The organism is Shewanella sp. 0m-8, from assembly GCF_052977265.1.
Genome location: NZ_JBRIMB010000001.1, coordinates 115343 through 173013 on the forward strand (window position 1 = coordinate 115343; position 57671 = coordinate 173013).

Annotated in this window: 50 protein-coding genes (1 of these 50 cut by a window edge); 29 read left to right on the forward strand and 21 right to left on the reverse strand. The window is 41.4% G+C overall.

All coding sequences use genetic code 11. From position 1 onward, the window contains the following. The first annotated feature begins 20 nt into the window (after nt 1-20). Nucleotides 21-542 carry a GreA/GreB family elongation factor gene (locus ACVBIO_RS00530; RefSeq protein WP_447162813.1) on the forward strand — a complete coding sequence of 174 codons (522 nt, stop codon included), beginning with the start codon at nt 21-23 and terminating at the stop codon, nt 540-542. 204 nt (nt 543-746) lie between these two features. Further along, nucleotides 747-1115, forward strand: a complete 369-nt coding sequence (locus tag ACVBIO_RS00535) for a hypothetical protein (RefSeq protein ID WP_447159167.1) — start codon at nt 747-749, stop codon at nt 1113-1115. 142 nt (nt 1116-1257) lie between these two features. Here the strand turns inward: ACVBIO_RS00535 and ACVBIO_RS00540 are convergent, their stop codons facing one another. Next, entirely contained in the window at nt 1258-2796 is a 1539-nt protein-coding gene (locus ACVBIO_RS00540) for a DUF3612 domain-containing protein (protein WP_447169181.1), read from the reverse strand. Nucleotides 2797-2944: 148 nt separating this feature from the next. Here ACVBIO_RS00540 and ACVBIO_RS00545 point away from each other — a divergent pair, with 148 nt between their 5' ends. Both ACVBIO_RS00545 and ACVBIO_RS00550 read left to right on the forward strand, forming a co-directional pair. Then, complete coding sequence (locus ACVBIO_RS00545; protein WP_447159169.1) at nt 2945-3460, forward strand: malate synthase; 516 nt, start codon at nt 2945-2947, stop codon at nt 3458-3460. Between the two features lie 208 nt (nt 3461-3668). Further along, nucleotides 3669-4886, forward strand: a complete 1218-nt coding sequence (locus ACVBIO_RS00550; RefSeq protein WP_447159170.1) for an RsmB/NOP family class I SAM-dependent RNA methyltransferase — start codon at nt 3669-3671, stop codon at nt 4884-4886. Nucleotides 4887-5076: 190 nt separating this feature from the next. Here ACVBIO_RS00550 and ACVBIO_RS00555 read toward each other — a convergent pair whose 3' ends face one another. From ACVBIO_RS00555 to ACVBIO_RS00565, 3 genes are read right to left on the reverse strand one after another with little or no spacing between them, the layout of a single operon-like run. Next, nucleotides 5077-5496 (reverse strand): secondary thiamine-phosphate synthase enzyme YjbQ, encoded by a 420-nt coding sequence (locus tag ACVBIO_RS00555; RefSeq protein ID WP_447162811.1) that lies wholly within the window; start codon nt 5494-5496, stop codon nt 5077-5079. Nucleotides 5497-5538: 42 nt separating this feature from the next. Beyond that, nucleotides 5539-6858: an O-antigen ligase family protein gene (locus ACVBIO_RS00560; protein ID WP_447171747.1), complete on the reverse strand. Its 1320-nt coding sequence runs from the start codon at nt 6856-6858 to the stop codon at nt 5539-5541. 1 nt (nt 6859) lies between these two features. Continuing rightward, nucleotides 6860-8743 (reverse strand): sulfatase-like hydrolase/transferase, encoded by a 1884-nt coding sequence (locus ACVBIO_RS00565; protein ID WP_447171748.1) that lies wholly within the window; start codon nt 8741-8743, stop codon nt 6860-6862. A gap of 725 nt (nt 8744-9468) precedes the next feature. Between ACVBIO_RS00565 and ACVBIO_RS00570 the strand changes: the two genes are divergently transcribed. The 16 genes from ACVBIO_RS00570 (at nt 9469) to ACVBIO_RS00645 (ending at nt 24655) form a co-directional block, all read left to right on the forward strand. Continuing rightward, nucleotides 9469-10764, forward strand: coding sequence for a L,D-transpeptidase family protein (locus tag ACVBIO_RS00570; RefSeq protein WP_447171749.1), 1296 nt, complete (start codon nt 9469-9471; stop codon nt 10762-10764). 41 nt (nt 10765-10805) lie between these two features. Next, nucleotides 10806-11207, forward strand: coding sequence for a helix-turn-helix domain-containing protein (locus ACVBIO_RS00575; RefSeq protein WP_447162808.1), 402 nt, complete (start codon nt 10806-10808; stop codon nt 11205-11207). Between the two features lie 695 nt (nt 11208-11902). Further along, a complete protein-coding gene (locus ACVBIO_RS00580; RefSeq protein WP_447171750.1) occupies nt 11903-12094 on the forward strand; it encodes a Flp family type IVb pilin in 192 nt (63 codons plus the stop codon). Nucleotides 12095-12160: 66 nt separating this feature from the next. Then, nucleotides 12161-12727 (forward strand): A24 family peptidase, encoded by a 567-nt coding sequence (locus ACVBIO_RS00585; RefSeq protein WP_447171751.1) that lies wholly within the window; start codon nt 12161-12163, stop codon nt 12725-12727. A 12-nt stretch (nt 12728-12739) separates the two neighbouring features. Next, nucleotides 12740-14062 (forward strand): AAA family ATPase, encoded by a 1323-nt coding sequence (locus ACVBIO_RS00590; RefSeq protein WP_447171752.1) that lies wholly within the window; start codon nt 12740-12742, stop codon nt 14060-14062. Nucleotides 14063-14091: 29 nt separating this feature from the next. Then, nucleotides 14092-14910, forward strand: a complete 819-nt coding sequence (gene cpaB / locus ACVBIO_RS00595; RefSeq protein WP_447171753.1) for a Flp pilus assembly protein CpaB — start codon at nt 14092-14094, stop codon at nt 14908-14910. A gap of 46 nt (nt 14911-14956) precedes the next feature. Continuing rightward, the gene (locus ACVBIO_RS00600; RefSeq protein WP_447171754.1) at nt 14957-16396 is read left to right on the forward strand and encodes a type II and III secretion system protein family protein; all 1440 of its coding nucleotides are present in this window, start codon (nt 14957-14959) and stop codon (nt 16394-16396) included. Between the two features lie 17 nt (nt 16397-16413). Next, nucleotides 16414-16701 carry a hypothetical protein gene (locus tag ACVBIO_RS00605; protein WP_447171755.1) on the forward strand — a complete coding sequence of 96 codons (288 nt, stop codon included), beginning with the start codon at nt 16414-16416 and terminating at the stop codon, nt 16699-16701. A 15-nt stretch (nt 16702-16716) separates the two neighbouring features. After that, entirely contained in the window at nt 16717-18024 is a 1308-nt protein-coding gene (locus ACVBIO_RS00610) for a Tad domain-containing protein (RefSeq protein ID WP_447171756.1), read from the forward strand. Nucleotides 18025-18032: 8 nt separating this feature from the next. Then, on the forward strand, nt 18033-18503 hold the full coding sequence (locus ACVBIO_RS00615; RefSeq protein ID WP_447171757.1) for a TadE/TadG family type IV pilus assembly protein: 471 nt from the start codon (nt 18033-18035) through the stop codon (nt 18501-18503). Continuing rightward, nucleotides 18500-18952: a TadE/TadG family type IV pilus assembly protein gene (locus ACVBIO_RS00620; protein WP_447162799.1), complete on the forward strand. Its 453-nt coding sequence runs from the start codon at nt 18500-18502 to the stop codon at nt 18950-18952. The genes ACVBIO_RS00615 and ACVBIO_RS00620 overlap by 4 nt, the downstream gene beginning before the upstream one ends. A gap of 27 nt (nt 18953-18979) precedes the next feature. After that, nucleotides 18980-20263, forward strand: coding sequence for an AAA family ATPase (locus ACVBIO_RS00625; protein WP_447171758.1), 1284 nt, complete (start codon nt 18980-18982; stop codon nt 20261-20263). Nucleotide 20264: 1 nt separating this feature from the next. Further along, a complete protein-coding gene (locus ACVBIO_RS00630; protein WP_447162797.1) occupies nt 20265-21593 on the forward strand; it encodes a CpaF family protein in 1329 nt (442 codons plus the stop codon). Between the two features lie 11 nt (nt 21594-21604). After that, nucleotides 21605-22582, forward strand: a complete 978-nt coding sequence (locus ACVBIO_RS00635; protein WP_447171759.1) for a type II secretion system F family protein — start codon at nt 21605-21607, stop codon at nt 22580-22582. Between the two features lies 1 nt (nt 22583). Continuing rightward, the gene (locus ACVBIO_RS00640; protein ID WP_447162795.1) at nt 22584-23549 is read left to right on the forward strand and encodes a type II secretion system F family protein; all 966 of its coding nucleotides are present in this window, start codon (nt 22584-22586) and stop codon (nt 23547-23549) included. A gap of 62 nt (nt 23550-23611) precedes the next feature. After that, on the forward strand, nt 23612-24655 hold the full coding sequence (locus ACVBIO_RS00645; protein WP_447171760.1) for a tetratricopeptide repeat protein: 1044 nt from the start codon (nt 23612-23614) through the stop codon (nt 24653-24655). A gap of 211 nt (nt 24656-24866) precedes the next feature. On the opposite strand, the gene ACVBIO_RS00650 is transcribed toward ACVBIO_RS00645, so the two are convergent. The 12 genes from ACVBIO_RS00650 to asnS form a co-directional block, all read right to left on the reverse strand. Beyond that, complete coding sequence (locus ACVBIO_RS00650; RefSeq protein ID WP_447171761.1) at nt 24867-25232, reverse strand: hydrogenase maturation nickel metallochaperone HypA/HybF; 366 nt, start codon at nt 25230-25232, stop codon at nt 24867-24869. Then, entirely contained in the window at nt 25232-26248 is a 1017-nt protein-coding gene (hypE, locus tag ACVBIO_RS00655) for a hydrogenase expression/formation protein HypE (RefSeq protein WP_447171762.1), read from the reverse strand. The genes ACVBIO_RS00650 and hypE overlap by 1 nt, the downstream gene beginning before the upstream one ends. Further along, complete coding sequence (gene hypD, locus ACVBIO_RS00660) at nt 26248-27366, reverse strand: hydrogenase formation protein HypD (RefSeq protein ID WP_447171763.1); 1119 nt, start codon at nt 27364-27366, stop codon at nt 26248-26250. The genes hypE and hypD overlap by 1 nt, the downstream gene beginning before the upstream one ends. After that, on the reverse strand, nt 27366-27614 hold the full coding sequence (locus ACVBIO_RS00665) for a HypC/HybG/HupF family hydrogenase formation chaperone (protein WP_447159175.1): 249 nt from the start codon (nt 27612-27614) through the stop codon (nt 27366-27368). Before ACVBIO_RS00665 ends, hypD begins: the two co-directional genes overlap by 1 nt. Beyond that, nucleotides 27614-28375, reverse strand: coding sequence for a hydrogenase nickel incorporation protein HypB (gene hypB, locus ACVBIO_RS00670; RefSeq protein ID WP_447159176.1), 762 nt, complete (start codon nt 28373-28375; stop codon nt 27614-27616). The genes ACVBIO_RS00665 and hypB overlap by 1 nt, the downstream gene beginning before the upstream one ends. An 80-nt stretch (nt 28376-28455) precedes the next feature. Further along, nucleotides 28456-31038 carry a carbamoyltransferase HypF gene (locus ACVBIO_RS00675; protein WP_447171764.1) on the reverse strand — a complete coding sequence of 861 codons (2583 nt, stop codon included), beginning with the start codon at nt 31036-31038 and terminating at the stop codon, nt 28456-28458. A 133-nt stretch (nt 31039-31171) separates the two neighbouring features. Beyond that, nucleotides 31172-33070, reverse strand: a complete 1899-nt coding sequence (locus tag ACVBIO_RS00680; protein WP_447171765.1) for a Kae1-like domain-containing protein — start codon at nt 33068-33070, stop codon at nt 31172-31174. Then, nucleotides 33057-33614 carry a HyaD/HybD family hydrogenase maturation endopeptidase gene (locus ACVBIO_RS00685; protein WP_447159179.1) on the reverse strand — a complete coding sequence of 186 codons (558 nt, stop codon included), beginning with the start codon at nt 33612-33614 and terminating at the stop codon, nt 33057-33059. The genes ACVBIO_RS00680 and ACVBIO_RS00685 overlap by 14 nt, the downstream gene beginning before the upstream one ends. 9 nt (nt 33615-33623) lie before the next feature. Beyond that, nucleotides 33624-34292: a Ni/Fe-hydrogenase, b-type cytochrome subunit gene (gene cybH, locus ACVBIO_RS00690; RefSeq protein WP_447159180.1), complete on the reverse strand. Its 669-nt coding sequence runs from the start codon at nt 34290-34292 to the stop codon at nt 33624-33626. A gap of 14 nt (nt 34293-34306) precedes the next feature. Next, nucleotides 34307-36010, reverse strand: a complete 1704-nt coding sequence (gene hyaB / locus ACVBIO_RS00695) for a nickel-dependent hydrogenase large subunit (RefSeq protein ID WP_447171766.1) — start codon at nt 36008-36010, stop codon at nt 34307-34309. 2 nt (nt 36011-36012) lie between these two features. After that, on the reverse strand, nt 36013-37149 hold the full coding sequence (hyaA, locus tag ACVBIO_RS00700; protein ID WP_447159182.1) for a nickel-dependent hydrogenase small subunit: 1137 nt from the start codon (nt 37147-37149) through the stop codon (nt 36013-36015). Nucleotides 37150-37752: 603 nt separating this feature from the next. Next, entirely contained in the window at nt 37753-39153 is a 1401-nt protein-coding gene (asnS, locus tag ACVBIO_RS00705) for an asparagine--tRNA ligase (RefSeq protein ID WP_447162786.1), read from the reverse strand. A gap of 151 nt (nt 39154-39304) precedes the next feature. Here asnS and ACVBIO_RS00710 point away from each other — a divergent pair, with 151 nt between their 5' ends. Then, nucleotides 39305-39640 carry a hypothetical protein gene (locus ACVBIO_RS00710; protein ID WP_447159184.1) on the forward strand — a complete coding sequence of 112 codons (336 nt, stop codon included), beginning with the start codon at nt 39305-39307 and terminating at the stop codon, nt 39638-39640. A gap of 192 nt (nt 39641-39832) precedes the next feature. On the opposite strand, the gene ACVBIO_RS00715 is transcribed toward ACVBIO_RS00710, so the two are convergent. Together ACVBIO_RS00715 and pabB are read right to left on the reverse strand one after the other, a co-directional pair. After that, a complete protein-coding gene (locus ACVBIO_RS00715; protein ID WP_447162785.1) occupies nt 39833-40414 on the reverse strand; it encodes a CoA pyrophosphatase in 582 nt (193 codons plus the stop codon). A 49-nt stretch (nt 40415-40463) separates the two neighbouring features. Next, nucleotides 40464-42053 carry an aminodeoxychorismate synthase component I gene (pabB, locus tag ACVBIO_RS00720; protein WP_447171767.1) on the reverse strand — a complete coding sequence of 530 codons (1590 nt, stop codon included), beginning with the start codon at nt 42051-42053 and terminating at the stop codon, nt 40464-40466. 181 nt (nt 42054-42234) lie between these two features. Between pabB and ACVBIO_RS00725 the strand changes: the two genes are divergently transcribed. Both ACVBIO_RS00725 and ACVBIO_RS00730 read left to right on the forward strand, forming a co-directional pair. Next, nucleotides 42235-43755 (forward strand): fumarate hydratase, encoded by a 1521-nt coding sequence (locus ACVBIO_RS00725; protein WP_447159187.1) that lies wholly within the window; start codon nt 42235-42237, stop codon nt 43753-43755. 296 nt (nt 43756-44051) lie between these two features. Next, nucleotides 44052-46121, forward strand: coding sequence for a prolyl oligopeptidase family serine peptidase (locus ACVBIO_RS00730; RefSeq protein WP_447162893.1), 2070 nt, complete (start codon nt 44052-44054; stop codon nt 46119-46121). 81 nt (nt 46122-46202) lie between these two features. On the opposite strand, the gene ACVBIO_RS00735 is transcribed toward ACVBIO_RS00730, so the two are convergent. Beyond that, nucleotides 46203-46784, reverse strand: a complete 582-nt coding sequence (locus ACVBIO_RS00735; RefSeq protein WP_447162782.1) for a prepilin-type N-terminal cleavage/methylation domain-containing protein — start codon at nt 46782-46784, stop codon at nt 46203-46205. 519 nt (nt 46785-47303) lie between these two features. Further along, the gene (locus ACVBIO_RS00740; protein ID WP_447159189.1) at nt 47304-48887 is read right to left on the reverse strand and encodes an isocitrate lyase; all 1584 of its coding nucleotides are present in this window, start codon (nt 48885-48887) and stop codon (nt 47304-47306) included. 110 nt (nt 48888-48997) lie between these two features. Here ACVBIO_RS00740 and ACVBIO_RS00745 point away from each other — a divergent pair, with 110 nt between their 5' ends. The 6 genes from ACVBIO_RS00745 (at nt 48998) to ACVBIO_RS00770 (ending at nt 57039) form a co-directional block, all read left to right on the forward strand. Next, nucleotides 48998-49951 carry a LysR family transcriptional regulator gene (locus tag ACVBIO_RS00745; RefSeq protein ID WP_447162781.1) on the forward strand — a complete coding sequence of 318 codons (954 nt, stop codon included), beginning with the start codon at nt 48998-49000 and terminating at the stop codon, nt 49949-49951. Between the two features lie 279 nt (nt 49952-50230). Further along, nucleotides 50231-52456, forward strand: a complete 2226-nt coding sequence (locus ACVBIO_RS00750) for a malate synthase G (RefSeq protein WP_447171768.1) — start codon at nt 50231-50233, stop codon at nt 52454-52456. Nucleotides 52457-52766: 310 nt separating this feature from the next. Next, nucleotides 52767-53468, forward strand: coding sequence for a response regulator (locus ACVBIO_RS00755; protein ID WP_447171769.1), 702 nt, complete (start codon nt 52767-52769; stop codon nt 53466-53468). After that, the gene (gene creC / locus ACVBIO_RS00760; protein WP_447171770.1) at nt 53468-54943 is read left to right on the forward strand and encodes a two-component system sensor histidine kinase CreC; all 1476 of its coding nucleotides are present in this window, start codon (nt 53468-53470) and stop codon (nt 54941-54943) included. Before ACVBIO_RS00755 ends, creC begins: the two co-directional genes overlap by 1 nt. Before the next feature lie 73 nt (nt 54944-55016). Then, nucleotides 55017-56507: a cell envelope integrity protein CreD gene (creD, locus tag ACVBIO_RS00765; RefSeq protein ID WP_447171771.1), complete on the forward strand. Its 1491-nt coding sequence runs from the start codon at nt 55017-55019 to the stop codon at nt 56505-56507. After that, on the forward strand, nt 56500-57039 hold the full coding sequence (locus ACVBIO_RS00770) for a ribosomal maturation YjgA family protein (RefSeq protein WP_447171772.1): 540 nt from the start codon (nt 56500-56502) through the stop codon (nt 57037-57039). The genes creD and ACVBIO_RS00770 overlap by 8 nt, the downstream gene beginning before the upstream one ends. A 97-nt stretch (nt 57040-57136) precedes the next feature. On the opposite strand, the gene adhE is transcribed toward ACVBIO_RS00770, so the two are convergent. Beyond that, nucleotides 57137-57671, reverse strand: the final stretch of a protein-coding gene (adhE, locus tag ACVBIO_RS00775; RefSeq protein ID WP_447171773.1) for a bifunctional acetaldehyde-CoA/alcohol dehydrogenase. The gene runs 2081 nt beyond the window's last position; only the last 535 of its 2616 coding nucleotides appear in the window; its start codon lies beyond the right edge, outside the window; its stop codon occupies nt 57137-57139.

A 57671-nucleotide genomic window follows, 5' to 3' on the forward strand; every position in this document is an offset into this window, starting at 1 on the left:
ATAAGTTAAATGTACGAATAATGGCAGCATTAGAAAGTGCCTATGCTAGTGCTATAGTTGCTGCAAATCGTGCCCATGAAACAGCAACGGGCAGTGAAAGTGTTGCAGAGAATAAATATGATACATTTGGCTTAGAGGCTTCATACCTTGCTCACGGGCAATCAATGCGTGCGGCGCAGTGCAAAGCGGATTTAGAAGCATTTAAGCACCTTTTCGCCAGTATTACTGGTTTTGATATGCCAGATGATATTGTCAGCAGTGGGCTAGCTAATGAAGTGCGCTCTAAACTGGATTGCAATAAACAACGGCAAGTTAGTCTAGGGCGAGTTGTTGTGTTAATTGATGACGATGACAAACGTCAATATTTGTTTGTAGGGCCAAGTGCTGGTGGCTTAAAGATAGAATTCGATGGCCTATTGGTGATGATAGTGACGCCAGCATCCCCCTTAGGCGCTGCTATGATGAATAAACCGCAGGGCGAAGAGTTTAGTTTGACTCTTGGTGAAACTAAACGTTATTTTGAAATCGTCAGTGTAATGTGACTATTGGTGTGGTCTGACTGAGCTTTTTCCTTGAATATATGATTAAATTCAATATTTAAGTTGGTTTAATATTTAGGTGACTTGAATGTTTTGGTTACTTTAGCATTGGCGTAACTTGAGTACAGGCGTAAGCGTGTAATCAACATTTCTATTAAAATGCTCTAGTCACCATATACAAAATAACTTTTAGAAACAGGAACAACCATGACAAGACCGAGTTCAAATATGGCCTTATCACTGCTTTTGATAGTATGCGCGGGGCTTACGGGCTGCAATACTGCAAATCACGGCTCGTTTGTGACAAAAACCTATCAGGACAAAAAATTAACTGACACCTTGGTCAATCTTGGACCCGTATTAGGGCAAAGTTGCCAAACTCAATTTTTATACCTATTGCCTTTGGGTGACAGCGTTTCATCTCCCGATGCGATTGCAGCTGCAAAGAGTGCTATTAAAGGCACTGCTATTTTAACGGATGTCACGATAGACGATACGTTATCAATTGGTTTCGGTTATTCCGAGCAGTGTATTAATGTTCAGGGGATAGCATACGGAACTATCGTTGGTTCTTAAAAATGACGCTGACATTAAATGAAGCTGACATTGAAATAGGCTTATAAACTCGATAAAAGTATTGTTGCCAACAGCTGACAAATATAATTAACAGCTGTTGGCAAGGTTAACTTACTCAAGGGTAGATAGTGTCAAAGTTATATCAATCCTCTTCGAGGCAAAGTGACTTTCCAGCCTCATAACAGCTCGGTTGCCTTGGGCAAACTGCGCCTCTTGCACAAATTAGGCGTGCATCGTTTTCGATACCTCGCTCAATCCAGTTAATGTTCAAAATTTTTGCAACACTCATTAGATCTTTCTTAATATTAACAGGCATCTCTACCGACCCACCATTTGCTGCGCAAGACTGTTTTAAATCCGCCGCAATCGAAGCAGCATCGCCACCCTGAGCATCAATTGCAGGGTTGAGATCGATTCCTGCACACAACACGTGATTATTGCCCGCCATATCTTCTACTTTTATAGATTCACAGCAGTAAATTCTTGGCTCATCAGCGACGTCGAGAATTGAAATTTGCGCAGATGTGCCTACTTTTGGCTCATTGATCATTCTAAACACTGCCCAATGTTGGCAGGGATCTTCAACTAACCTCATATTGCCCCAAGGCAGCGGGATCCCATTGCCTCGATAAACCGCTTTTAACTTACCAGGTGCATAAGCATCGAAATAGTGCCAGTGGGGGTAGGGTGATACAACGGTCATTCTTCGCATGGCTACTGAAGCCGAAACACCCATAAGTTTATTTACGTTGATCTCATAACCATGGCGATCAAGCAACTGCCTAAAGGGGACTTTGGGGCAAAGCAATGCACCGGCAAAGAAACTCGACTCGAAATCACGCCATGCATGTAATATATCTTGTGCATTAAGCGTGGATGAAGCTGGTGTAGGCTGCTCACCATGTGATGCTGTATGGCGTCTACCTGCAGTTAAGACACACTTTAAGCCATCTTTATTGTGTAATACGCAATGGCCTATATGCACGGCAAGGTCATACTTAAGCCGTGTTGGAAATGACTTAAGCATTTTATTTAAATGGATTGTAGAAGGCGGCTCGAAAAAAGAGGTGACGACGTGAGCCGTACTGACGCCCATTTCATCGACAACCTCTTGGGGTGTTCTATCCACCCATTTAAGCTTTAATCCTAGTGATTTAGCGATATCTTTTAAATCATCTAAGGCCAGTGGTAGGCGCTTGTGGCCAACGTCTTCCGCTGCTCGTTCTAAATCTGGAAAGTGATTTTGATGGTGCTCTTGATGAGCTCGGATCAAAAGGTGGGCAAATTCTCTGCCAGTGGTGCCGGTTTGCGATAACATTTCAGGGATCGCAATTTGTAAAATATCATTAGAAAAAAGGAAACTTGGCTCTAATGCCATGCCACTAATTCCACCTCTACGTCCCTTATCTGGTGTAATCGCATCATCTTCAGGGACATCATCGAGAAACCAATCGACCTCTTTTTGAAACACTGCAGCGATGACGGCAAGCATGCCTGAACTTGGGACTCTTTTTCCTCGCTCAATCATAGATAAATATGACACAGACGGTGCAGAATCTGGGTCGACACGAACACAACGAGCGGAAAGATCTTCCATGGTGAGATGGTTTCGCTTCCTCAAGTTTCTTATCTTTGTACCCAAAAAATGTGACTTTCTGATCAAGCTTTGATTGTTTTTCATCTTGTAAAATTCACAGTGTAAAATTTTTATTGTGAAATTGTAATGAAAATTGCACTAGACTACAAATCAAGCAATCGAAAAACGTATTATTTTTGATTACGACTGAAACGGATAACGACCCACGATTAACACGTAAGAGGATAGGGCCATGGATATATCAACAATTAATAGTACTCAAGTAAATCAGAATAACAATTTTATTGGTGCCGATCTTGTTGATGTGAATGTCGTCGAACTGGCGTCTAGCGATACAACGGCCCCCTGTGCAAAAGCATTTTTAGATGCAAAATTCCCTTTAGCGAAAGGCTCCCATAAAAATGCATGTAGTTATGTAATCTACTATCAGCAACTGCTCGTTTTTATGGCGGATGGAAGCCAAACGGGTTTACGCCAACCAAAGCAGTTTGTTGCGTTAAATGGTCACAAAAGTGAGCCAACGGCTATCTTGTTACAAGATAATGGCACTCATGTTGAGCTGAGTTTTGATAGAAAAAATGAGACAGCCAGCCAAGATTTAGCCAACATTAAAGATATCCAGCTTGAAGGTCACGATTATTGGATAAGCTTAATTAATATTGAAAATACTGCAACAACATCTGTTACACGAAAGCTTGTACGCGAATTCACGGCAAAAGATGGCAGCGATTATCAAGTAAAAAGCTAACTTGTGCAGATAGTTTCAAAGAGATAAGTTTATTTAGCCGCTGCCTTGTGTAGCGGCTTCTATCTGTTATAGGTGTAGTAGATTGTTTAAAAATGTGTGAGTTATCCCTCTGCTTATTTTAAATTCATGCTTTTCGAAGGGCTTAGCTTGCGTATTGGCTACTTTGCTCCTATGATCGCAGCGTTTTCTTTTCAGGGTAACTTTTTTAATGTTGAAATCTCCGCTTTCTCCTAGCTCAAATGAACTTGTGATCAGTATTCTCGATCTGGTTTTATCTGACGGTAAACCGTTAGACCGCGCCTATTCTCAGCATTTTTCGGGTCTAAAACTAGAGCCAACTGAACAAGGTCGTATTACCTTTGTCGTTGGAGATATTCTGAGAAGACTGAACCTATACTGCTATCTTTCTGATGTAAAACCAGAAGAGATGGCACGCTTGGGCACTCGCTTATTAAACGTATGGCACCTATTTAATGAATTACCTTTGCCGAAAATGCAGTATGCATTACAGGTAGATGCGAGTGAGCTGGCTTCACGTATTGAGTCTGCCAAGCAGCAACCAGTGTTATGGGATGGTTGCCCTGACTGGCTAAATGAGATGGGCCAGAAGCAGATGGGAGAGGCCTGGGCAGCAGAAAGAGCCGCGCTAAATAAACCTGCAAAGCGTTTTATACGTACTAATACTTTAAAATGTACGCGCGAAGAGCTCGCCAATTCATTGCGTAAAGAAGGTGTACAAACGGTTAATGTTGAGGGGGTTGATACCGCTTTAGAGGTGACGTCTGATTCTGCACTGTTTAGAACCGAAACGTTTAAAAAAGGTTGGTTTGAGCAGCAAGATGCGGGTTCACAGCTAGTTGCGTTAGCACTTGATGCAAAACCTGGTATGCGAGTTGTTGATGCTTGCGCAGGCGCTGGTGGTAAGACATTATCTATATCTGCACAGATGCAAGGTAAGGGACGATTACTGGCTATGGACGTAGAACAGTGGAAACTCGATAACCTAAAGCAACGTGCACGCAGGGCTGGTGCTCATAACGTTGAAACTCGAATTATTGCCAGTAGTAAAACCATTAAACGCTTAAAGCTGACCGCAGATAGAGTGTTATTAGATGTGCCATGTTCTGGTCTGGGGGTTTTGAAGCGTAATCCCGATGCAAAGTGGCGTGATACCCCAGAGCGTTTACCGGTACTTGTAGAACTTCAAAAGCATATTCTACAAAGTTATAGCCGTATGGTAAAAGTGGGTGGCATGTTAGTTTATGCGACCTGTTCTATTATGCCTGAGGAAAATCGCGATCAAGTGGATGCCTTTCTTGCCGAAAATAAGCATTTTAGATTCATCGAAGATGAGACTATTAGTCCGGCTAAAACCGGTTTTGACGGTTTCTATTTAGCAAAGCTTGAGCGTATTGCAGAGGCTTAATGATCAGCCGGGTACAGTAATACAAAAAAGAGCACTTACGTGCTCTTTTTTGTGGAGTGATGTTTTAGCAACGCCAACGTTCATTTATCGAATGGATAACGCTTGTATGCAAAATGCTTAAGTTAGCCGTCTTAATACATTAACAATCTAGCTGGTTACTTGTTTTGTCATCCATATGGTTTTAGACAGCTTATTCACCATTTAGCGTAATAAGGATTCGTCTACTTCCCCCATTATCTCGATGTTCACCTAAATATACACCTTGCCAAGTACCCAAATTAAATCGACCATTTGTTACTGGAATCGTCACCGAAACCCCTAAAAGGCTAGCTTTAAGGTGGGCTGGCATATCGTCATCCCCTTCATAAGTATGAGTGTAATAAGGCGCATTTTCTGGAGCTAATCGATTGATATATGATTCGAAATCCAATCTTACACTAGGATCTGCGTTTTCATTAAGAGTGAGAGATGCTGAGGTATGTTGAAGTAAAATATGTATAACTCCAATTTTGATGTGTGATAGCTCGGAAATTGATCGCTCTAACTCCTGAGTGATCAAATGAAAACCGCGAGGTCGAGCTTGTAGGTTGATTTGTTTTTGTAGCCACATAACGATAGTTCTTTGTAGACAGTTATGCCGTGTATTGTATACCTAGTTTGTTGCCGATGGCGTAGTGTTTTGAGTTTGTACCGCTTTAGCGAGTAAGACTGCAGACGCGAGTATTAGGTAATATAAAGGCTGAGCGTGATAAAAAGTACCATCAACAAGACCATGCATGGATAAGCTTACAATAACAATTAACGCGATAGTAGATTCGAGTTTAGAACCTGTCGTGTTAGTCCATAGCTGCTTCATTGCTGTTTTAAGTATCCTGTAATATAAGTAAGCTATCAGCGCTCCGCCAATGATCCCGTAGGTGATAAGCAGTTGTAATATTACGTTGTGGGGCTGTAATCCAAACATATGATCTGGATGAAACCTGTAACCCTCAGGACCTAATCCAAACCAAGGGGTTTCAGTTATTGCAATAATTGTTTGAGTCCAGATGGCAATTCTATTAGACGACAATTTATTCAAGCCTTCCTCAACATTATTGAGTTCTATAGAGGTAAAAAATCGACCTGGCCCATTCCAGTTAAAAATAGAAACCCAATCGGCCAGAAATATTGAGCAGATAATTAGTATGACTATAAAAATTAGATGCTTAAGCACTAATTGCCGTTGATACAGTAAGTAAGCGATATAAATTGAGAGGGTAGAAAAATAAGCAATAACTGAGCCTCTACCGCCTAACCAAATAAGCAGCGCTAGATTGACCATATAGACAATACTGATGGCTACTTTGATTGAGAGATTTCGCTGCTGAATCTGAAGTAGATAAACAGACAATATAGAGGTACTAGCACAGCAAAGATATCCTAGGTATCTGATATTGCTAGCGAAAGGAACTGATAAAGTGTTTTCATACAGTGTTGATGGAAAGCCTGTGATCTGCATGATTACAAAAATAGTGGCAATAAAGTAAATGGTACCTGCAATCGCATTAAAACAGCTTAATATACTGTAACGGTATTGAATTAGGCTATAGGTTAACGTTGCACAAAACAAAAGGTGAATGCTTGTAAATAATACTGAAAAACTCACAATGGTGTATTGAATGTCATTTGCTTTATTTGGAAAGTTAATGAATGTAGAGGCAAGCAAACTCATTAACAATAATGAGCCAATTACAGCGAATTTAGGTGCGATTGAAATTTGCTGATGTGAGCAGTGTTTTTGATATTGTGTAACACGTAAGAATAGATAAAGAGCAATAAATATCAGCTCAAACTTTGCAACGGTAAAGGCCACAACAAAGGGAGCGGATCCACCTATTAATGTTATAGCGATTGTTATGGATATAAGTAGAGTTTTAAAGATGGTCACTATTGGAGGGCAAGATAAGAAGGGTACCGATCTGATAATACTCATATTATCTGCCGCTATAAAAGGAATTTGCTTGATTGCACATCAAGTGTGGGTCAAAGCCTGGGTCTCCGGCATAATGCCGACAAAGTGCAGTTAACATCGGCATCCAGTCAAAATCACCATCATAAGTTTTTTCGGTATAAATTTTGTTTTTGGTAATATCAAGTAACACTAGGTCTTTGGAATTAGGGAGCATAGTTAACTGCCAGTTTTGAAAGTACACAGCACGCTGCTTCTTTTTAATTAACTCTTTGTAGTTAGCGAGCTTCATATAAGCTCTGCCATCTCCTCGAAGTTCGTAATGAGAACCGGTTTCAGACATAACCTCTTTTTTATCAATAAAGCTTTTGTTGATAGATTTTACCGGAAGTGATGACTCAACAAAAATGAATCTGTTATCTTGAATGTTTGTCTGCTCATCAGGTAATGGCAGGCCATCTAAATTAGCGAGTTGAGTAGAGGGGAACCCCATTTCAGAGAGTATACTCGGAACGATATCGACTAATGAATAAGTTCCCTTTAAAGCATTGGGTGTAGTTACCACCTTGTCATTTTTGAACTTCATCTTAGCCATTAATATGTGAGATTGTTGTTGATCTAAGATGTTTGTACCGTGCCCCCAGGACTTAGTATTTGGGATAGAAGATTTAGACATCTGAATGGGGGAATGTTGTGCTTGATTAAAGCTCTCCCCATGATCAGAGATAATGTAGACAACAGCGTTTTTTAACCGGCCTGTAGTCTTAAGCTTGGTAAACATATCATGGAGTTGGTTATCCATATTTTTAAGCATTTGTTTATACATGTAATGATTATAATTGCCATCCCAATGCTCATTGGGTTCAGAAATAAAGTTTTTAGAAGTATATGGCCAATGAAGCTGACAGTAATGCAACGCTAAAAAATTCGGTTTGCTAGTAGATAAACCTCTGATAACGCTATTGTTGAATGAGGTAGGGGAGTAAGCTTTACCGTAAGCTCGATTGTTATAAAGGTAGGGGAGCAAAAAAGATCCATACGGGTGTTGTAAAAGAATATTCAAAAATGGTAAATCGCCAAAACCACTGATAATGGCATCAGCCACACCGATTTTTGGACCAACTACGGTATCAAAACCATAACCATAATCGATTTGATTAAATCGGCGCTCATCAATAGCATAAGAAGTATGATACCCCTCTGATTTAAAGTGCTCAATGATTGGAAGGTGCTTATCGACGACCTCAGATGGTGCTAGATTAAACCTTACGCCATTATTAATTGGGTATTTTCCTGTTAATAAGCTCATCCATGCTACGTAAGTGCGTCCCTGTGGCGTGTAAGCATTTTTATAAACGATACTGTTTTCTAGTTGGTTATTTAAAAAGGGAGAAAGGTTTTTATCGCCGCCAAAAATGGCCAAATGGTCTGGCCTTAAACCATCGACCCCTACAATTATAATGTTAGGGCTAGACTGAAGTGTTTGATGTTTATCTGATGAGATCAGGAGTGGCGCTATGAAAAACAATATTAACAATGTTGACGTTGTCAGCACTGTTATCTTAGTGCAAAGGCTTAACCAACCTCTGAAAAATAAAAATAACAATGTGATCGCCATAGTCAACAACATTATCGGCTGGGATAAAAAGCTATTCCTTAAGTATGATGTTAAAGAGGTTGGGTAGAGATAGGAGCAAACGGCTACAACGAACGTAATGTTAGCGGTAACGATAATTAACCAATACAAATCTTGCTGAGTCGTACTTTTTAGTTTTAGAACGGGAGAAATGGTTGATATGACGATAAAAACAGACCAAATAATTAAAGTTATCAATAATACTAAAATAAAATAAATTAAATCAAAGAGTAAGCCGCTACTAGATAGAAAGTTATTATCTATGTTACTCATTGTGCTTGCCAGTGAAAGAACCGAGTAATGTTGAATTGACGCTTTAAAGTTAAAAGTTAATATTACAAAAAGTAGTAAGGTCGCAAAGGTCCTCAACAAGACACGTAGACTATAAGGGGGGGGATTCAACTTTTTATTAGTCATTATTAGTCGAGATGTCCTCTATGACTTTACGTGTATGTATAGGATACTTTCCTTTTAACCCCATAAGGTCTTGCTCTTGAGACGCGGGCCAGTCACCCAAAATCAAATATCGTTCTACCAAAGTAGACCCTGAAGGGTTATCAGATTTTATCGCTGCGGCTTTTTCATAGTTTTGCCACATAGCAGAAGTATTTACTAGTATTAGTACACCAAGCACAATACTTAATGCAAACGATGTAAAATCGTAGTTGAGAATACCAAGTTTCAATTGAATATCTCTCTTTAATTAATAATGATTCAATTATGGTGACTTTAGGTATGCCACACATTATTAAAGTATAGAAGAGTTTTTAAGTGAAGTAGAAAATTAAGAAGAAAAATTTTGTGCTCTGCACACGTAAACGAAGCTTTTTGGCTAAGTCATAAAATTATTCGTTTATTTATTTGTAAATCATACTGTTTATGTACTAAAACTATTAGATATTCGCATGGATGTTGATAAACAAAATAAAGTTGCAGTAGCCTTTATTTGTCAGTTATGGACGAGGTTTTCAATAATACTTATGAGAATGGACATTTAATTGGCCACTAAATCAGTCACTAAATATATTTTTTTCGCCATAAACCTGTCTATATGGCTTGCGATCACGCCTGCTGTGGTTGCAAGCACAGAAAGTGATGAAGGGCGTCTATTAGAGTTAAAAGCATTGGCTGCAGATATGGGAGTGGCTAAGAGTTCACTTGTACGAATAAATTATGAAGAAACTCTAGCATTACTCAATAGTGAAATTTTTCATGATGCTGAGGATGTTAATTTTGACGCCTCACTTTATCAGCAAGCTATAAACAGCAAAGAGATCAACAATGTTAGGCTAAAAATCAATGAGTACAGTGATTATGCTCGCTATCAATGGCCTAAGATTAATTTTATAGAACTTAAGCTAGGTTACAGACACCAAGAGGTGGCTAAATTACGCTGGGTTCTTGCTCAATTAGGTGATATTAAGCCTTACTCATTAACGGCATATCGAGAGCGTATTGTTGATCCATCTCTCGAGCTCGGCATCAAACGATTTCAACGTCGACATGGCTGTGAGGCCACTGGGAAGTTAGATAAGCGGACATTAGATTACTTAAATACAGTGCCAACAGCCAGAGTTGAACAGTTGCAGATGACATTAAAAAACTTAATCGTTACAACAACTAGTGCTCACGAGTATGTAGAAGTCAACCTTGCTGAGTTTATGCTACGAGTCAAAAAAGGAGGAGTTGAACAATTATCCATGCCGGTTATTGTTGGTAGCTTATCAAACAGTACCCCTTTACTTAGGACTTATGTCAGCAGAATAACCATTAATCCTGATTGGACTCCACCATATAGCATCATTGCTAATGAACTTAGCGCGACAGTCTCTAAATCGCCGGATTACATTAAAAATAATGGTTTTGTCTTTAAGAACCGAAACGGTGAAATCGCTGATGTGGACTTGGACAATATAGATATAAAATCATTTAGGGAAAACCTAAAGAGATACAAGTTAGTTCAATTGCCAGGTCATAGAAATGCACTTGGCAAGTACCGTTTCTCCATCCCTAATAAACACTCAATATATTTACATGATACTCCAAATAAAGTCTTATTTAATAGACAGAATAGAGCGCTAAGTCATGGATGTATAAGATTGTCAGAACCAGCCGTTTTTGCAAAGTACTTGATAGATAGCGAAACTGATGTAGTGAAAAATAAATTTTATAAATCAATTAACCGAAGAAGTACCTCGTATTTTAGATTGAATCAAAAAATGCCCATATATATTGTGTCTAACTCTGTTTGGGTAGACAAAGAAGGTCTGTTGCAAATTAGAGATAACTTTTAGTAGTTACACATTTGAAGGTTGATTGAATTGAGGTATTGAATATGGATAGCTTATGTTATGACAATAAGACATTAGTAAAATTGATTAGAAAAGAAAAAAACGCCAGGATGAAGCTTAAGTTATTGGCTGTACTACACTTTCAAGACGGCAAATCAAGGTATAAAATTGCTGATTACCTTAAAGTTAGTCGAACGAGCGTTAATCGTTGGATTACTAATTATCTTTCATCTGGATTAGAAGGCTTAAAAGAAAAACCGCACTCAGGTAGACCCAGCATCTTGTCGAGTAAGCAACTCGAACAAGTTAAAAGCTATATCAACAACCAAGCTAAACGAGAAAGTAATGATAAAGTGACAGGCGGAGATGTTAAAAGGTTTATAGAAAAAAACTTCGGCATTAAGTATGAGATCTCAAGTATCTATAAAATGATGGAGCGCCTTTAATTTAATTTTATTTCCAACCAAAAATGTCAATTCAATTAAATTTATGTCAAGTTAAGTTAAGTCAAGAAAAACGTAAACAAAAAACAAACAGTAACCTGATGCACATCTCTTCTATATCTCATTTGTTAATGATACCCGCTATCCTAGTCTCACTGACTACTTATATTTTATAAATATCCAATCGTGAATATTTAGAGTTAATGCTTCACTATTTATAATACAGTGTGTTACATGACTAGGTAACATTTACAGTCGATATAATTGGAAAAATTTTATGGTCTGTTTTCACATTGTGGCTACTTTTTTTTAAGAAGTTATTAGCTCTGTAGCTTTGTGGTATCAACTGAAATATGACTCATTTTGAGAGTTAGCAACCCATATTTTAGATGTTTAAACTTAAGGTTTGGTTTTTTCTGGAGTATTATGCTGAAAATCGCGATTAAAATGATACTCATTATCGTAACCCGCTCTCTCGCTTCTATGACAATACTGGCTGATTTCTCCGCTGATAGATTTTAACTAGATCAGTAAATTATTCAAGGTAGAGGTAAGGTGATCCCTTTGCTACTTTTATAAGTAGCGTTACGCGGGGAGTAAATCAGACTTGCTACCGTAACGATAAATAATTACCCATTCAGCTAATGATTTTTTTGGTTATGGATTGCGGTAATGAAAACTTTATGGTGGAGATTATTATGGATATTAAACGTTTACTAAAAGAGTTTATTGAAGATGAAAGCGGTCTCACTGCAGTTGAGTACGCCATTGCTGGTGGCTTAGTGGTTGGTGGAATGATTGCAGCGTTTAGTGATTTGGGAACTGCAGCCAAGGAGAAAATTGAGTGTTTAGCGTCAGCTGTGGGTGGGGATTCTACATGTACTCCGTAAGCTAGGTTCCCCTACGGCAAGGGGCTAATAAATAAGTCCCCTTGCGTATTTAATTTGAGGAAAGTTATGGCTGATTATCATTTACTATTACAAGTTGCAGCTTCCTTCATGTTTTTTACAATTGCAATATTAATTGATTTAACTCGGGAACGAATTCCTAACTGGTTGAGCATATTGGCTATATTTGTTGGCTTCTCTATAAATAGCTATTTTGCTCATTTAGGTGGTTTTGCTACTTCTTTCCTTGGATTTTTATTAGCTTTTATAGTGTTGTTTCCAACATTTATCTTAAAAATTCTTGGTGCTGGTGATATTAAGTTGATGATGGGTATTGGGGCTTTAATGGGGCCAACACTGTTAATGTGGAGTATTGCTTACGGCATTGTAGCTGGGGCATTAACGAGCCTATTACTTATTTTATGGAAAACTGGATTTAGTGGTTGTTATAAAACACTAAAAAGATACTGGGATTGTTTTTATTTAAGAACGTATTTTAAACCTGAAGCTGATGAAGCTGCAGGACAAAGAGTTCCTTACGCTCCGGCGTTAGCAATCGGTTGGTTATGGGCTTGTTCGGTTAACCCTGAAATTAGTCATCTCTATTCTACAGTTAGCCAGTCTTTGATCTCATAGGAAGTTGGAAATATGACTCCTACTAAAAATAATACTCAAGTTACAAAAGTACTTTCTATAGATAGTTTAACGAATGCGCTTGCAAGCAATTTAGCACCTCGCCCGATCAATATAGAACAAACAGGTTTAAGTGAATCACTACTTCTGGACTTAATGACAAAACACCTTTTATCGTCTGGTGTGTTAACTAAAGAGTTGCTCACTAAGTTGATGGGAGTGACCGGTGGCATCATTCAACAGCTACTTGATTCAGCAAAAACCTTAGCATGGGTTGAAAATAGACAAACTACAGCCGATGGACAGATGCGTTATGCATTAAGCTTAGGAGGCGAAACTCATGCAAAGCAAGCCCTATCTAGGAATGGATATGTTGGTCTAGCTCCTATTCCACTTAATCAATATTCACGTGTATGTAAGGCGCAATCAAGCCGAGCTAATCCAATTACTTTCGAAATGTTAGAGAAAGGCTTATCGGCACTAGTATTACCAAAAGATCTTCTGTTTAAAATTGGTCCTGCAATGAACTCGAGTCGTCCTGTTTTAATTTATGGACCTCCTGGCACAGGAAAAAGTTATCTCTGCCGACATTTAAATTTAACCTTAGGCGATTCAGTTCTTATTCCGTATGCATTAGCCATTGGTAATGAAGTCATTCAAGTTTTTGATCCTGAATTACATCATAAAGTTAAAAAGGAAGACATTAATACTTTAAAGCTGGCAGAAGGCAATGACCCCCGGTGGTTAAGGTGTGAAAGGCCATTGCGAATTACGGGGGGGGAGTTAACCGCGGAGATGCTTGAAGTGCAGTTTGATAGTCATAGTCGCACTTATATGGCTCCACTGCAATTAAAGGCGAATAACGGAATTTTATTATTAGATGATTTAGGTCGTCAAAAAATTAGTGCTAAACAGTTATTCAACCGCTGGATTATCCCAATGGAAGAGAGAAGAGATTTCTTGAGTCTGCAATCTGGTGAGCATTTTGAAATACCTTTTGAACTTATTCTTTTATTTTCTACTAACCTTGATCCCAAAGAGTTAGTTGATGAAGCTTTTTTAAGGCGTCTTGGCTATAAAATTCATTTTGATGCTTTGGACGAAGAGTTATATAGCAAAATATGGTTCCAGGTATGTAATGATTTAAATTTAAGTTGTACAGAAGAAGTCTTTCAATACCTATTGATTAAATACCATAAGCGTTATAGCAAACCCTTGAACCCTTGTTATCCGCGAGATTTGCTTGGAATTATATCAGACCAAATAAGCTTTATGGAGTTTGAACCTGTAATCACTCCGTCTTTGGTTGATTCTGCTTGGTCTATATATTTTGTATAAGAATTTTTGGGTTGAATTAGGAGCGACAAATGAATAATAAAACGGTCTTATTTGTCATTTTGTCTTTAGTGTTTGGGGTGATAGCAGTTTATCTGGCGCAAAACTGGCTTAAAACAAACACGAAAAATGAATCGTTAGGCACAACATCAAATGTAATCACTATGGTCACAGAGGTCCCTTTAGGCACCATTATCGAGAGAAAACACCTTGCATTAACCCCGGTTCCTGAAAACTTAGTACCAAATGGTGCAATCCTGGAGATTGCTGAAGCAGAAGGTCAAGTTGTTAAACATCGATTGTACCAGGGGGAAGTATTACGCAAAGAGCGCATAACCCCTAAAGGAGAGGGGAGTACCTTAGCCAGTTTGATTACTCCTACAATGCGTGCAGTAACCATACGTGTAAATGATGTTGTTGGCGTGGCAGGCTTTCTTCTTCCTGGTAACAGAGTCGACATCATCAACATCATCACAAGTGGTGGTTTAAGAACAGATGTTGTCCTTTCAAATGTCAAGATTCTAGCGATTGATCAACGTGCTTCAAATGATGAAAACAAGCCTGTTGTGGTTCGAGCCGTGACGTTAGAGCTCAGCCTAGAGCAAGCAGAAACGTTAATGATAGCAAGAAGTCGTGGTTCTCTGCAGTTAGCGCTACGAAATCCAAATGATACAGCTGTAATTGAGCTTGCAGATATAGAAGAAGAACTAAGTAACACTCCCGAATTATCCTTAGATAATAGTGCTCCACCAGTGAACGTTGCTCAGGTCACCACTGAAAAAAGTAATGATAAAGAAAAAGTACTATTGCTTAAAGGGATGAATGAACAAGAGATTAAAATTGAAAATTAATATTAGTTAACAACAAACATAAGATTCATGTTTTAAGGAGATTAACATGTCATTTATTCGCCATTGCAAAATTGTTTGTTTGTTAGCAATGTTGTTTGCTTCATTTGTTAATGCTGGAGGGCCTACGGCAGGAATAAGAAATGATGTTCAAGTTATACCCATTTTTAAATCACGGGTTTTGATGTTAAGCGGTCCTGTACACCGAGTTTCTGTAGGTAACCCGAGTATTGCTGATATCAAATTACTACCAAATAATGAGCTTTATATATTAGGTAAGCAGTTAGGCAGTACTAATATTATGATTTGGGATAAAAACGAGCAGTTATCAAGGATCATGGATATAGAAGTCACACATGATTTAAATGGCTTAAAGACCCGTTTGCATCAGTTTTTACCGACTGAAGAATTAGGCGTACAGACTTCACAAGGACAACTTTTACTCAGTGGACAAGCTTCTAATCTACAAAAAATGAATACTGCAGTAGAACTTGCTCAAGGATATGCTGAAGCTGCTGCTGGAGGGCGAGCACCTAGCAAAGTACTGAATATGATGACGGTAGGTGGAGATCATCAAGTAATGCTAGAGGTGGTTGTTGCCGAGGTACAAAGAAATGTAGCAAGGCAGTTTGATTCTAAGTTTTTAATTTTTAATCAGGGGTCAAATCTATCTGGTGGTATTGTCGGTGGTGGCGGTTTTGATCCAGGCAGTATCGGTGGCGTGAGTGGTAAAGGTATTTTTGCGCAATACATTAATGGCGATTTACTAATGAATTTTGCACTCGATGTCGCTAAACAAAATGGCTTAGCAAAAGTGTTAGCTGAGCCCAATGTTACTGCAATGAGTGGCCAAGCTGCAGAGTTTTTGTCTGGCGGAGAGTTCCCCATTCCTGTGCCAGGTGAAAATGGTAACACTACCATTGAGTACCGAGACTATGGTGTTGGGGTCAAATTTGTACCCACAGTCTTAGATTCAGGGCAAATCAATCTTAATCTTAATGTAGTTGTAAGTGAAGTCAGTACGGCGAACGGTTTTTCAATTTCTGGTAATACCTCAACATCATTGGTTGTTCCCTCACTGGTTAAGCGCAGTACCGCCACTACGGTTGAGTTGGCGGACGGTCAAACAATTGCGATTAGCGGACTGATCAGTGACACACTTAGAGAGAACATAGACAAACTTCCGGGAATAGGCGATGTCCCTGTACTAGGGCAATTGTTTACGAGTAAGAGTTTTCAAAGTGGTCAAAGTGAATTAGTCATTTTAGTCACCCCTAGGCTTGTTAGAGCGTTTAACCGTAAAGATATTTCCTTACCCACTGATGGGTTTGTATTACCGTCAGATGTCGAATTCTACTTGTTAGGCAAGCTTTCACATAAAGAGAAAAGTGCAAGTGCAGATGCCAATGAGACCCTTTACGAGCCTGCTACATCAGATGCAAAGCTAGATGACACCGGTACTCAGCAAAAGTACGGTCATTCACTTTGATATGAGGAGAACTTCTAATGAAATTTATGAACAATAATGGTTATTTTGTTGCAATTTCTTTTGTACTTATCAATATCAACGGTTGCACAAAAATCAATGACTTCCCAATGGGAGAGAGCTATTACCAGATTAAACAAGTACAAATTCTCGATCCAGAAGCAGCAGAAAGAAATGACGGTATTATACTTACTCTTGACGGCAGTTATGGAGAAAAGGTCATGCAGGCCTACCGTGCTAGCTCGGTTACACCGAAAACCGCTAACAGTATAGGGTCAATAACTGCAGGTAATTCGAGTAGTAATTGATCTGAGGCGACAGTGATGAGTGTTAAGAGTGCTAATTTATTTTCATCTCGTTTGTTTTGTAAAAAACAATCAGGTGCTATTTTGGTGATGTTCACCATTGGACTATTTGCCATTATTGCAATGGCTACGTTAGCTTTAGATAGCAGCCATATGCTGCTCAATAAAGGACGGCTACAAAATGCAGTCGACTCAGCAGCGTTAAGTGCTGCTAAAAAGCTGCAAGATGGTGGCTCACTTGTTGAAGCGAGGCAAACTGTTATTGCGATATTATCCCAGAACCTTAGCCATGGTGAAAACAAAGAAATTCAAGATGTTGTCACACTTTCAATCCCTGATTATGGTGCTACTCAAGTGACAGAGCATGTCAGTGTTGAGTTTTCAGCATTACCGGACCCATTTACTCCGAACGATGATGAAACCTATGAATATGTTCGGGTGAGTGTAGAAGAGGTAGCATTAGATAATTTTTTGGCCCAAATATTTAACTTTGACAAAAAAGTAAGAGCGTCAGCTATCGCAGGTAGAAGCACTGACATTGAGTGTTTAAATCAAGTAGTACCTATCTTAGCCTGTGCTAACACTGATCCTGACGTCGAAAACTTTGGTATGGTTCCAGGGAATTTAACTGTGTTGAAAACAGGTTCAAGTCAAGATCCAAGCTTGGGTCCGGGTAATTTTCAGTTATTGGATTTAGAGGGATCAGGTGGTAAAGGCGTTAATTTTGGATTAGCGGGTGAGTATTCTCCCGGCTCTTGTGTATCTGTAGGGCAAACGGTGGATACTGAACCCGGTAACAAAGTTGGTCCAACTGATGGTATTAATACGCGCTTCGGTGAATGGGGGGGGCAGCTTAACAAAATTGATCATCCTCGAGACGCTAACACTTGTTATGGGGATATATTGACGATTGATGCAAGTAGTAATATTACTAACCAAACATTTGATAACTACTATTCATATGCTGACTATGTTAATAATACTAAAAAATTATTTTGCGGAATTAATGACATTAAAGAACCTTCAAGTGAGTTTAAGTCAGATAGACGAAAACTATCTGTAGTTATAGGTAATTGTGATGGCAAAATTAATGGTAAGAATAAAGTAGAAGTACTAGCGATAGGTTGTTTTTTTCTGACTCAACCAGCAACAGCTGAAGCAGACAATGGTAATGGTAATGGTAATGGTAATGGTCAGAAATCATATATTATTGGTGAGTATATTTCTGAATGCACCTCTACAGGTAATGCTTCATTAGATCCAGATTTTGATAGTGATAACTTCACTATTGTCTTATACCGAGATCTAGATAGTCCTGATTCTTAGGAGGCCTTATGTTTATAAAAAAGCAAAACGGGATAGCGGTTATTGAGTTCACTTTAGTTTTACCAATATTAGTGTTAATTATTTTTGTTACCGTAGAGTTTGGTCGTCTGTTATATCAATATAGTGAGTTAACAAGAATGGCTCGAAGCGCAGGGCGTTTTATCTCAAATACCGCAATTGTTAATACTACTGGTAATTTGCCTGATGTATTATCCGATGTAAATTGTGACTTTTGCATTACAAAAATGAAGCGAGTGCTGTTAAGTGGCGATACGATAAATACATCATCTAACCTCGACGGACTTTCTGCCACTGACATTACTGTTACTGAGTACCCTGCAGATAGTGGGATCTTAGTCGTAAATGTTAGCTATGATTGGACACCGCTTTTTGCAGAGAAACTGAATACACTCTCTTTTGGTAATGATATTGATCTCAGCTTTAATTTAAACGCAAGTTATGCGGTTACTGCTTTATGAAAAAACAAGCAATGAAAAAACAACGTGGTGTTTATGTTATCGAGTTTACTCTCGTCGCGGCTGTTTTTTTTGTGTTGCTGTTTGCGGCTATTGAGTTTGGCAGATTATTGTTTACCTATAATGTGCTTCATGAAGCATCTAGAAGGGCTGCGAGACTCGCAAGCGTATGTCAGGTTAGTAGTGATATAAACTCTATTTCTCTTTTTAATGATGCCGCTATTCTCCCAAATTTGAGCGCAAGCAATTTAACCATAAGTTATTTAGCCTACGACGGTACTGTTGCAACAGGCATTGATATCGATCTTGTAAGGGCTGAAATTAATAACTACCAGCACCAGTTTTTAGTACCTGGACTATATCGGACAATTAACTCCCCAACTTTTTCTACCACATTACCTCGTGAAAGCCTTGGTGTATTTAAAGGAGGAACAACAGATTGTAGTTTATAAGAAAAATATAAAAACAATGTAGGAATATTGTCTATAGTCAATATAGCGATAAAAAATTTAAGGGAGGTAAGGTGCAAAATGGATAAGTCGCTTGAGCTATGTGTCTCTAATAATAACCAAGAGCAACAAAAACCAATGCATATAAGTTTACCTTTTCCTATTGAGGCGATTGTTGTCAGTAATGGAGTTCAATCTCTAGATTGGCTAAAACAAAGCTTGTTATATATTGATAACTTGAAAGCCAAAGCATCTTGTTATTTGGAACCCTATTTAGCACAAGAACAAAACCAGTTTAATTTAGTGATTTTGTTGTTGCCTAATGACGAGGCTGAGGCGCAAACGGCATTAGCTTATGCATCAAATTTTGACTGTGATATCGTTTTAATCGGTGTAAATACTCCTCAAAATATTTTACGCCTTGCTTTTCAATACGAAGTCACTGACTTTGTGCCATACGGTGTTCCTAGTGACGAACTTCTTACATCAATAACAAAAATATCTAACCGTTTGGTTGAACAGGCAGACTTAGCGCCTGTTATCGCAGTGCTTAATGGTAAGTCGGGCTCTGGTGCAAGTTTTATATGTGCAAGTTTGGCTGATATTGTCGCGCAAAAAAGTGGCAGTGATGTTGCCATGTTGGACTTAGATCTTCATCAAGGCACGCTGTCCCATATGCTAGGGCGCGACTCAAAATATTCGGTTTGTGATGTTTTAAGCTCAATTCAGGAACTTGATGAAGTCGCTTTGAAAAGTACCATGACTAAGAAGGGGAATTTAAGCTTACTTGCTGCTAAGCCATTTGAGCTTTTAATGTTAGAGAAAAAAGTCGACTTTACACAAATTAAAGGCCTTATCTGGAAGTATCGTCATTTTTATAAGCAAGTGATTTTAGATTTTTCAAGAGGACCGGAGGAATGGAACTATGAACTTCTTTCTGACGCGACTATTTTATTGATCACCCAGCAAAATATTATGCACCTTCAGCAAACGAAGGAGCTTGTTGCTCAATTGACGAAAGAGTTAGGGATTTCAATTGATAGCATTCATTTAGTGGTTAATCGCTACGATAAGCATTCTAGTATATCGCTTTCAGATATTAAAGAGGCGATCGGAGTTGAGAGCATTGCAACCATTGTTAATGATTATAAGTTATCAAGCGAATGTGTTGAGTTGGGAAAACCAATTACTGAATTGGCAAAAAAGCAAAAAATTGTACTCGATATAACATACTTAGCAGATAAGTTTTTACCTAGTAGCCAACAAGAAAATGACAACAAGAAAGGGTTTTGGAAACGGATATTAGGGGGGTAATATGGATATTAATCAGCACGATAGTAAGCTTTATGAATTTCAACCTTTAACGCTAGAAGAACAAAGTATTAAAGTTACGCTTTATGAGAAGTTATTGAGCGTAATGGATCTGTCCTTAATTGAAACCGTATCAAAAGAGCAAGCTCAACTTCAAATAAGTGAGATAAGTGATCAAATTTTAAGTGACCTTAACTTACCAATTAATTTATCGACTAGAAAGCGGATCATCAACCTTATCATTGATGAAGTTCTTGGTTTAGGCCCATTAGAAACACTGCTAGCAGACCCGTCTATTTCCGATATTCTGGTTAATTCTTTTGACCGAGTTTATGTTGAACGCCACGGTAAGCTTGAACCTGTCGATATTAAGTTTCACAGTAACGCACATCTTTTAAATATCATCGATAGAATTGTTTCAAGCGTAGGAAGACGGATTGATGAGTCTTCCCCTATGGTTGATGCAAGGCTTGCTGATGGCTCTCGTGTTAATGCCATTATTCCCCCTCTTGCATTAGATGGTCCCTCACTTTCAATCAGACGATTCTCTGTTGATAAACTAAATGCAAAGCAGCTTATTAATATTGGTTCGGTCACAGAGTCTATGATTGAGCTCCTCAAAGGGGGCGTGAAGGGAAAGCTAAATATATTAGTATCAGGTGGTACGGGTAGCGGTAAAACAACGTTACTTAATATGTTATCAGGTTTTATTCCTCGTGATGAACGCATTGTTACTATTGAGGATTCTGCAGAACTTCAACTTCAGCAACCCCATACAGTAAGGCTAGAAACTCGGCCGCAAAATATTGAGGGAAAAGGGGAAGTTTCGCAACGTGATTTGGTCAAAAATTGTTTACGTATGAGGCCAGATCGAATCGTTATTGGTGAGGTTCGAGGTGGTGAAGCATTAGATATGCTCACCGCTATGAACACAGGTCATGAAGGCTCGTTAACTACGCTCCATGCGAACAGCCCAAGGGATGCACTAGGAAGACTTGAATATATGGTATGTATGGCTGGATTTGACATGCCAGTAAGCAATATCCGTACACAAATTGCTTCAGCAATTGATCTAGTGGTTCAGCTAGAGCGACAAGAGGACGGACGAAGAAGGGTAACCAGTATTCAAGAAATTAATGGTATGGAAGGTGATATTATCACTATGTCTGAAATTTTTCGTTTTGCACGTAAAGGTATTGATGAAAAAGGCATGATTATTGGTGAGTTTGAAGCTACAGGTGTAATTCCAGGATTCCATACTAAATTAAAGCAGCACGGTATTGAGTTGCCATATCATCTTTTCAATTGTGGCGATCCATTCGCTGAATTTTAGGGAGCTGATTAATGTTTTCTAATCAAGTTATTTTTCTCGGGCTGGTTTTTGTAGCGGTGCTATTTTTGTCTCAAGCACTATTTTTGCCAGTATATAGTCCGCAAAGAGCCAATACCGCTCTGGTTCGCAAACGATTAAAAAAGCTATCGGAAGAATCAGGTGATATTACCTACGAGACTTCTCTTTTGCGTAAGAGTCGTTTAGGTAAGTTGGGGCCCATAGGTCGTTGGTTAGAAAGTTTTGAAGTAATTGAAAGCCTAAGTTACCGACTTGAGCTTGCTGACTATAAATTGATGGGTCATCAGTTTATTGGATTGGCATTATTTACAGCAAGCTTAGCTGCAGTGTGTTTGTGGGCTTATTTGGGGGAGTGGATCGCTGCCATGTTTATGTTTGTGTTAGTTATTTTCCTGTTTAATTTCAAATTAAACAGAGATACCTCTAAACGAATGGATAAAATTGAAGAGAGCTTCCCAGATGCTTTAGATGTACTCAGAAGGGCGCTACAGGCGGGTTACTCATTTTCTGACGCTGTTAAATTAGTTACTGAAGAAATGGAGGGGCCATTGGCGAAAGAATTTAGCCTAATGTTCGCCAACATTAATTACAGTAAAGATACCAAAAGAGCCCTTTTAGCTTTTATTGAGCGAGTACCGAGTGTATCGGCCATGGCCTTTGCTAGTGCTGTTATGGTTCAAAAAGAAACCGGCGGTAATTTAGCCGAAAATATTAATAATTTAGCGAGAGTTATCCGCCTTCGTTTCACTTTTAGACGCAGAGTAAGAACTTTGTCCGCAGAAGGCCGACTATCAGCTTGGATCTTAATCTTACTTCCTTTCGTGTTGTTTGCGGTCATCTATCTTCAAACTCCAGGATATGTCGGTGAGTTAACGGGGACGGAAGAAGGTAATAAATTATTAATGTGGGGAGCCATCGGCATGTTTGTGGGTGGTATGTGGATCAGCAAACTTATAAGGATAGATATCTGATATGGACTTCCTAATTGGTTTATTTGAACAGTTTTTTGATGATCCCCAGCATGTTGAATGGGCTATTTATGCGGTCGCTGGTGTGGCTGGTGTCATGCTTGCTATTTCAATATCATATCTGATAAGTGGTGTATATTCACCGGTTAGAGCCAGACTGAAATCGTTAAATGAGGGGAACACAAAGAGCTCTATGGCCAAAGATGTTACAGGTACCTTAGAGCATGGCATTGGGGAAATGGCTAAAAAACCCTTTTTTAACTTTTCTAACCATGAAACCAGACGACTACTGATTCATGCGGGCTTTCACTCTGAAAATGCATTAGCGGTATTTAATGCTGCGCGCTTACTTCTTCTCCTGCTCGGTGCTGTAGTGTCTGTTGTGCTACTAAATATTTTCCCCGAAATAACAGGTATTTGGATCATATATATTTTCTGCCTATTTATTGGTGGGGCATTTATTTTACCATCAATGGTGTTACAAACACTTGCCAACAGACGAATGCGCAGATTACGGATTGGTTTTCCTGATGCGTTAGACCTGCTTGTGGTGTGTTGTGAGGCTGGCTTAGGCTTAATGGCGGCGATGCAGAGAGTGGCTAAGGAGTTGGCGATAAGTCATCCAAGCCTAGCGGGTGAATTAGATTTAGTTTGTAGCAAAGTCAGGGCAGGATTAACGGTTAAAGTTGCGCTTCAGGAGTTTACCGACAGAACAGGACTTGAAGATATTAAGGGGTTGAATTCTGCCATATCGCAGAGTATGCGCTTGGGTACAGGGATAGCGGAAACGTTACGGGTTTTTTCAGATGAATATCGTGATAAGCGATTACAAGCAGCAGAAGAGCAAGCAGCAAAACTTGCCGTTAAGATGATATTTCCCATGATGTGTTGTATTTGGCCTTCATTCTTTATCGTTGCAGTAGGACCTGCGGTATTAAAAGTGATGAAGGTTTGGGGACAAGCATTTTAACATGGCAGGTAAGTGACCGTTACTCAAAATTTTACAGTTAATAAGTCTTTGGGGGGGCTATTATGATTTTAAAACAATTATTAAACGTTATGGCTAAAACGATGATAAAAACATTATTAGTAATTAGCGTATTAACAATTCTTCAGGCTTGCAGTTCGACTTCAGACACAGACCAACACGTGCCGATTAAGGCTCCTGATAGACAAGATTTATTGGATGCTGGGTCACTTTCATCTATTACTAATGATTTGACTGCGCCTCAAACGGAACAGGATGCGTTAAATAAAGCGCACTCAGAAGAACAGTCCGGAAACTTAGAGAAGGCTCTGTATGCCTATATTCAAGCATTGGATTTTAATGCTAAAAATCCTGAAACTTTCTATCAAATAGGTCGGATTCATACTATGAGGGGCAACCCGGATATTGCTTTTAAGGCTTATAATGAGGCTTTAGCTCTCGAACCTAATTTTATGATGGTTCATGCTGATTTAGGGGTTATAAGCATGGATAAACGTCAGTATAGAGAAGCGCGTCAACATTTAGAAAAAGCAATTGAGTTGGATCAAGAAAGGCTTTCTGCACTTGATATTAAGCGTAAAACAGTCGATTTTTGGGTGCCTAATAGAGAGTCTCCAGCTCGAGTATATAATGCCATCGCCATTTTAGAAGATGTTGAAAATAATCATCAACAAGCTCGGGCTTACTTTAAGCTAGTATTGGAGTTACAACCACATTCGCCGATCCTGATCACTAACCTCGGATACTCGTATTATTTGACGGGGGAGCTTGCTATGGCAGAAAAGTACTTACGTAAAGCGCTACAAGCAGACTCAAATTTTGATAGAGCCTGGACAAACCTGGGTTTAGTCTATGTTCGTAAGGGCCTACATAAGCGTGCACTTGCAACTTTCGAGCAAACCATGTCACCAGCAGATGCACTTAATGATTTGGGTTACTTTTTGATGTTAGAGGGGCAATATGAGAAAGCGATTGGACTATTCGAGCGTGCTATTGATACTTCACCTAGTTACTTCGAGCAGGCGCAGAAGAATTTAAGGCGCGCTAAAGCTGAGCTGTCCGATGAATTTCAACATGCTGGTAACTAGCTTTAGATAAATAGCTCGAGTTACTAACTTCAAATAACTATTTTGAAATAACTATTTTTAAACAAGGAACTTTAGATAATCGGAACTTTAGATAATCGAAGTGCTAACCGAGATTTATTGTCAATTAATTCCCTTCGGTATAAGAGTAAGTAAAAAGCCCTAGACATCTGTCAGGGCTTTTTTCTTTATGGTTAAGTGGCCATTAATTTACTCAACGAGTTAATTTTAATTCGTTTTGCTCTAACTCTAATTGCATAAGCATCATATCCTCGCCGTCGAGCACTGTGGTATCTGCACTTTGGCAATGACTACAAATCACATTACGCAGTTTGTGCTCTGTTTTACTACCACATGCGGCACAGCTGATGACTAAAGGCTGTATATTTATCACAAGAGAAGCATCATGGCATATACCTTCTAGCTTAAAGGTGTCAAATGCTGTTTTAAGTAGTGCAGGTTCAACCCCGCTTAAGATCCCGAGCTTTATCACAACTTGAGTCACTTTAGAGGCCTGATTAGCACTAGCATACTGCTCACACTGTTCAATTAACGCAGTAACGATTGAATACTCATGCACTAGCAGATCCTCGGAAGTAGTTCACCCTGAGGTAAGTCAAGATAACGCCTGCTGCCCCAAGGTGTATTGAGCACTACTTTTCCTAATCTTTGTTCTGTTACTTGCCCAATCACCGCCGCTTGTTCACAGTGACAAAAGCGTTTCATTATCTCCAACGTGGCATCAGCACTCTGTTTTGGTACTGCGAGAATAAAGGTGCCTTCATTAGCGAGATCAAATGGCTCAAAGCCGTAAAGTTCACAAAGACCTTTGACCTCGTCGCTTACTGGAATCGCTTCTTCAACTACATTGATGCCAACATTCGATGCGCTAGCCCATTCATTTAGTACAGCAGAAAGGCCGCCTCTGGTTGCGTCTCGCATCGCATGTATTTCGATATTTGCGGCAATGAGTTGCTCAACTATCGGCCAAAGCGTTGCACAATCACTGGTTAATGTAGACTCAAGTGACAAACCTTCTCTTGCCATTAGAATTGCTGCGCCGTGACGACCAATGTCACGAGACACAATGATTACATCATCTGCTTTTAGGTTCTTTACTGATATACCGTTATGTAAAATACGGCCAACGCCTGTGGTATTAATAAAAACTCCGTCAGCACAGCCTTTTGGCACGACTTTGGTGTCACCGCAGACAATCCGTGCTCCTGAGTTTTTAAGTTCTGTGGCCATACTGCTGACAATTGTTTTCAAGTGGCTAATTTCAAAGCCTTCTTCAATAATAAAGCTACAACTTAAGTATTGTGGCTCCGCGCCCATCATCGCCAAATCATTAACGGTCCCTGCGATTGATAATTTACCAATATCGCCACCAGCAAAGAATAGTGGCGATACAGTAAAGGAGTCGGTGGTAAAGGCTATTTTTCCATTAACATTCAGTATGGCAGCATCTTCCTCGCTGCGTAATATCGGGTTGTCGAAGGCTTTAAAGAATAGGTCAATAATTAAACGGCTCATCTCTTTGCCACCACCACCGTGGCTGAGCTGTACTCGCTTCTTGCTATTTAATTCGCTCATTAAATGACTCCATTATATCGATAATACGCATTACAAGCACCTTCAGAGCTGACCATACAACTACCTAGTGGCGTCTCGGGGCTACACCCTCGGCCAAAGACTTTACAGTCTTTGGGTTTACACAGTCCTCTCAAAATATCACCACACAGGCAAGCTTTATGATCGTCTATTTCTTGAGTCGGTAATTGTTTAGCGTAAATTCGCTCGGCATCTCTATGAGCAAATTCTTCTTTTAACATGAGCGCAGAGTCAGCAATCGGCCCAAGTCCTCGCCACCGAAAGTGTGGCCTAAGCGTTAAGTAGTGATTAACCATAGCTTGCGCGGTTAGATTGCCGTCTTCAGAAACAGAGCGGCTATATTGGTTTTCAAGTTGTGTACTAGAGGCTACTTTCTGGCGAACAATCATTAAGATAGATTGCATGACATCAACCGGTTCAAAGCCAGATATGACCAAAGGAGTGTGGTAATTATCCACCGTAGGACGATAAACCTTTGCACCGCTGATAACGCTAACATGAGCTGGGCCAATGAATGCGTTAACCTTAACGTTGGGATCCGCCATTACGGCATCAATGGCTGGTGGCACAAGTACGTGATTAATATGAAAGAGCAGGTTATTAATATGTCGTTTTTCTGCTTGGTCAATCAGTACCGCAGTCATTGGTGTAGAGGTTTCAAAACCAATGGCGAAAAATATCACTGTTTTATCTGGATTCGTCGTCGCGATGGTTAAGGTATCTAAAGGGTCATAAATAGGTCTAATATCACAACCTTTGGCTCTGAACTCCGCCAGACTTCCCTGTGAACCAGGAACGCGGATCATATCTCCTAGTGTCACGAGAATGGTGTTAGGTAGGCTAGCCAGCGCCGCCGCATGGTCAATCCGCTCTTTAGGCATAATGCACACTGGGCAGCCTGGACCATGGATAAATTCAATATTATCAGGCAGTAATTGATTTAGGCCATATTTCATGATGGTGTGGGTATGGCCACCACATACTTCCATGATATTGATCTTGCCTTCAACCTGAATGGCTAATGAGGCGATTTCTGTGGCAAGGGAACGGATGACATCTGGGTCTCTGAAACCTTGGTAAAGATCGTTTAAGGCAATCATTAAGACTCCTTAGCTTCTTGTTCTAGCTTTTCAACAATCTCTTGATATAACGCTAAACTTTCCATGGCATCAGCTTTGTCAATCTTGTTCATAACAAAACCGATGTGAATAAGTACATAATCTCCAATGTTAAGCGGCTCTGCAATAAGATGGCTGCTGACTTTTCGTTTAACACCCATCGTATCGACAGTGACCGCATGCTCATCTTGATGGATCGATACAATCATAGAAGGGATAGAAAGACACATTAGGCTGCCACTCCTGTATGTTTTGCAAGCCAAGCTGTCACTTGATTGAGTGATTGCGGGTCTTTAACTGACACTTCCATTAACTCGACATTTGGATTGAGCTTTTTAAGCTGAGAGCGTGCTTCATCAATACTAAAATCAAAGTAAGGCAGTAGATCTGATTTAGTGATGAGCACAAGATCGGCCCGGCGAAACATTACCGGATATTTTTCTATTTTGTCATCACCTTCCGGTACTGATAGTAGAACGATGTTTTTGTGGGTGCCGACATCATAGCTCGCTGGACAGACGAGGTTACCGACGTTCTCAACAAAGCAGATATCCAAAGGGTCTAAATTTATATGGTGAAGGGCACTATGGACCATAAATGCGTCTAGGTGGCAGGCTGCGCCAGTTTGGATCTGATAAGCCTCAATACCTTTAGCTTTGAGTCTATCGGCATCTCTAGATGTTTCTAAATCACCCTCAATGACCGCATATTTAAGGTAAGTATGTTCATGTAAATGTTCAAGAAGCGTGGTTTTTCCACTTCCAGGGCTACTCATTATGTTAAAAGCTGCCACTCCTTTGGCATCGAAGTGATCGCGATTATGCTGAGCTTCAATATCATTCTTATCCAAGATTTTGTGGATAACAGACAGTGTTGTTTTGTCATTAAGTTGCGGATTACTTGCGATATTATCGTCAACTTTAGAGTGCGAATGATCCGATGTTAAAAGGTGATCGTGACGGGTGATAGAACAGCCACAGTCTTGGCACATAGGTAACTCCGTTTATTGGTATGTTGTCTCATTGTCGGTTACGCATGGCTAATCGACCTTGATGTAAATCAGCTTTGCTTCTATTTATTTGTGATGTTGCTCGCATTTTCTCTAGGGGTGTGAATAGCGTGCCATAACTGGCCGAGGGAGATCCCCCCATCATTAATTGGGACGTTGTGGCTTGAAAGTAGGAGGTTTCCCTGTGCGGTTAACCGTTTCTCGCAACGCTCAAGCAGATAACGGTTTTGAAATACCCCGCCACAAAGTACGATAGGAGTATCGAGGTAGCCTTTAGCGTATGTACATACCCAATGGCATAAGGTGTCCATGAAAGTCTTTGCAATTAACCCTATGCGCTGCTGATTAAGGGGCGAATGTGTCACTGCGATAACAATCTGTTGCAACAGAGCTGCGCTATCCCAGAGTGAAGTAGATTGTTCAATATTTTTCAACCCTGTATTTAAGCCAGTATAATTCGAGCCTGCATTAATCAAGTCAGTATTGGTCGTCACACTGTTGGCAGCCGTTTCGATTAGCATTCCAGCCTGGCCTTCATACTGTATATGTGTAACTAGCCCGAGTGCCACGGCCACTGCATCAAATAGCCGTCCTACTGAAGAGGTCCTAATACAGCTGTTTGTCTGCCATATCTTAACTAAATTATTAAATGTTGCAGGAGGTAGTGCATTTATTGCTGGAATATTGAGGTTCATAATCTCTTGCGATGAATATTTTTCAAGTAAGATTGCCAGTAAAACTCTTACTGGTTGCTTGATAGCCTGTTCACCTCCAATAAGCGCAAAGCTTTTAACGCTGTTGATACGTTGATACTGATTAATATTACAATGCAGCACTTCTCCGCCCCATAAAGTATTGTCATCACCTAAACCTATTCCATCAAAGCTAAAGCCTAGCACCGGCGTTGTGAGCTTATTGGCAGCCATTACGCTTAACACGTGAGCATAGTGGTGTTGCAATGAGCTTGTTTTGTTTATGGCTTGCGACAAAGCCCATCGACTGGTGGTGTAATCAGGGTGGCTATCGTGGACTAATTGGCTGGGAATAAATCCGTATAATCGAGAGAAGGTATCGAGGGTGTGGTGAAAGTATTCTTCAGCTTCTATCGATACCAGATCGCCGATGTGAGGGCTAAGAAACAGGTTGTGATTAAAGCCAAAGCAAATCGTGTTTTTTTGCTGAGCTCCAAGTGCAAGAATGCTTTCTGTTAGAGGTTGATCACTATAAAAAGAAAGTGGAGCATAGCCTCTTGCTAAGCGAAGCACTTGTTGTTTGTCATTTATCAACTGTACCACGCTATCGTCACAGCCATTTAAGATAGGCCTGTTGTGATCTAAAATATTATCCACAACATGGGCAAGTTTACTCTTAATGGCTTCGCTATCTGTAATGATTGGTTCACCAGCAAGGTTTGCACTTGTCATGACTAAAGGCCGCCTAACACCAGTGAGTAATAATTGGTGTACAGGGGTATAGGGTAGAAATATTCCGAGCCTGTCTATATCTGGTGCAACTAGGTCACTAAGTTCTGTACAAGGACTGTTTTGGCTATTGAATGATTGATTATCTATTGTTCGACTAGCTGTTAGGTGGCTATCAATTAATTGCTTATCTAATTGTTGTCTATCTAGTGCTAACTTGTCGAATGGCTGTGTAGACTCAGCAACGGACAGAACACGATTGTTAGTAGATAGTTTAGTCGTTAGGTCTGCACTTTGATTAGTAGCTGGATTAGTAGCTGGATTAGTAGCTGGATTAGTCGTGATTTTACGCATCAGTGTAATAGGGCGCTGAGCGCTGCATAGCGTTTGCCATTCAGCTGCACTCCCCGTGACTAGCTTGGCTGCAGCTTCAATATCTTCAACCATAACGGCAAAAGGTTTCGCTGGTCGAGTCTTTCGCTGGCGTAATAGGCTAACACTGTTGTGATTTGTAGCATCGCAGACCAGATGAAACCCACCGATCCCTTTAATGGCTAATATCTTGCCTGCAATCAGTGCATTAATCGCATCTTCCAGTGCGCGTTCTTTAGTGCTTTGCACCGTTAGATCGTTTGTTTTAAAACTTAACTGTGGTCCGCACTGAGGGCAGCTGACGGGCTGCGCATGGTAGCGCCTGTCCATAGGGTCCAAATATGCACGTTTACACGCTTCGCACATGTAAAAATTTGCCATTGCCGTATTGGGTCTATCATAGGGCAAGGCGTTGATCAGTGAATATCTAGGTCCACAATTAGTACAATTGGTGAACGGGTATCGATAATGGCGATTATTGGGAGCGGCGATTTCATCAAAGCAGTCTTTGCAAGTGCATATATCTGCTGGCACGGCAACGGCAGCTGAGCTCTCTTTTTCACTATGGACAATATTAAAGTCATTACATGTATCGATAGTTGTCATTGAAGTGACAAGGATATTGTCGATACGTGCGAGGGCGGGCGGTTGATCTCGAAAGGCGGCTTCGAACTTAACCAGGTCAATAGGGCGCCCCTGCGCTTCAATTGTGACGCCTTCACTGTTATTGAGCACGCTACCGGTTAAGTTCAGTTCATGAGCTAAACGGTAAACATAGGGGCGAAAACCGACGCCTTGAACGATGCCGGTGATCTTTATGTGTAAACGATTTTTGCTCAGATTCTTGGTCATAGATCCTGTCACAGGTATTTTTATGAGTACTGTTTATGAGTCGTCACTATAAGTACTTATTATAAATGGCTAATATTATCCATGTTAGCCAGTGCTATTATTCAGTCTTGTTTTGCAGTCATGATATGTGTACTTAGTGTCTACGCTGTTTAAGGTACAAAGCACCAGCAGCAAGGTTTAGTCCATCAAGATCCATTAGCGTATTAGTATTGAGATTAAAGTTTTTACCCAGTCGTAGAGCGACCCTTTCGGCCAAAACTTCATTGGCAAAACTACTGCCTGCGATCACCACTGACTTAATGCTGATATTTTGATCTAAGTGCTCAATCCAATTACAAATATAATCAGCAAAAGAATCGTGCATACCAAAAGCGAGTTTATCGATATTATCCGCTTCAGCGAGCCTAAAGCTGATAATCGTGCCCAGTGTCTTGCACCAGTTTAAACTCCTAAATGCTTCGCCTCTGGTTAGAGGAAAATCAATTCTAGGCGCATTTGCTCCCTTGTGGCACATAGCGCGAGCAACGACAAAGTCACAAAGTGCAGTTTTAGTTAAAAGAGCAGTTTTGCTTAATGGCGCACTGTGACTTGGCTGAGTTGCTTGTATTTGACTTGCTGCGCCAAGAAAAACGGCAGCAATGGCCCATAAAGACTCAATATTGTTGGTAGGCTTGGTAAGTTTTAACGACAACAGTTTCAAGTAATCATCAGGATATTGAGTTTTAAATTTATCCAATAAGGGCTTTTGCGGTGATAACTCAAGCTGATGCACGATGTCGTAGCCGTTGTCAGGCATGCTTGGAAATTCAAAAAATAATTCAAGCTGTTGTTTGCCATCTAAAGAGACTATTTGACTCGTACTTGTTTGACTAAAATACAAAGCAGCCACGCACTTAGGTTTTTTCTCAGTGATGGTCGCGCTATGAAGTGCACAACTAGCTGCACTACTTACCGCTGTAATTGCATTGTCTTTATTTGTTTCGCCTTCATTAATGTTGGTTAGATTAATGCTGGGGTGATTAGAGCTGATTTCAATCTGTTTATCATGCCAAAGAGCTTTGTAATGACCAGCCACGGCATCATCATGTAAAGGTTGACGCACTGCATCAAAAATTTGTGCGTGGTTTGATGCTGGTGTTTGAATAAGCGACCATTTTGCTTCAACCATGGCAATCTTGGGATGAGTGCTGTTAGCGATATAAAGGTAATCGACACCTTGTTGTCTAAGAATTTCGCAGATAACCAACAATAAGCGTGAGTTTGCAAAACTGATTTCATATAAGGGTTGGTTTAGTCGAGGGTGGTTGTGGATAGGTCGAGCTTTAATCAATGGTTTTTCGATACTTGAGAGTGCAAGTATTTGGCTATCGTTAACACAAAAATGTGCATGTAGATTATTTGGGTTGCAGATCACCAATTGTTGGCGAGTGTCTAACGGCGCATTTGCGATAGGATTAAAACTAATAATAGGGCCAGCACCAATACTTTCGATAATACTAGCGCCAATACTCTTGCTAATGTTATCGCCAACATTATTGTTAATATTATCGCTCATGCTAGCGTGGGGCAGTGCTATTGCACCTAGCCTATCAAGTTTTTTCACTAAGGCTTTAGCATCACTTAAAGAAACAGCTTGCTGGACAGGAGAGATCCGGGTGTGAGCCTGACAACAGGGGCAATTAAATCCAATGTTTCCAAAGTGTGCAGCTTGGTTATCACCAAACTGAGGTTGGCAATGCTGACAATACTCAAGTTCAAGTTTTGCCGCTGGAAGGAGTTTTTTAGTGCCAACAGGGCTGTCAATTACAATGATTTGAGGCTTTACAAGCCACGCTGAAATCAAGAAGTCTTGAGCGATGGCATCGGCTAGTTGTTCAAGTTGTGCCTGCTCACCTTGCGCCTCAATATAGTAAAGATTATCGTGTTTTCCTATGGTTACATCATATTGATCATTTTGTAGGTATTGATTACAGAGGTGCCCATAAAAGGGCACTTCTCGGGTACAATTAAACTCAAATCTAATATTCTTCATCTGAAGTTAAGCCACGTTTGTAGGAATCGGGAATAAGGCTGTTGATATCAATGTGTGCAATGCGTTGGTGAGTGAATCCTAGAGAGTCCATATGACGCATTAAGGTTTGTTCCATCAAAGGCACCGCAGCCTGGATCTGTGCCGTCAATCCAAGAGTCATAGGTTCAAGTACTGTGGGTGTTACACCTAACACAAAGGTTTTTGGTCTGTCGCCAACCATATCCATCATGATCAGGGTTTGTAGCATTTCAACTTCATGGGCACTGCCTTGCCAATCAATTTCAGGCGGTGCTTTATCAAAATCGAAAAAATAGACTTCTCCTGGGGCAACACCGTTCGCGTTTACTGTATCAACGACGATGAGATAGTCATATTTACACAGTGTTGGAATGAGTCCTTGGGCAAGTGTTCCACCATCGAGTAAGTCGAGTTGATCTACGGGGTGGTGGAAACGATAGTTTTCTTGGATATAATTGACGAAATGTACGCCGATGCCCTCATCGGCGTACAGGACATTGCCAATACCAAGTAGCAATATCTTCATGTTTTCCTTTTATTTTTTCTTATGGTAATCGTAGCCTGAGACAATAGAGTCGACAGAGTTATGCTTAAATCGAATGCCTGACCAAACTGCCATATACACGTGTATTACCACAAAGATGATAAATACCCAGGTAAGGTAGTGGTGCCAAATTCGTACTGGTGCTAATCCACCCATCAAAGCCGTTAACCAATTAGCCATTGGCGCAAGTAAACCACCTAGACCTTCGTGATATACATTGGCATATAAGACTAGGCCTGTAATGCTGATCAGCAATGCAACCACTGATATTGCAAAGTAAGTCACGAACTGCAGCGGACCATAAACCCCAGCTTTGTCTAAATGTCCCATCCAAAGGTAAGACTTAAGCTGAGTGATCCAGCTTTTTACACTCATGACATCTTTAAACGAACGACGCTCGATATCACTCTTACCAAAAAAGAACAGGTAAGCGCGCACTATTGTTATCGCGACTAACAAAAAGCCAAAGATCTGGTGAGCAGCACGAATATACCCTTGCACTAATATGTCAGAACTTTCTGGCGCGACTAAAAATGGCCAGGAAATATAAAAACCAGTGACAATGAGTACAAAAATGGCTAAGGCTCTTAGCCAGTGGAATATTCTTATCGCAGCACCAAAAATCAGTTCCCTTTGGTAGAGCGCAGATTGAGTTGCCATGTTATCCCCCTTGATTAGAATCCGTTGGGATCAATTTTAAATTCACCGAGGTTTTGCCCTTTGTAGTCCATGACATGCACTGCGCACGCCATACAAGGATCAAATGAGTGAATTATGCGGATAACCTCTAAAGGTTTGGTTGGATCTTCAAGCTGTAAGCCAATAAGCGAGGCTTCATACGGTCCCATTTTTCCTTCGGCATCAATGGGCCCGGCATTCCAAGTCGTTGGTACTACCGCTTGATAGTTTTCAACTTTGCCATCTTTAATTCGGATCCAGTGACTGAGCATTCCTCGCGGCGCTTCGATCATGGCATGACCCACGTACTCTTTGCTTGAATCGATCTCCGGTTTCACGTAAGTAGTTTCATCTGACAGCATATTGGTTAACATGGCATCGAAGGTTTTAAGGCCTTCTTGTGCAACGATTACCGTTTGCAACATACGTGCTGCGGTGCGGCCGAGCGTTGTGAATAACGCTTCAACAGGTAAGCCCGTTGTTTCTAGTAAATCATTTACTGCATTGACGACAACGGGATTACCTCGAGCATAACTCACTAATAAACAGGCTAACGGTCCGACTTCAACTGGCTCGCTGTTATATCGTGGAGACTTAACCCAAGAGTATTTACCATCGCCATCAATTGTCGGCAATTTGCCATAGACAGTTTCTCTTTCAACAAAGCCGGTATAGTCAGGAATTGTAGTCCCATCGTATGGGTGCTGCGGTGCATCGGCTTTGTACCAAGCATGGGTAACATCTTCTTCTATTTGCTGAGGGTCTAAGTCGCTCACGTTAGCAAGATCGCCGTTCATGATAACGCCCTGGTTAAACAGGTATTGACCGTCACCTAGTAAGAAGTCATCAGTCGCGAGGAAGTTTGTTATATTAACGCCACCTAGCACACTAGGTTCAGTACCAAAGGCCGCAGCGGCCATAACAATGTCCGCCTTGTATGCACGAATGATGAAATCATTAACGAACTCATGCTTCTGCTTCCACTCTTGTAAACGAGCTGGGCTCAGCATGTCACGTACAGAGGTGACGCCACCGACGACAACAGATTGTGGGTGAGGTGATTTCCCGCCAAATATGGCCAGCATCTCAGCGGCAACACGTTGAACTTCTAGCGCTTTAAGGTAGTGAGATAGGGCGATTAGATTCTGCTCTGGTGTAAACCTATAGGTGCCGTTGCCCCAATATGCATTGGCAAAAGGTCCCAATTTTCCTGTTTCAACAAGGCCAGCAACTCGCTCTTGTACGGCTCTGAGATCACCTTCGCCCGCTGCGATAGGATTCTCGGTATACTTTAACGCTTCTTGAGCTGCCAATGCTGGGTCTGCGCTCAGTGCTGAGACAACATCGACCCAATCTAAACCATGAAGGTGATAGAAATGGACAATATGGTCGTGCATGTACAGTGATGTTTGCATTAAGCTACGAAGATACTTTGCATTTAGCGGGATCTGCACGCCTAGTGCATTTTCAACGGCTTCAGTACCACAGCGATAATGTGAATAGGTACATACACCACAAATTCTCTGTACGATTAAGCCGACGTCCATAGGCGTGCGGCCTTTGAGGATCACCTCAATACCACGCCATAATGTAGATGATGACCACGCTTTGGTAATAACATTGTTTTCGTTGACTTCGACTTCGACTCGTAAGTGTCCTTCAATACGAGTGATTGGATCTATGACTACACGTTTGCTCATGATTATTCCTCTTCAGGTTTGGCAAAAATACTGGCTACAGCATGTGCGCCAATTCCGACAACAGTTGCACCTAAAATGACCGCACCTACAGTGTCTGCAGTGGCATCAAGGCTATGCAATTCTTGCCTTCCCAAGGGTTGTTCAAAGTCAGCCATTTCGTCCCAAAAGTTGGGCTCAGAGCAACCAATACAGCCGTGACCTGCAAGCACTGGCCAGCTCGTATGGTGATTAAATCTTTCTGTCGGGCAGTTGTTATAGGTGTATGGGCCTTTACAGCCAACCTTATATAAGCAGTAGCCATCTTTAGCGCCTTGATCGCCAAACTCCTCAACAAACTCACCAGCATCAAATCGACCTCGACGTTCACAGTTATCATGTACTCGAGCGCCGTATGCCCACTTAGGACGATTGAACATATCAAGTGCAGGCAGCTTGCCAAACATAATGAAGTACATCAGTGTACCGACAATGTTCTTTTCACTTGGTGGACAACCACCTAAGTTGATGACGGTTCTATCAACCACTTCATAAACGCCTTTTGCCCCAGTAGGATTAGGGGCTGCGGCTTGAACGCCTCCGAAAGCTGCGCAGGTGCCGACAGAGATAATGGCGGCAGCGCCTTCTGCTGCTTCTTTAACAATGTGCATCCCAGTGTGGCCTTTACAACCAACCGTTAAATAAGCACCATTATTTGCCGTCGGTATCGCACCTTCAACCGCCAGTAAGTAGTTACCTTTATAGGCCTCAAGTGCATGCTCAAGATTCTCTTCTGCTTGCCAACCGGCTGCAGCCATTAATGTTTCGTGGTATTCAAGAGAAACGTAATCGAAGATTAATGTATCTAAATTAGGGGTATCGGTTCGAATAAGAGATTCAGAACAGCCAGTACACTCAGCCATATGTAACCAAATGAGCGGCACTCTATCTGCCAGTTCTGCCGCTTCTGCTACTAAGGTACTAAAAGGCAGTGGCAGGGCGAGCATTGCTGTTACAGCTGCACTCCATTTCATGAAGTCACGGCGAGTGATGCCGTTTTGTTCCATTTTTTGCTGTAGCGTTTCACCATTTCGAGGCTCTAGCTTACGAAGTTGCTCTATTCGCGCCAAACCTTGTTGATAAAGGGCTTCATGTGTTTCCATGGTTAAACCTTTTTAATTTATAAGGAATGTGTTCAACGAAAACCAGTTTAGGCCACAAAAAGCGAGTTATTGTTGATGTGTGTCAAACTTTGCCGACCTTTGAGCCATACTACACAGACCAGTTTTGGCTCACTTGAGCTAGATCATTAAAATATAACTAATAGGGACAAAATGACCCGTAACGCCATGGTGTGTGATCTATGTCACGCTTATTCTTGATGCAATATCTGACAAGATATTAACAATCTGGCTGATTTTAAGTGATTGATTCATCTGTGGGAGCTTGTTTTTGCTGGAGGTTTGTCAACGAATTGTTGCATTTAAGGGCTGTAAAGTGTCAGTGTAAGTCGACGATTTATTAGTAAAACATGTTTTAGTTAGCTGTGCGCTAGTAGAGTTTATTCCTGTGGTCTTTGATTCAGTCGACTTTATTTCGGTGGGCTATATTTTAGTTGGCTTTGATTTGTTTTGTTGGGTATCCGCGGTATTTTAGTTGACAGTAATGAATGAAAAATAAACAGGTATTTACATCGTAAAAAAGCCTCTCAAATGAGAGGCTTTTTTTTAAGCGTAAATCTGCGCTATTTTTTCTAAGCAGTTAACTTAGAAGTTTGCAGACTTTGGAGAGCGTGGGAATGGGATCACGTCACGGATGTTAGAAACACCAGTAACATAAGAGACCAAACGCTCGAAACCTAGGCCGAATCCAGCATGAGGTACTGTGCCATAACGACGTAGGTCGCGATACCACCAGTAGTCTTCTTGGCTAAGTTCCATTTCAGCAAGGCGTGCATCAAGTACATCTAAACGTTCTTCACGCTGTGCACCACCGATGATTTCACCAATACCTGGCGCCAATACGTCCATTGCAGCAACTGTTTTACCGTCGTCATTTAAGCGCATGTAGAAGGCTTTAATGTCTTTCGGGTAGTTTTTAACAACAACAGGCGCTTTGAAGTGCTCTTCAGCAAGGTAGCGTTCGTGCTCTGAATGTAAGTCGATACCCCATTCAACGTCATACTCAAAGTCTTTGTCGCACGCTTTAAGAATTTCGATCGCATCAGTGTAATCGATTTGAGCAAAGTCGCTGCTTACAAATGCTTCTAAGCGCTCAATAGCTGTTTTCTCAACACGTTGAGCGAAGAACTCAAGATCATCACGGCGCTCTTCAAGAACGGCTTTAAAGCAATACTTAAGCATATCTTCAGCAAGCTTAGCGGCGTCATCTAGATTGGCGAAAGCCACTTCAGGTTCAACCATCCAAAATTCAGCTAAGTGACGGCTAGTATTTGAGTTCTCAGCACGGAATGTAGGACCAAAGGTATAAACCTTTGATAGTGCACACGCGTAAGTTTCAGCATTAAGCTGACCCGATACCGTTAGGAACGACTCTTTACCAAAGAAATCTTCGCCGTAATCAACTGTGCCTTTATCGTTACGAGGTAGGTTTTCAAGATCTAGAGTAGAAACACGGAACATCTCACCAGCACCTTCGGTATCAGAAGCTGTGATTAGTGGCGTTGATACCCAGATATAGCCTTGCTCGTTATAAAAGCGGTGGATAGCTTGTGATAAGCAGTTACGTACTCGTGCAACTGCACCAATAATGTTAGTGCGCGGACGTAGGTGTGCAAGCTCACGTAAATGCTCAATTGAGTGGCGCTTAGCAGCCATTGGGTATGTGTCTGGATCTTCAACCCAGCCAGCAACCTCAATGTTGGTCACTTGCATTTCAAACGCTTGACCTTTACCTGGAGACTCAACAACTTCACCTGTCATCACGACAGAGCAACCAGCAGTAAGCTTTAACACTTCGTTGGTGTAATTTTCTAGATTATTCGGCACAACACCCTGGATAGGGTCGAAACATGAACCGTCATAAACAGCTAGAAATGAGATCCCAGCTTTAGAATCGCGGCGGGATCTTACCCAACCACGCACTGTGATTTGCGAACCGATCGCAAAGTCACCTTTAAACACAGAAGCGACAGATGTAATGCTCATTGTTGCTTAGTTCTCCAACGAAACGTTTTTGTAAATAATTTGGAGGTTTATATTACCTGTATAAACGCTTTTCTCAAGTGGAAAGTAGGGTATCTTCGTACCTAAATTGTTATTCTGACGACAATCATGACAAAAACTAAGGATAGTAAGCATGAATAGAACAAAATTGTTTCAGTTTATCCTGTCGGCGCTATCGATTATCGGCTGGTCATTGGCGATTTATGCACTAATGATTTTTGATAAGGCTCGGCCTGATACGGCAATTGGATACTATCAAAGTCATGGTGCATCCGTACGATTTGAATGGGACCCGACACAAACGGTGCTCCTTGAGCATATTATTTGGGTCTGTGCGGCAGTGAGTTTTATCAATATGGGGTTTAACTTGTATATTTCACGTCAGAGCCATATTAGCTGGTGGGTAAACATCCCTTTGTTATTTTTGTGCTCGTTAGCGGCGGGTTTATACATTCGCTTTGTCGTGTAGAAGGTTACGGCTTTCATTTTAAACTGTTGTCGCTATGTTCTATTTAGATTTAATGCGCTATAGATATTAGCAAGCTTTAGGTATAAAGAGCTTAAGATTCAGAATGTTTATCATGTAGAGAAGCTTAGAGAAGTCTAGATAAATGTAGCGAGCCTTAGGTTTTGAAGCATAGATGCAGCCTCTGTATAAAAATTAACGTTCCGCTCTGGTGCTAAGTTGCCGACAAAGGAGGTCGATCATCGCAGCAGTCGCTCCCCAAATAAAATGCTGCTTATAGGGAATAAAGTGAACAGGGTAGAGAATACCCTTACGGCTAAACCTTTGTGTATGGCGGTTATAAGCCTGCATTAAAAAAGTCAGCGGCACAGTGAAATACTCATCAACCTCCCCGGGATCAATAATAGGCGTAAATGTTTGTTTAACGATGCCGACAAAGGGGGTGATCTCAAAACCCGTAAAGGTTTTATGGGGCGGGAGAGCACCAATCACCTCCACATTGTTGCTGAGTAAACCAATCTCCTCTTCTGCCTCTCGTAATGCCGTTGCTTGATAGCTTGCATCTGATTGCTCAACTTTGCCGCCAGGAAAACTAATCTGCCCTGGGTGGGCGCGAAGGTGTGTGGGTCTACGGGTCAATATAAGCTCGAGTCGATTATTGACTTCATACAAGGCGATTAGTACCGCGGCTTGACGAAGGTCGTGATCTAACTCTATTAAATCAAGATCTGGTAAAGCATTAAGAGTGTACCTGAGCCTAAACTCCACCAGATCCATAATTTGTCCTTTACGATGACTCCTTAACGGAGTGTTAATATCCGACTTATTAACGGTTTAAGTTAGCAAGAACGGGCAATATACGGCTGATTTTATCAAAACTCTCCTGATACTCAGCATCGACCTCTGAATCAGCGACGATACCGCCTCCAGCCCAGCAATGCATTATTCCCTGAACACTGTTATAAGTCCCGTTATGAGGAGTCAGAGCCGTGGCATTGTCCCTTTGCGCAACTAAAGTGCGGATAGTGATGCTGGTATCCATAGTACCGTCTTGGCTTATATAGCCTATAGAACCACAATAGAGACTTCTCCTAGAGGGTTCAAGCTCTTCAATAATAGACATCGCTCTAATTTTTGGGGCGCCTGTTATCGAACCACCAGGAAAACAGGCCCTTAATAGATCGGTAGGATTGAGTTCGGGTTTAAGTCTCGCGGTAACGGTGCTAACAAGGTGATGAACTGCAGGAAAGCTTTCAACCTCAAATAAGTGAGGTACAGCAACACTGCCAGGGGTTGCTACTTTACCAATGTCATTACGAAGCAGATCGACAATCATTACATTCTCAGCCCGATCTTTTTCTGAAGCCTGTAGTTGAGCGGCAAGCTCATTATCACGGCGAGGATCAGCACTTCTTGGCAAGGTACCTTTAATCGGCTTGGTTTGAACCTCACCCTGTTTGTGCTGAATAAAACGCTCTGGAGAGATGGAAAGTAGTGCGTGGCTCTCTAAACGAATAAACGCTGAAAAGGGAGCACTATTACTCTCGCGCAATGCTTTATAAGCCTGCCATTCATTACCCGTATACAAGGCACTAAAACGTTGAGTTAGGTTAATTTGATAACAATCGCCACTAAGTAGATAGGCCTGCACCTGAGCGAATTTCTGTTTATATGCCTGTTCAGAAAGCTGATTACACCATTGGCCGTTAAGTTTAAAAGGCTCATTAACGATAGGGCTATCTTGCTGGCCTTTAAGTTTACGACCTGTATGCTTCTGAATGGCTTTATTTAATGAACCGGTTGCAATTAGCTGATTTAATCTCAGTTCAAGTGCTTCTAAAGCGTGTTGCGATTGATAATGAACCAGTTGCCAGTTTTGGGTTTTATAGTCAAAAATCAGCGCCCAGTCGTAACACCCTAGATTCATCTCTGGTAGCGAAATATCGTTTTTCGCAATGTCGGGTAGGTTTTCAATGCACCGAGCAAGATCGTAACTAAAACTGCCCATCAGCCCGCCACTAAAGATGAAGGGACTGCGTTTTTGCGTAGGATAGTATTCTGTTAATAAATCATTTAATAGCACAAAAGGATCGTGACTCGATACAGATTGCATTACATTGATTGCTGTCTGATTTATTGCTATCTGGTTTGTATCATCACTTACGTGGTGCTTATCAAACGCAAACAGCGGCTGTCTGTTCGTTGAGCGAGTAATAGTAGTTGATTGACCATGGTTTACTATGGTGGCTACAGGCTCGGCGCAGATCACATCGAATTTAGCATCAATGTGATTGGCATTCGCGGAGTCGAGTAAAATAGCCCAAGGTAAATCTGAAAAATACTCAAATAATTCAGTAGTGCTTAAATTCCAATCAAGACGCTTAGAAAAAACTGCATTTTGCGCCAATGTGTTCATCTATTAACCCTATCTAAAATGTGATGTTTAACTCAAAGTCGCGAAAGAGTATCATATTGCTTACACAAGTAATAAAAACAAAACACGTGAGCGTTAATGGTGACTGGAGTCATTCATACATCACAAAAGCTGATGTGATTTCAGCCGATTAAATAAGTGTCTGATAAAAAAGGAAGTGTCTGTGAGCAAAGAAGTCCCTGTAATCAAGCAAGCCGATCTCATTGAAAGCGTTGCTGATGCCCTACAATATATCTCTTATTATCACCCAAAAGATTTTATCGATGCGATGAACGATGCTTACGAACGTGAGCAAAGTGCAGCGGCTAAAGATGCAATCGCCCAAATTCTTATCAATTCTCGTATGTCTGCAGAAGGTAAACGTCCGCTTTGCCAAGATACCGGTATTGTGACATGTTTTGTCAAAATCGGTATGGGTGTGCAATGGGATAAAACGGACTTAACTGTTCAAGAAATGGTTGATGAGGGCGTACGCCGCGCGTATACCAATCCTGATAACCCGCTGCGTGCATCAATTGTTGCCGATCCTGCTGGTGGCCGTAAGAACACTAAAGACAATACACCGTCAGTTGTACACGTTGAAATGGTGCCTGGTAACCATGTTGATGTGGCCATTGCAGCCAAAGGCGGTGGCTCTGAAAATAAGTCCAAAATGGCGATGCTAAATCCGTCTGATGATATTGCCGCTTGGGTAGAGAAAACCCTTCCAACAATGGGAGCGGGTTGGTGTCCACCAGGTATGCTGGGTATCGGTATCGGTGGTACAGCAGAGAAAGCCGCGGTTATGGCAAAAGAGTCATTAATGGATCCTGTTGATATTCATGAACTACAGGCGCGCGGCGCCGAAACAACAGATGAAAAACTTCGTTTAGAGATTTTTGAACGCTCAAACAAGTTAGGTATTGGCGCGCAAGGGCTTGGCGGTGTGACAACGGTACTTGATATTAAGATTAAATCTGCGCCAACTCATGCGGCATCAAAACCTGTAGTGATGATCCCAAACTGCGCTGCAACTCGTCATGTTCATTTCCACTTAGATGGCACAGGTCCTGCTGAATTGACTCCCCCGTCACTAGCTGATTGGCCTGAAATTACCTGGGAAGTGGGCGAGAGTGTACGCCGTGTTGATTTAAACACTGTCACTCAAGCTGAAATGGAGCAGTGGCAGAGCGGTGATACTTTATTGCTTAACGGTAAGATGTTGACCGGTCGAGATGCGGCACATAAACGAATTCAAAGCTTAATTGAAAGCGGCGAAGGTCTGCCAGAAGGCGTCGATTTTAAAGGCAAGTTTATTTATTACGTTGGCCCTGTTGATCCTGTTGGCGATGAAGTTGTGGGTCCAGCTGGCCCAACTACTGCAACACGTATGGATAAGTTTACTGACCTGATGCTTGATAAAACGGGCCTAATGGGCATGATTGGTAAAGCTGAACGTGGTCCTGCAACCGTTGAATCGATTAAACAACATAAATCATGTTACTTAATGGCTGTAGGCGGCGCTGCTTACCTTGTTTCTAAGGCGATTAAGAAAGCGCGTGTTGTGGCGTTTGAAGACTTAGGTATGGAAGCGATTTATGAGTTTGACGTTAAAGATATGCCTGTAACGGTAGCTGTTGACTCTGAAGGCGTAAATGCACATGAAACTGGGCCTGCTATCTGGAAGGTCAAGTTAGAAGGCTAATGTTGAGTTAACACTCAACATTCGTCCGTGACGACAAACTAGAGGACATAAGTTTCGTTAACCACCTAGCGAATTGAGTCAGGTTAATAGTTTACTGACGGGTTATTCTAGTGGTGATAATGCTAGTGTAATTTTTTATATCCCCTTAATAATAATGGCTTAGGCGTATTGCTTAAGCCATTTATTTTGGCTAATGTGTCGGACATCTAGCAAAACATGCTGCCTAGTTTTAGTCGGCAAAATCAATCACAAATTGAACACTTACATCTTTTAACTATAAAAATAAGATTATAATGATGAAAAAAACTGCAATCATAATGGCGCTTGCGTCTGCAGGCATGGTTTTTAGCGCACAAGCCGCAACACCTACGCCTTTTACCGTTCAAGATTTAGTTAAAATGAATAAGCTGCATTCGGCGGCACTGTCAAATGACGGCACTAAAATTGTTTATGCCGTGAAAAATATTGATGCAGAAGGTGAGGCGACGACTGACCTTTATCTGCAAGATTTAAGCTCTACCACTGCTCAAGTAAAACAGTTAACCAGTGCAGCGGGTACCGAGCATAGCGTTACATTTGGTCCAAATGACAACAGCATTTACTTTTTAGCGGCACGTGATGGTTCAAGTCAGATCTATAAATTAGCACTCGATGGTGGTGAAGCCGTTCAGGTAACTGATTTTCCTCTCGATGTTGAAGGCTTTAAATTATCGCAAGATGGTCAGCAAGCTGTTGTAAACATGCGTGTGTTCCCTGAGTGTAAGGATCTTGCTTGTTCTAAAGATAAGTTCACAGCAGAAGCGGAGCGTGACACTACTGGGCGTGAATATAAGCAGCTTATGGTGCGTCACTGGGATACGTGGAGCGATCATTCAAGAAGCCACCTGTTTGTGGCCCAGTTAAATGGTGAGAATGTAAATGGTGAGAAAGTGTCAACAGCTGTAGATGTGACAGCCGGCCTTGATACTGAAACACCGCCGAAGCCGTTCTCTGGTATGGAAGAGGTTACATTTACACCTGATGGTAAGCACGTGGTTTACAGTGCAAAGGCACCAGGTAAAGATCAAGCTTGGATCACTAACTACGATTTATGGCAAGTGAGCGTTGCTGGTGGTGAGGCTAAGAACCTAACTGAAGCGAATAAGGCATGGGATGCACACCCTACGTATTCTGCTGATGGTCGTTATTTAGCGTATTTCGCCATGACAAAACCGGGTTTTGAAGCTGACCGTTACCGCATCATGCTGCGCGACACGGTAACAGGCCAAGAAAAAGAAGTTGCACCACTTTGGGATCGTAGCCCAAGCTCTTTGGCATTTGGTAAAGACAACAAGACGTTATACGTTACCGCACAAGATCTTGGTCAGGTATCAATCTTTGAAGTGAACACCCAATTTGGTGATGTTAAAACTATCTACAATGAAGGTAGTAACAGCATTGTGGGCGTGAATAACGACAAGATTATCTTTAGTCATAAATCACTCGTAGAGCCAGGCGATCTTTATACGATTAACCTTGATGGTCAAAACCTTAATCGTTTAACAGATGTCAATAAAGACAAACTCGCTGAGATTAAATTTGGTGAATACCAGCAATTTAGCTTTAAAGGCTGGAATAACGAAGAGGTTTACGGTTACTGGATTAAGCCTTCAAACTACAAGGCGGGTGAAAAATATCCTATCGCTTTCCTAGTCCACGGTGGTCCACAAGGGTCATTCGGTAACTCGTTCAGCAGTCGCTGGAATGCACAGTTATGGGCTGGTGCTGGTTATGGCGTAGTGATGATCGATTTCCATGGTTCTACGGGGTACGGTCAAGCGTTTACCGATTCAATTACTCAGGATTGGGGCGGCAAGCCGCTTGAAGATCTGCAAAAAGGCCTAGCAGCTGTCACTAAGCAGCAAAAATGGTTAGATGCTGATAACGCTTGTGCGCTAGGTGGTTCTTATGGCGGTTACATGATGAACTGGATCCAAGGTAACTGGAATGACGGCTTTAAGTGTCTAGTCAACCACGCTGGTTTGTTTGATATGCGTTCTATGTATTATGTTACCGAAGAGCTATGGTTCCCTGAGTTCGAGTTTGGCGGTACTTATGACAAGAACAAAGAGCTGTATGAGAAATTTAACCCAGTTAACTATGTCGAGAACTGGAAGACGCCAATGCTAGTGATCCACGGTGAAAAAGACTTCCGCGTACCGTATGGTCAAGGTCTTGCTGCTTTCACTTATATGCAGCGCAATGGTATTCCATCAGAACTATTAATTTACCCTGATGAAAACCACTGGATTTTGAATCCTGACAACCTTGAGCAATGGTATGCCAACGTATTGGGTTGGATGGACCGCTGGACAGAGAATAAGTAAGCCTCTAGCGGATTTTTGATAAACAAAAAGCCAGAATTTAATTCTGGCTTTTTGTTTGAAAGAATAACTTAAGAGCGGTTTCTAGCAGTCTTTATCATATACTCGAACGCTATAGTCACGTATTAGGGTTGGCGAGCTATATTCAACATGGCATTCAAACTTCCCAGCTGTTATATCCCTGAGCTTTTCTTGCCACTTTATTGGAACAATAGCCGTTGCCGATATGTGTCTCGGTACACTGGTGAAAACAAACTCTGATGCGGGTAAGCCAAAGGCGATACGATAGTTTTGGTTGACGATGTCGCTAGAGGATAAGGGTGCTAATGGATAACCTAAACTGACATATAGCCGAGTCCCAGAAACATCCACAAAGTATTCACCCACCAATACGTCCCAGTTTTCATTGCCTCCACACTGGTAACTACAGCCTTTAAGTCGTTCAATGTTATCTATAGTGCTTTTACTGTAAACCAATTGATTTTGGGCACTGAGTTCTGCGGCAATACCTTGTAGCTGTGTAACTTGAGCATCACGGCTAAAATCGATAAATTTGCTGGTAGCAACAACGCTGATAATCCCCATAATAACGATGACGACCACCAACTCTATCAAGGTAAAGCCAGAATCTTTTGCTGGAAGGCAGGATTTTCGTGTCTGAAGCATCTTTTAAAGCTCAATATATGTAAAGCGCGCAAGGTTAACGATCAAACCTGCGGCTAACAAGTTACAAGTGATACATTGTGATACAAGTTCGTTAAAGTGTTAATGTGATCACGTTTTCAGTTGGCAATACTGGAGTGGATAGGCATGTGAGTCAGCTGCTAACAAGAGTTGCCATCACAGTTCTGGATGCCGTTGCTGTACATATGTTCAAGCTGTGTTTTAGTTTTTCTTTTGCCGCCGTATGTGCTGAATGTTGCTAGCGTATTCTTGAGTATAAATAGGAGTGAAATAAATTGATTGGCAAATAGATTTATCACATATATTTAACTATTAATAATCAAATAACAAGATATTAAGGTTCTATATTTTTGATTGAACTGCTGATGTTGTGCCTGATAACAGCAAAAACCTTGATTAGGATCGCGTCAAAATAAAAAGGCCTGCTATCAGCAGGCCTTTCATAATTAGCTCATATTTGCAATCTAGTCCACTTCAAAAACTGATTGCCATAATGACAGCTTAGCTAAATTGGTTCATGGTGTTATCTTTACCCGATGCTTTCAGTGCCTGGTCGCCAGAGAAGTACTCTTTGTGATCATCACCCATATCAGAGCCAGCCATGTTTTGGTGTCTAACACAGGCGATACCTTGACGGATCTCCTTACGCTGTACGTTCGCCACATAACCTAGCATTCCTTGGTCACCAAAGTACTCTTTGGCTAAGTTGTCAGTTGAAAGCGCTGCAGTATGGTAAGTCGGTAGCGTAATCAAGTGATGGAAAATACCCGCTTCGCGAGCAGCATCTGACTGGAAGGTACGAATTTTCTCATCGGCTTGTACCGCAAGCTCAGTATTGTCGTAATCAACGCTCATTAGCTTGTCACGGTCATAAGCTGATACGTCTTGTCCTGCATCGTTCATGCTATCGAATACCTGCTGACGGAAGTTTAGCGTCCAGTTAAACGAAGGTGAGTTGTTATAAACAAGTTTTGCATTCGGCACCGTCTCGCGGATCTTATTAACCATTGCACCGATTTGAGCTACATGAGGCTTCTCAGTTTCAATCCATAGCAGATCGGCACCATTTTGTAGCGAGGTAATACAATCAAGTACACAGCGCTCTTCACCGGTTCCTGCACGGAATTTAAATAATCCGTTAGGAAGACGTGCAGGCTTAACAAGCTTACCGTTTTGCTGGAATACAACGTCACCGTTGGCGAGATTAGCTGGATTAACCGCTTCAACTTCTAGGAAAGAGTTGTACTTATCACCTAAATCTCCAGCCTCACTTGTGACGGCAATCTTCTGGGTAAGACCTGCACCTAAAGAGTCGGTACGAGCAACGATCACGCCATCATCGATACCTAGTTCAAGGAATGCGTAACGAACGGCATTAATTTTAGCGAGAAATTCAACATGAGGCACGGTTACCTTGCCGTCTTGGTGCCCACATTGCTTCACGTCTGATACTTGGTTTTCTAACTGAATACAGCAGGCACCCGCCTCAATCATCTGCTTAGCCATCAGGTAAGTGGCTTCTTCGTTACCAAAACCTGCATCAATATCGGCGATGATCGGCACAACGTGAGTTTCAAAGTTATCAATTTTAGCTTGAATTGCTGCTTTATCACTTGCGTTAGCGGCGTCTAGTTGACGAAATAGGCCACCTAGTTCACGAGCGTCGGCTTGACGAAGGAAAGTGTATAGCTCTTTAATTAACGCAGCGACAGAGGTCTTTTCGTGCATAGACTGATCTGGCAATGGACCAAACTCGCTGCGAAGCGCTGCAACCATCCAGCCAGAAAGGTAAAGGTAACGACGCTTTGTCGTCAGTAGATGTTTTTTAATAGAGATCATTTTCTGCTGAGCAATAAATCCGTGCCAACAACCTAACGACTGAGTGTACTGCGATGAGTCCTTGTCGTAGTTTTCCATGTCTTCACGCATTATTTTTGCTGTGTACTTCGCAATATCTAAACCAGTTTGAAAACGATTTTGTAGACGCATACGGGCTACAGACTCAGGGTTAATTGCGTTCCAAGTACTACCTTCAGCATTAATCAAGGTAGCAGCTTCATCGATGTTTGATCTGTAATTTGTCATGTGTCTATTCCTTTAACAATATGATTAGCGGCGATTGATTACGTTGAAAATATTAGTTAGATTTGCTTAAATAAGTCTAATTTATAGTTTCTATTTTCGGTATTTACCTTATGAATATATCTCGTATTGATTTGAATTTATTAGTTTATTTGGATGTTTTACTACGTGAACGAAATGTTACAAGGGCGGCGGATCAGCTAGGAATAAGCCAACCAGCTATGAGTAATGGACTAAAAAGGTTACGAACGCTATTTGATGATCCGTTGCTCATACGTACAAGCCAAGGCATGACGCCAACTGAGCGAGCACAGGAGTTACAACCGACAATTAGTGAGCTGATTATTGGCTTAGAAAAAGCAGTTCAACCTAGAGCTGAATTTAATGCTGCAGAAAGTGAGCAAGTCTTTCGTGTGATGGCAAGTGACTACGCAGAAGCGACACTGATCCCGCCACTTATTGCTCGGCTTCGAACCGAAGCGCCAAATGTTATCTTAGATATTATGACTCCAAGTGACGTCAGCTTTCCTGATGTTGAACAAGGTCGAGTCGATATGGTGATTAACCGGTTTGACAGTATTCCTCAGTCATTTCATCAAAAAGTGCTCTGGAGTGATGACTTTAGTTGTCTGATTAGTAAAACAAATCCAGTACTCGAAAAGTTTTCGCTAGACAGTTACTTAAAAGCTAATCATGTCTGGGTCAGTAAAACGGGTATGGGGGTTGGTGTAGGAATGGATCCCGGTGATGTGCAGCGCTTAGGTTGGGTTGATGAAGCATTAACTCGGATAGGGGTACAGAGAAGGATCACCGTATTTACTCGTCACTATCAAGCGGCCTGTTTGTTGGCAGAACAACAAGATTTGATCGCAACCATACCAAGTAAAATGGCAAAGCAACATGAGAATAATGACCGTGTTTGCATCGTGCCACCGCCCTTTATTATTCAGCCTATAGCGTTAACTATGGCCTGGAGCCCTTTATTACAGCACAACCCTGCACATAAGTGGATGCGCAAACTTATCACACAGACGGCAGACAGCTTTGGGCGAGGCAATTTGCTTTAAGACACTAAAGTACTTTACTGATGTTTTATTACTCCAAAAGTGCATTTTAAATAACTTTGGTGAATAGTCAGAATAGAAACGATAAATTAGATAAATTAAGCTGTTCTAGTATAGGGTGAGTAATCATAGAGCGTGTTTCTTAATGCCCTGACAAGGTTTTGAGTAGGAATAACAATCCGCAGACACGGATAAAGGAAGCATTGAACTGGCCATATTGAACTGACAATAACTCATATACAGGGATAGATGGCCTGATAAATCAGAGAAAAAGGGCAAATTATGACAGCACGTATTCAAGTTGGCGGCCTACAAGTAGCGAAAGAACTTTGGGAGCTCGTAGACAAAGAGATCTGCCCCGGAACAGGGATCAACTCAACCAACTTCTGGAATAAATTTGAAGAGCTCGTCAATGATCTTGGCCCGATTAATCGTGCATTATTGGCTAAGCGAGAGCAGTTACAGTTACAGATTGATGAATGGCATCGCGGTCACTGTCATCACGAGCATGCAGACACACTTCAACAAACAAGCTCTACGATCTCTAATCCCAATACAGCACAAATATTCGCTGAATATAAAAGCTTTCTCTTTGACATTGGTTATTTGGTCGAAGAAGGCTGCCCTTTTAAAATTAGTACTGAAAATGTAGATCATGAGATCGCAAAACAAGCTGGACCACAGTTAGTTGTGCCGGTTAAAAATGCACGTTTTGCGTTAAATGCGGCCAATGCTCGTTGGGGAAGCTTATATGATGCACTTTATGGCACTGATGCCATTCCCCAGACCGCAGGGGCTGAGCTATCAAAGGACTATAATCCTGTGCGTGGCGCTAAGGTCATTTCATTTGCTAAGGCCCACTTAGATAACGCTGCACCTTTGGCCATTAGCTCCCATAGCCTTGTGACTCAATATTTTATTGAAAATAACAGTCTACAAGCCAGGCTTGAGAATGGAACGCAAACAGGGCTTGCTAACCCTGAACGATTTGCTGGTTTCCAAGGAAATGAAGACAAGCCAACGGCTGTACTCATTGTGAATAATGGCCTGCATATCGAGATCCAAATAGACAGTAACCATCAGGTTGGAAAAACTGATTTAGCAGGGGTAAAAGATCTTTTAGTCGAAGCCGCTGTGACGACCATTATGGACTGTGAAGATTCAGTCGCTGCCGTTGATGCTGAGGATAAGGTTGAAATATACCGTAATTGGCTAGGTCTAATGCAAGGTAACCTTACGGCTACACTGAATAAAAATGGCCGTGAAATGGTTCGTCAATTAAATGATGACAGAGTTTATACCTCCGCCAGCGATGAGCGCCTTACACTTCCTGGACGTAGTCTGTTGTTTGTTCGTAACGTCGGTCATCTTATGACAATAGATGCTGTGTTAGATAAGAACGGCGATGAAGTGCCAGAAGGCTTTTTAGACGGCATGGTGACAGTACTTGCAGCGATGCACGATCTTCAAGGCAATAACAACCAGCGAAGTAATAGCCGTAAGGGATCGGTAAATATCGTTAAACCCAAAATGCACGGCCCAGAAGAGGTGCAGTTTACCTGTGAGCTATTTACACGAATAGAAGATGCACTCAAGCTTTCTCGTAATACCATTAAAGTGGGAATTATGGACGAAGAGCGCCGAACAACTGTCAACCTTAAAGAATGCATACGAGCAGCATCTGAGCGAGTGGTGTTTATTAATACAGGCTTTTTAGATAGAACCGGCGATGAAATTCACACATCGATGCTGGCAGGGCCATTCGTTGCTAAATCCGTTATGAAGCAGCAAGCTTGGATCACAGCCTATGAGGATTGGAATGTTGATATTGGGCTTGAATGTGGCTTGCAAGGTCGGTCGCAGATTGGCAAAGGTATGTGGCCAATGCCAGATGAAATGGCGGCGATGTTAGATCAAAAAATAGGTCACCCAAAGGCGGGGGCGAACACTGCATGGGTTCCCTCGCCAAATGGCGCGGTATTGCACTCAACTCATTACCATCAAGTGAATGTGGCCGAGGTTCAAGATCAGTTAAAACAACGCTCGCGCGCGAGCCTAGACGACTTGTTAACGATTCCCTTAATGGCTCCCGGCACAGCATTAAGTGCTGAGCAAAAGCAATTCGAACTGGATAATAATGCCCAGGGTATTCTAGGTTATGTTGTGCGCTGGATTGATCAGGGAGTGGGGTGCTCAAAGGTGCCTGATATCAATAATGTAGGTTTGATGGAAGATAGGGCTACTTTACGAATTTCATCACAGTACCTTGCTAACTGGCTACACCATGGGGTGTGTACTGAAGAAGAAGTGATGGCATCGCTTAAAAAGATGGCGTTCGTGGTTGATAAGCAAAATGCTAATGATCTTGCGTATATCAATATGGCACCCAATTTTGATGGCATTGCCTTTAAAGCTGCTTGTGACCTAATATTTAAAGGTACTGAACAGCCGTCAGGATACACAGAGCCGTTACTGCATGCCTATCGTAAGCAGGCTAAAGTAAAGTAAACGCCCGTTTAAAGCTCATTTTTATTAGCGTTAATCCTTGGCTAAAACTCCGCTATGAATACTTATTCATAGCGGAGTTTTTATTTAATCGAGCCCAAATTGCTAACTTTTTGCACGCTTTTGTAGACGTTGATCAGAAAAAGTGTCTGCCTGTCTGGAGTTTGATTGTCCAAGCCCTAACAAACAGCGAGCGTAGCTTTAGTCACTTACCTCAATCCTCTTAGCTTCAACAATATGATTATTATGTCGATTTATGCTCTCGCTCTAAGTTAAGCTTGTTGCCCATAATTAACAGTAAAGGGTTAACCAGTTGAGCGCTAAAGCGACGGTAGTCATTATTGAAGACGAGCCAGCCATTGCAGATAATCTAATTCATGTACTCGAAATGGAGGGTTTTAACGTTTGTTGGTTTACAACGGGTAAGCAAGGTCTAGCCTATGTGGCTGCCAACTGCGTTGAACTGGTGGTGCTAGATGTCGGCCTGCCTGATATTAACGGTTTTGAGCTTTGTAAAACAATACGAGAATTTTCAGATGTGGCGATTATCTTTTTAACGGCGAGAAATGATGAGATAGACCGAGTGGTAGGTCTAGAAATTGGCGCAGATGACTATGTCACTAAGCCATTTAGCCCGAGAGAAATGCTTGCCAGAATTAAATTACGGATTAAAAAGCCCGTTGTTCTTAATGCTGAAGCCGAAAGCCGGAAAATCCTAGATAGCGCGGTAAGCAGTTTGCAATCAGTCAATTTTGATTACAGTGTAAATGGTCAAATGCTCGGGTTAACTGCAGTCGAATTCAAAATCCTAGATAAGTTAATTAATCGCAGCGCTAATGTATTAAGTCGTGAACAGCTACTCGTTGCTGCTGACATCGCGGCGTCAGCTTCATATGAACGCAACATTGATTCTCATATAAAGGCCATTCGTAGCAAACTTAAACCGTTTGATTTGTCTGATTTGATTAAAACTAAACGCGGATTTGGTTATTTTTACAGTGAGAGTCCAATTTAATGAATCGCTGGCCAAAAATCCCATTAGGGTTAAGGTTATTTTCGCTGTACTTCATATTAGTTGGCATCACGGCTTATATGGTAAGCACCACAGTGATTAAAGAGCTTAAACCGACAGTACGGCAAACAACAGAAGAAACGCTTATCGACATGGCTAACTTGTTAGCCGTTTTGGCCCAAGAGGAGGTCGTTAAAGACCAAGTTTCTGAAAGTCGTTTCGCTAAGTTACTTGCGGCTTATGGCTTACGCGAACCTGAAACGCGCATATGGGAGCTAGGTAAAAAAGCGCTCAACCATCGTATTTATATTACGGATAAAAACGGTATTGTGATTGCCGATTCTTGGCAACAAGATGTGGGCGAGGATTACTCGCAGTGGAATGATGTGTATCTTACCTTGCGAGGCCAATATGGTGCGCGCAGTACAACCGAAGATCCAAACGATCCTTTATCGACCGTGATGCATGTCGCTGCCCCAATCTACTATGACAATAAGATTATCGGCAGCGTTACAGTGGCTAAAGCCAACCGTTCTTTGCAGCCTTATATTGACCTTTCTAAACGCAATGTTTTGTATTGGATGATATTAATGAGTGGCCTTGTGCTTATTGCAGGTGCTTTGTTTTCCTGGCGGATCCATTCTGCACTGCATAAGTTGGAAAACTATGCCTATAAAATGGGCCGCGGCGAAAAAGTAGTAAAACCTAGATTCCGGGTTTTCTATGAATATGGCAATTTAAGTAATGCCTTAGAGAAAATGCGTGAGCAAATTGATGGTAAAAAATATGTCGAGCAGTATGTTGAAACTCTCACGCATGAACTAAAAAGCCCACTGTCTGCGATAAAAGGCGCCAGCGAAATACTGCAAACGCCATTACCAGCCGATAAAGTCAGCCGTTTCTCAGCCAATATAGAGCGGGAAAGTGACCGTATGCAGTCGTTAATTGATAAGTTACTGGAACTTACTCGACTTGAAAAACGACCACAACTTGAAGTCTTAGCGCCAATTAACCTTTATGAAATGATAAACGAGGTTAATTTATCATCAGATGCGCGTTTGGTCGCTAAAGCGGTAACCTGTCAATTTGAAAGTGCTGGGTTACAGCAAGGTAAAGCCAACACTTGGCATTTGTTGGGCGATGAGTTTCTATTCAAACAAGCACTTTTTAATCTAATGGACAATGCGATTGATTTTGTTAATCAACACGGCACGATAAAATGGTCCATTACGGGGGGGGATAATGAGCTTGCGCTATCAATTTGTAATACAGGCCCGCAGATCCCAGATTATGCAATGGCACGCATTATTGAACGCTTTTATTCACTGCCGCGTGAAAATGGGATTAAAAGTACTGGTTTAGGCTTAAATTTTGTTGAGCAGGTCGTCAAGTTGCATCATGGCACACTCAATATAGAGAATGTTCCGCAAGGCGTTAAAGTCACAGTGATTTTACCTCTGTCTGCAAACTCCATCTAATCTCCACATTCGCTCCACTCAATCTCCAATTGTTGATTTTAACATTGAGCTATCAACAATTGGAGAATAATCCGTGAAAAATATCCTTAATAATCAGACCGTGAATAAATTTGGTTTTGTGCTTTTGCTCTTTGTGTTATTGCAGATCCCTTTGTCTATGGTAAGTGATTTAATCTCAGAGCGTTCTTATCGATTAGAGGAAGTTCGAGGCGAAATAGCTCGTAGCAGTACGGGTGAACAGCGGATTATAGGGCCTTTTATTACAGTGGATTTCACTGAAATGGTTAACCATGAAGGTAAGACCTATTTTACCGAGCATCGTAAGTTTATTTTGCCAGAAACGTTTAATCTCAATGCGGATCTTGAAAGTGATGCAAAGTATCGGGGGATCTATCAAGCACGGCTATACAAAGCTGATAGTCATCTAACAGGAACGTTTGATTTAAATCCGTTAACAGAGATTGCCCTGGATAAGATTAAAAGCATTTCTATGGTGGTAGGTGTTAGCGATAGTAGGGGACTGATAAAACTCAGTAACATGACACTGGACGGAAACAGTATTGACGTTCAGCCGGGGACAGGACTAAACCAATTTGCCCAAGGCTTTCATATCAACCTTGATTTAACTGAGTTGTTGGAGGCTGACGATACAACTCATGCCAACACTAATATTCAGCCGCTTGAGTTCGATTTTAGCTTTTTATTGCAAGGTATGGAGTCCATTCAGGTTAGCCCTATAGGTAAAGTTTCCAACGTTGAAATGAGATCAGAGTGGCCACATCCGAGTTTTACTGGTGATTTTTTACCGATTTCATCTGATGTTTCTGATAAAGGCTTCAACGCTCAATGGGCAAGCAATAATTTCTCTTCAAATATAAGTCAACTATTTGAACGTTGTATGGGGGATACTGGTGCTTGCGCTGAGTTAGAGCGCCGTCAAATGGGCGTTGATTTGATAGAACCAGTTGATCATTACCTTAAGTCTCACCGAGCTGTTAACTATTCACTGTTAGTTATTACGTTGGTGTTTGCGAGTTTCTTTCTACTAGAACTGTTTCAAGCGCGCCTAATGCACCCTGTGCAATATGGTTTTGTTGGCTTAGCTTTGGCATTGTTTTATCTATTACTTATTTCTTTAAGTGAGCACCTTGGTTTTAATTGGGCTTATATTTTGTCAGCTATCGCCTCGACATTTTTGCTTAGCATTTATGTTGGTGGCATGTTGGCCAACTCTAAACAGGGAAAATTGTTTGGACTCTGCCTAATGGGTCTTTATGGTTTGTTGTTTGGATTGCTACAAGCTGAAAGCTACGCCTTGTTAATGGGAAGTTTACTGTGTTTCGCGATTTTAAGCTTGTTGATGTTACTCACTAGACATGTTGATTGGTATGCAAGAAGTGACAATGGCGTGGCAAAAACTGATCCTACTGTTAATGATAGCAATATGACTAAAAGCATTGTAATTGATGGCGTTGAAACCAGCGAGACTAAAACTGTACCAGCAGAAATTAACGTTAGAAAAACCACTGCTGCAAACTTCAAAGCGCCAGCAGACGATGAGTGAATCTAACGGTATCAACAAAGGCGACAATGCCAAACTTGTTATAGTTCGAGCGCCTATGGCTATTGAGCAGAGTCTTCAATTGGCTAAAGGTTTTAAACTTACTAAAGATGTTGAATGCATTAAAGAGGTCGGTGTAACTGGTGAGCAAAACAAACCCTGTTTGCGCATTTCCCTGGCTCGTGGACTGGCTAGCTTAATCTTATTACTGCTATTAATCGTTATTGCCGTCTTTGCTCGGGATGCGTTTATACGGCCGATTTTAGGCGATGTACTGGTTGTTGTTTGGTTATATTATTGCCTATCTAGCTTCATCAACTTGCCTGCTCAAACCTTGGTGATGGTCACAGTGTTGATAGCCTTTGCGGTAGAGTTTGCCCAGTATTTTCATTTAGCGAAATTATTGGGGATCCAACCAGGCTCTGTTTTGAGTGTTATCCTAGGCGCCACTTTTGATTGGTTAGACTTAGGCGCTTACTTGGTAGGCGCAGCGACTTGTGTGATTACGGAGCGTATACTATCTAATAAGCGTTAAGCGTTAAGCGTAATTTAGTCATACTAGTGCGTAAAAAAACCTAGCCAAATGGGGCTAGGTTTTATTAGTGTACTTTTGCGTACTGAGGATAAATTAATTATTCATCGCTGTAGTCGTTTCCATAGTAACTCGCCAGTAATACTTGCTTAAGTTCGGCAATCAATGGGTAGCGCGGGTTGGCGCCAGTACATTGATCATCAAAGGCATCTTCTGCTAACTCGTCAAGTTTTGCGATAAAATCGGCTTCGTTGACGCCAGCTTCTTGGATCGAGCGTGGAATGCCAATCGTCTCCTTGAGCTCATCAATTTTTTTAAGCAGTGCCTCGACTTTTTCCTCATCACTAATGCCTTCGCCTGTAGCGCCTTCAAGTTTTAAATATTCTGCAATTTTTGCATAACGACAGAGTGCTTTAGGTCTGTCGTATTGACTAAACGCTGCCTGTTTCGTGGGTAAATCTGTTGCGTTAAAGCGGATCACATTGGTGATAAGTAACGCATTGGCTAAGCCATGGGCTAAATGGAACTCTGCACCTAGCTTGTGAGCCATAGAGTGGCAAATACCTAAAAAGGCATTGGCAAACGCAATTCCGGCAATGGTTGCACCATTATGTACTTTTTCGCGAGCCACTGGC

Excerpts from the sequence above, each read along its gene's own strand:
- ACVBIO_RS00715 (WP_447162785.1), bottom strand. The coding sequence starts at position 40,414 with ATGGATCTGGTGGAGTTTAGGCTCAGGTACACTCTTAATGCTTTACCA.
- hypD (WP_447171763.1), bottom strand. The coding sequence starts at position 27,366 with ATGATTGCCTTAAACGATCTTTACCAAGGTTTCAGAGACCCAGATGTC.
- ACVBIO_RS00735 (WP_447162782.1), bottom strand. The coding sequence starts at position 46,784 with ATGCTTCAGACACGAAAATCCTGCCTTCCAGCAAAAGATTCTGGCTTT.
- ACVBIO_RS00610 (WP_447171756.1), top strand. The coding sequence starts at position 16,717 with ATGAGTGTTAAGAGTGCTAATTTATTTTCATCTCGTTTGTTTTGTAAA.
- ACVBIO_RS00585 (WP_447171751.1), top strand. The coding sequence starts at position 12,161 with ATGGCTGATTATCATTTACTATTACAAGTTGCAGCTTCCTTCATGTTT.
- cybH (WP_447159180.1), bottom strand. The coding sequence starts at position 34,292 with ATGGCAACTCAATCTGCGCTCTACCAAAGGGAACTGATTTTTGGTGCT.
- ACVBIO_RS00560 (WP_447171747.1), bottom strand. The coding sequence starts at position 6,858 with ATGAGTATTATCAGATCGGTACCCTTCTTATCTTGCCCTCCAATAGTG.
- ACVBIO_RS00730 (WP_447162893.1), top strand. The coding sequence starts at position 44,052 with ATGAAAAAAACTGCAATCATAATGGCGCTTGCGTCTGCAGGCATGGTT.
- ACVBIO_RS00530 (WP_447162813.1), top strand. The coding sequence starts at position 21 with ATGGCAGCATTAGAAAGTGCCTATGCTAGTGCTATAGTTGCTGCAAAT.
- hyaA (WP_447159182.1), bottom strand. The coding sequence starts at position 37,149 with ATGGAAACACATGAAGCCCTTTATCAACAAGGTTTGGCGCGAATAGAG.
- ACVBIO_RS00680 (WP_447171765.1), bottom strand. The coding sequence starts at position 33,070 with ATGAAGAATATTAGATTTGAGTTTAATTGTACCCGAGAAGTGCCCTTT.
- ACVBIO_RS00645 (WP_447171760.1), top strand. The coding sequence starts at position 23,612 with ATGATTTTAAAACAATTATTAAACGTTATGGCTAAAACGATGATAAAA.
- ACVBIO_RS00640 (WP_447162795.1), top strand. The coding sequence starts at position 22,584 with ATGGACTTCCTAATTGGTTTATTTGAACAGTTTTTTGATGATCCCCAG.
- ACVBIO_RS00550 (WP_447159170.1), top strand. The coding sequence starts at position 3,669 with ATGTTGAAATCTCCGCTTTCTCCTAGCTCAAATGAACTTGTGATCAGT.
- ACVBIO_RS00710 (WP_447159184.1), top strand. The coding sequence starts at position 39,305 with ATGAATAGAACAAAATTGTTTCAGTTTATCCTGTCGGCGCTATCGATT.
- ACVBIO_RS00545 (WP_447159169.1), top strand. The coding sequence starts at position 2,945 with ATGGATATATCAACAATTAATAGTACTCAAGTAAATCAGAATAACAAT.
- ACVBIO_RS00565 (WP_447171748.1), bottom strand. The coding sequence starts at position 8,743 with ATGAGTAACATAGATAATAACTTTCTATCTAGTAGCGGCTTACTCTTT.
- hypE (WP_447171762.1), bottom strand. The coding sequence starts at position 26,248 with ATGAGCGAATTAAATAGCAAGAAGCGAGTACAGCTCAGCCACGGTGGT.
- hyaB (WP_447171766.1), bottom strand. The coding sequence starts at position 36,010 with ATGAGCAAACGTGTAGTCATAGATCCAATCACTCGTATTGAAGGACAC.
- ACVBIO_RS00770 (WP_447171772.1), top strand. The coding sequence starts at position 56,500 with ATGAGTGAATCTAACGGTATCAACAAAGGCGACAATGCCAAACTTGTT.
- ACVBIO_RS00750 (WP_447171768.1), top strand. The coding sequence starts at position 50,231 with ATGACAGCACGTATTCAAGTTGGCGGCCTACAAGTAGCGAAAGAACTT.
- ACVBIO_RS00605 (WP_447171755.1), top strand. The coding sequence starts at position 16,414 with ATGAAATTTATGAACAATAATGGTTATTTTGTTGCAATTTCTTTTGTA.
- ACVBIO_RS00635 (WP_447171759.1), top strand. The coding sequence starts at position 21,605 with ATGTTTTCTAATCAAGTTATTTTTCTCGGGCTGGTTTTTGTAGCGGTG.
- ACVBIO_RS00620 (WP_447162799.1), top strand. The coding sequence starts at position 18,500 with ATGAAAAAACAAGCAATGAAAAAACAACGTGGTGTTTATGTTATCGAG.
- hypB (WP_447159176.1), bottom strand. The coding sequence starts at position 28,375 with ATGTGCCAAGACTGTGGCTGTTCTATCACCCGTCACGATCACCTTTTA.
- ACVBIO_RS00600 (WP_447171754.1), top strand. The coding sequence starts at position 14,957 with ATGTCATTTATTCGCCATTGCAAAATTGTTTGTTTGTTAGCAATGTTG.
- ACVBIO_RS00745 (WP_447162781.1), top strand. The coding sequence starts at position 48,998 with ATGAATATATCTCGTATTGATTTGAATTTATTAGTTTATTTGGATGTT.
- pabB (WP_447171767.1), bottom strand. The coding sequence starts at position 42,053 with ATGAACACATTGGCGCAAAATGCAGTTTTTTCTAAGCGTCTTGATTGG.
- ACVBIO_RS00535 (WP_447159167.1), top strand. The coding sequence starts at position 747 with ATGACAAGACCGAGTTCAAATATGGCCTTATCACTGCTTTTGATAGTA.
- ACVBIO_RS00630 (WP_447162797.1), top strand. The coding sequence starts at position 20,265 with ATGGATATTAATCAGCACGATAGTAAGCTTTATGAATTTCAACCTTTA.
- ACVBIO_RS00675 (WP_447171764.1), bottom strand. The coding sequence starts at position 31,038 with ATGACCAAGAATCTGAGCAAAAATCGTTTACACATAAAGATCACCGGC.
- ACVBIO_RS00540 (WP_447169181.1), bottom strand. The coding sequence starts at position 2,796 with ATGAAAAACAATCAAAGCTTGATCAGAAAGTCACATTTTTTGGGTACA.
- ACVBIO_RS00615 (WP_447171757.1), top strand. The coding sequence starts at position 18,033 with ATGTTTATAAAAAAGCAAAACGGGATAGCGGTTATTGAGTTCACTTTA.
- asnS (WP_447162786.1), bottom strand. The coding sequence starts at position 39,153 with ATGAGCATTACATCTGTCGCTTCTGTGTTTAAAGGTGACTTTGCGATC.
- cpaB (WP_447171753.1), top strand. The coding sequence starts at position 14,092 with ATGAATAATAAAACGGTCTTATTTGTCATTTTGTCTTTAGTGTTTGGG.
- ACVBIO_RS00665 (WP_447159175.1), bottom strand. The coding sequence starts at position 27,614 with ATGTGTCTTTCTATCCCTTCTATGATTGTATCGATCCATCAAGATGAG.
- ACVBIO_RS00590 (WP_447171752.1), top strand. The coding sequence starts at position 12,740 with ATGACTCCTACTAAAAATAATACTCAAGTTACAAAAGTACTTTCTATA.
- ACVBIO_RS00580 (WP_447171750.1), top strand. The coding sequence starts at position 11,903 with ATGGATATTAAACGTTTACTAAAAGAGTTTATTGAAGATGAAAGCGGT.
- ACVBIO_RS00740 (WP_447159189.1), bottom strand. The coding sequence starts at position 48,887 with ATGACAAATTACAGATCAAACATCGATGAAGCTGCTACCTTGATTAAT.
- creC (WP_447171770.1), top strand. The coding sequence starts at position 53,468 with ATGAATCGCTGGCCAAAAATCCCATTAGGGTTAAGGTTATTTTCGCTG.
- ACVBIO_RS00555 (WP_447162811.1), bottom strand. The coding sequence starts at position 5,496 with ATGTGGCTACAAAAACAAATCAACCTACAAGCTCGACCTCGCGGTTTT.
- ACVBIO_RS00685 (WP_447159179.1), bottom strand. The coding sequence starts at position 33,614 with ATGAAGATATTGCTACTTGGTATTGGCAATGTCCTGTACGCCGATGAG.
- ACVBIO_RS00575 (WP_447162808.1), top strand. The coding sequence starts at position 10,806 with ATGGATAGCTTATGTTATGACAATAAGACATTAGTAAAATTGATTAGA.